General features: G+C 67.2%; 37 protein-coding genes and 2 rRNA genes (1 of these 39 cut by a window edge). 20 read left to right on the plus strand and 19 right to left on the minus strand.

The features are described from left to right. The 5 genes from AC1HIL_RS00790 to AC1HIL_RS00810 all read right to left on the minus strand — a co-directional run. Window positions 1-673, minus strand: partial view of a glutamate carboxypeptidase gene (locus AC1HIL_RS00790; RefSeq protein WP_057596577.1) — the 5' portion only. It extends 575 nt beyond the left edge of the window; 673 of the gene's 1,248 nt are visible here — the first part of the coding sequence; its start codon is at window positions 671-673; its stop codon lies off the left edge, out of view. 132 nt (window positions 674-805) lie between these two features. Beyond that, window positions 806-1,990: an acetyl-CoA C-acyltransferase gene (locus AC1HIL_RS00795; protein ID WP_431510559.1), complete on the minus strand. Its 1,185-nt coding sequence runs from the start codon at window positions 1,988-1,990 to the stop codon at window positions 806-808. Between the two features lie 156 nt (window positions 1,991-2,146). Further along, window positions 2,147-3,967, minus strand: coding sequence for a bifunctional isocitrate dehydrogenase kinase/phosphatase (gene aceK / locus AC1HIL_RS00800; RefSeq protein ID WP_479670932.1), 1,821 nt, complete (start codon window positions 3,965-3,967; stop codon window positions 2,147-2,149). Between the two features lie 22 nt (window positions 3,968-3,989). Then, entirely contained in the window at window positions 3,990-4,712 is a 723-nt protein-coding gene (gene can, locus AC1HIL_RS00805) for a carbonate dehydratase (protein WP_057596580.1), read from the minus strand. A gap of 58 nt (window positions 4,713-4,770) precedes the next feature. Continuing rightward, window positions 4,771-5,214, minus strand: coding sequence for a MerR family transcriptional regulator (locus AC1HIL_RS00810; RefSeq protein ID WP_057596581.1), 444 nt, complete (start codon window positions 5,212-5,214; stop codon window positions 4,771-4,773). Between the two features lie 126 nt (window positions 5,215-5,340). On the opposite strand from AC1HIL_RS00810, the gene AC1HIL_RS00815 reads away from it, so the two are divergent. From AC1HIL_RS00815 to AC1HIL_RS00830, 4 genes are all read left to right on the plus strand, one after another. Then, the gene (locus tag AC1HIL_RS00815) at window positions 5,341-6,402 is read left to right on the plus strand and encodes an MBL fold metallo-hydrolase (RefSeq protein WP_479670933.1); all 1,062 of its coding nucleotides are present in this window, start codon (window positions 5,341-5,343) and stop codon (window positions 6,400-6,402) included. Window positions 6,403-6,452: 50 nt separating this feature from the next. Then, window positions 6,453-7,754: a leucine-rich repeat-containing protein kinase family protein gene (locus tag AC1HIL_RS00820; protein WP_479672458.1), complete on the plus strand. Its 1,302-nt coding sequence runs from the start codon at window positions 6,453-6,455 to the stop codon at window positions 7,752-7,754. Further along, window positions 7,751-8,683, plus strand: a complete 933-nt coding sequence (locus tag AC1HIL_RS00825; protein WP_479670934.1) for a pseudouridine synthase — start codon at window positions 7,751-7,753, stop codon at window positions 8,681-8,683. Before AC1HIL_RS00820 ends, AC1HIL_RS00825 begins: the two co-directional genes overlap by 4 nt. 95 nt (window positions 8,684-8,778) lie before the next feature. Continuing rightward, complete coding sequence (locus AC1HIL_RS00830; RefSeq protein ID WP_203203037.1) at window positions 8,779-9,555, plus strand: SDR family oxidoreductase; 777 nt, start codon at window positions 8,779-8,781, stop codon at window positions 9,553-9,555. A gap of 631 nt (window positions 9,556-10,186) precedes the next feature. Here AC1HIL_RS00830 and AC1HIL_RS00835 read toward each other — a convergent pair. Genes AC1HIL_RS00835 through glyQ form a run of 7 tightly spaced genes read right to left on the minus strand, consistent with a single transcriptional unit; the run spans window position 10,187 to window position 16,563 of the window. Beyond that, window positions 10,187-11,191, minus strand: a complete 1,005-nt coding sequence (locus tag AC1HIL_RS00835; RefSeq protein WP_413764606.1) for a M48 family metallopeptidase — start codon at window positions 11,189-11,191, stop codon at window positions 10,187-10,189. A gap of 55 nt (window positions 11,192-11,246) precedes the next feature. Next, entirely contained in the window at window positions 11,247-12,038 is a 792-nt protein-coding gene (locus tag AC1HIL_RS00840) for a lysophospholipid acyltransferase family protein (RefSeq protein ID WP_057596586.1), read from the minus strand. Further along, window positions 12,038-12,619 carry a D-glycero-beta-D-manno-heptose 1,7-bisphosphate 7-phosphatase gene (gene gmhB, locus AC1HIL_RS00845; protein ID WP_172705816.1) on the minus strand — a complete coding sequence of 194 codons (582 nt, stop codon included), beginning with the start codon at window positions 12,617-12,619 and terminating at the stop codon, window positions 12,038-12,040. Before gmhB ends, AC1HIL_RS00840 begins: the two co-directional genes overlap by 1 nt. After that, on the minus strand, window positions 12,616-13,152 hold the full coding sequence (locus AC1HIL_RS00850; protein WP_093348278.1) for a DUF6036 family nucleotidyltransferase: 537 nt from the start codon (window positions 13,150-13,152) through the stop codon (window positions 12,616-12,618). Before AC1HIL_RS00850 ends, gmhB begins: the two co-directional genes overlap by 4 nt. After that, window positions 13,149-13,478, minus strand: a complete 330-nt coding sequence (locus AC1HIL_RS00855) for a hypothetical protein (RefSeq protein WP_261217264.1) — start codon at window positions 13,476-13,478, stop codon at window positions 13,149-13,151. The genes AC1HIL_RS00850 and AC1HIL_RS00855 overlap by 4 nt, the downstream gene beginning before the upstream one ends. Before the next feature lie 28 nt (window positions 13,479-13,506). After that, a complete protein-coding gene (gene glyS / locus AC1HIL_RS00860) occupies window positions 13,507-15,639 on the minus strand; it encodes a glycine--tRNA ligase subunit beta (protein ID WP_479670935.1) in 2,133 nt (710 codons plus the stop codon). Between the two features lie 15 nt (window positions 15,640-15,654). Then, window positions 15,655-16,563: a glycine--tRNA ligase subunit alpha gene (gene glyQ, locus AC1HIL_RS00865; RefSeq protein WP_203203041.1), complete on the minus strand. Its 909-nt coding sequence runs from the start codon at window positions 16,561-16,563 to the stop codon at window positions 15,655-15,657. Window positions 16,564-16,834: 271 nt separating this feature from the next. Here glyQ and AC1HIL_RS00870 point away from each other — a divergent pair, with 271 nt between their 5' ends. Genes AC1HIL_RS00870 through AC1HIL_RS00880 form a run of 3 tightly spaced genes read left to right on the plus strand, consistent with a single transcriptional unit; the run spans window position 16,835 to window position 19,510 of the window. Then, window positions 16,835-17,824, plus strand: coding sequence for a diacylglycerol/lipid kinase family protein (locus AC1HIL_RS00870; protein ID WP_057597928.1), 990 nt, complete (start codon window positions 16,835-16,837; stop codon window positions 17,822-17,824). After that, a complete protein-coding gene (locus AC1HIL_RS00875; RefSeq protein ID WP_479670936.1) occupies window positions 17,821-18,639 on the plus strand; it encodes a metallophosphoesterase family protein in 819 nt (272 codons plus the stop codon). Before AC1HIL_RS00870 ends, AC1HIL_RS00875 begins: the two co-directional genes overlap by 4 nt. A 10-nt stretch (window positions 18,640-18,649) precedes the next feature. Further along, window positions 18,650-19,510: a phosphatase PAP2 family protein gene (locus AC1HIL_RS00880; RefSeq protein ID WP_261217271.1), complete on the plus strand. Its 861-nt coding sequence runs from the start codon at window positions 18,650-18,652 to the stop codon at window positions 19,508-19,510. 79 nt (window positions 19,511-19,589) lie between these two features. On the opposite strand, the gene AC1HIL_RS00885 is transcribed toward AC1HIL_RS00880, so the two are convergent. Further along, complete coding sequence (locus tag AC1HIL_RS00885; RefSeq protein ID WP_057596982.1) at window positions 19,590-20,660, minus strand: asparaginase; 1,071 nt, start codon at window positions 20,658-20,660, stop codon at window positions 19,590-19,592. A 161-nt stretch (window positions 20,661-20,821) separates the two neighbouring features. On the opposite strand from AC1HIL_RS00885, the gene AC1HIL_RS00890 reads away from it, so the two are divergent. The 8 genes from AC1HIL_RS00890 to AC1HIL_RS00925 all read left to right on the plus strand — a co-directional run bounded on the left by AC1HIL_RS00890 (window position 20,822) and on the right by AC1HIL_RS00925 (window position 28,464). After that, window positions 20,822-21,502 (plus strand): TetR/AcrR family transcriptional regulator, encoded by a 681-nt coding sequence (locus AC1HIL_RS00890; RefSeq protein WP_172705738.1) that lies wholly within the window; start codon window positions 20,822-20,824, stop codon window positions 21,500-21,502. A 126-nt stretch (window positions 21,503-21,628) separates the two neighbouring features. Next, a complete protein-coding gene (locus AC1HIL_RS00895; protein ID WP_261217275.1) occupies window positions 21,629-22,216 on the plus strand; it encodes an NAD(P)H-dependent oxidoreductase in 588 nt (195 codons plus the stop codon). Beyond that, window positions 22,213-23,484 carry an amidohydrolase family protein gene (locus AC1HIL_RS00900; protein WP_479670937.1) on the plus strand — a complete coding sequence of 424 codons (1,272 nt, stop codon included), beginning with the start codon at window positions 22,213-22,215 and terminating at the stop codon, window positions 23,482-23,484. Before AC1HIL_RS00895 ends, AC1HIL_RS00900 begins: the two co-directional genes overlap by 4 nt. Before the next feature lie 40 nt (window positions 23,485-23,524). Beyond that, a complete protein-coding gene (locus tag AC1HIL_RS00905; RefSeq protein WP_093348298.1) occupies window positions 23,525-24,388 on the plus strand; it encodes a creatininase family protein in 864 nt (287 codons plus the stop codon). Between the two features lie 64 nt (window positions 24,389-24,452). After that, window positions 24,453-25,433, plus strand: coding sequence for an ABC transporter substrate-binding protein (locus AC1HIL_RS00910; protein WP_422095812.1), 981 nt, complete (start codon window positions 24,453-24,455; stop codon window positions 25,431-25,433). Between the two features lie 13 nt (window positions 25,434-25,446). Then, on the plus strand, window positions 25,447-26,277 hold the full coding sequence (locus AC1HIL_RS00915) for an ABC transporter ATP-binding protein (protein WP_261217281.1): 831 nt from the start codon (window positions 25,447-25,449) through the stop codon (window positions 26,275-26,277). Next, window positions 26,274-27,077 (plus strand): ABC transporter permease, encoded by an 804-nt coding sequence (locus AC1HIL_RS00920; RefSeq protein ID WP_479670938.1) that lies wholly within the window; start codon window positions 26,274-26,276, stop codon window positions 27,075-27,077. The genes AC1HIL_RS00915 and AC1HIL_RS00920 overlap by 4 nt, the downstream gene beginning before the upstream one ends. Before the next feature lie 7 nt (window positions 27,078-27,084). Then, the gene (locus tag AC1HIL_RS00925; protein WP_479670939.1) at window positions 27,085-28,464 is read left to right on the plus strand and encodes an FAD-binding oxidoreductase; all 1,380 of its coding nucleotides are present in this window, start codon (window positions 27,085-27,087) and stop codon (window positions 28,462-28,464) included. Window position 28,465: 1 nt separating this feature from the next. Here the strand turns inward: AC1HIL_RS00925 and lnt are convergent, their stop codons facing one another. The 4 genes from lnt to AC1HIL_RS00945 all read right to left on the minus strand — a co-directional run bounded on the left by lnt (window position 28,466) and on the right by AC1HIL_RS00945 (window position 32,299). Continuing rightward, entirely contained in the window at window positions 28,466-29,989 is a 1,524-nt protein-coding gene (gene lnt / locus AC1HIL_RS00930; protein ID WP_479670940.1) for an apolipoprotein N-acyltransferase, read from the minus strand. Beyond that, window positions 29,989-30,867, minus strand: a complete 879-nt coding sequence (locus tag AC1HIL_RS00935; protein WP_057596996.1) for an HlyC/CorC family transporter — start codon at window positions 30,865-30,867, stop codon at window positions 29,989-29,991. The genes lnt and AC1HIL_RS00935 overlap by 1 nt, the downstream gene beginning before the upstream one ends. Before the next feature lie 120 nt (window positions 30,868-30,987). Beyond that, window positions 30,988-31,716, minus strand: a complete 729-nt coding sequence (locus tag AC1HIL_RS00940; protein WP_479670941.1) for an N-acetyltransferase family protein — start codon at window positions 31,714-31,716, stop codon at window positions 30,988-30,990. A 109-nt stretch (window positions 31,717-31,825) separates the two neighbouring features. Then, the gene (locus AC1HIL_RS00945; protein WP_057596999.1) at window positions 31,826-32,299 is read right to left on the minus strand and encodes an Lrp/AsnC family transcriptional regulator; all 474 of its coding nucleotides are present in this window, start codon (window positions 32,297-32,299) and stop codon (window positions 31,826-31,828) included. A 150-nt stretch (window positions 32,300-32,449) separates the two neighbouring features. On the opposite strand from AC1HIL_RS00945, the gene hppD reads away from it, so the two are divergent. The 5 genes from hppD (at window position 32,450) to AC1HIL_RS00970 (ending at window position 38,040) form a co-directional block, all read left to right on the plus strand. Then, complete coding sequence (gene hppD, locus AC1HIL_RS00950; RefSeq protein ID WP_057597001.1) at window positions 32,450-33,577, plus strand: 4-hydroxyphenylpyruvate dioxygenase; 1,128 nt, start codon at window positions 32,450-32,452, stop codon at window positions 33,575-33,577. Window positions 33,578-33,606: 29 nt separating this feature from the next. After that, window positions 33,607-34,413, plus strand: a complete 807-nt coding sequence (locus tag AC1HIL_RS00955; RefSeq protein WP_296730936.1) for a transporter substrate-binding domain-containing protein — start codon at window positions 33,607-33,609, stop codon at window positions 34,411-34,413. A gap of 15 nt (window positions 34,414-34,428) precedes the next feature. After that, window positions 34,429-35,301 carry a phenylalanine 4-monooxygenase gene (phhA, locus tag AC1HIL_RS00960; protein WP_057597006.1) on the plus strand — a complete coding sequence of 291 codons (873 nt, stop codon included), beginning with the start codon at window positions 34,429-34,431 and terminating at the stop codon, window positions 35,299-35,301. A gap of 111 nt (window positions 35,302-35,412) precedes the next feature. After that, window positions 35,413-37,110 carry an AMP-binding protein gene (locus AC1HIL_RS00965; RefSeq protein WP_479670942.1) on the plus strand — a complete coding sequence of 566 codons (1,698 nt, stop codon included), beginning with the start codon at window positions 35,413-35,415 and terminating at the stop codon, window positions 37,108-37,110. Further along, entirely contained in the window at window positions 37,111-38,040 is a 930-nt protein-coding gene (locus AC1HIL_RS00970; RefSeq protein WP_479670943.1) for an MBL fold metallo-hydrolase, read from the plus strand. A gap of 131 nt (window positions 38,041-38,171) precedes the next feature. On the opposite strand, the gene rrf is transcribed toward AC1HIL_RS00970, so the two are convergent. Both rrf and AC1HIL_RS00980 read right to left on the minus strand, forming a co-directional pair. Then, window positions 38,172-38,284 (minus strand): 5S ribosomal RNA (gene rrf, locus AC1HIL_RS00975). Between the two features lie 140 nt (window positions 38,285-38,424). Beyond that, a 23S ribosomal RNA gene (locus tag AC1HIL_RS00980) occupies window positions 38,425-41,295 on the minus strand. Window positions 41,296-41,604: the final 309 nt, after the last annotated feature.

A 41,604-nucleotide genomic window follows, 5' to 3' on the forward strand; every position in this document is an offset into this window, starting at 1 on the left:
CGGTGATGTTGACCTGCACGTAGGCGATGCCCGAGGTGCCGAGCGAGAGCTTCTCGTCGCCGGCGCCGGTGGGCTCGAACGAGAGCACGTAGTCGGCCAGCTTGGCCTCTTCCTGGATCAGGTCGCGCGAGCCGAAGGAGCCTTTCTCCTCGTCGGTGTTGAACAGCACGGTGATGGTGCCGTAGTCGCGCACGCCGTAGTCCTTGAGCAGCTTGAGCGTGTGCAGGATCACGGCATTGCCGCCCTTGTCGTCGGCGATGCCGGGGCCGTAGGCCTTGTCGCCCTCGATGCGGAACGGCGCCTTGGCGAGCGTGCCCTTGAGGTAGACGGTGTCCATGTGCGACATCAGCAGCAGGTTCTTGCCGCCGCGGCCCTTGAGCTTGCCGACGATGTTGTCGCCCACCACCAGGCCGGCCGACTTGCTGCGCGTGACGGTGAAGCCCAGGTTCTTCAGTTCGGCCTCGAGGAAGTTGCCCGCCGCGGCGATGCCCTCGGCGTCGCCGGTGCCGGTCTCGATGTTGACCAGCTTCTCGAGCGTCTTGATGACGGCGGGCTGCTCGTCGGTGGCGGCCTGGAACAGCACGTTGTCGCGCTTCTGCGCCCAGGCGGCCGGCGCGAGCAGGGCGCCCGCGAGCACGGCGGCGATGACGTTGCGTGAATGAAAGGGACGCATGGGACCTCCTGCTTTTCTGCGATTCGTTCGGAAACTGGGAAAGACCGCCGGCAGCCGCCGCCGGCCGGCCGCCCCTTTGGGAAGGGCGGTAGGCGGCGGGCGGTTCGGGCCGGCGGACGGGCGCCGTACCTTTTACAGCAGTTCGAGCGCCACGGCGGTGCCTTCGCCGCCGCCGATGCACAGCGTGGCCACGCCGCGCTTCCTGCCTTGCGCCTTCAGCGCGTGGATCAGCGTGACCATGATGCGCGCGCCGCTGGCGCCGATCGGGTGGCCCAGCGCGCAGGCGCCGCCGTGGATGTTGACGCGGTCGTGCGACACGTCGAGCTCGTGCATCAGCGCCATCGGCACCACCGCGAAGGCCTCGTTGACCTCCCAGAGGTCCACGTCCTTGACGCTCCAGCCGGTCTTCTTGAACAGCTTGGCCACCGCGCCCACCGGCGCGGTCGAGAACCACTCGGGCTGCTGCGCGTGCGTGGCATGGCCGACGATGCGCGCGATCGGCTTCGCGCCGATCTTCTTCGCATGCGACTCGGTCATCATCACCAGCGCAGCGGCACCGTCGTTGATCGACGAGCTCGAGGCGGCGGTGATGGTCCCGTTCTCCTTCTTGAACGCCGGCTTGAGCGTCGGGATCTTGTCGAGCTTGACCTTGCCCGGGCCTTCGTCGATGGCGATCAGCGTGTCGCCGCCACGGCCCTTGACGGTGACCGGCACGATCTCGTCCTTGAACAGGCCGGTGTCGGTGGCCTTCTTGGCGCGCTCGACGCTGGCGATGGCGAAGGCATCCTGCTGCTCGCGCGTGAACTTGTACTTGGCCGCGCAGTCCTCGCCGAAAGTGCCCATCGAGCGGCCCGGCTGGTAGGCATCCTCGAGGCCGTCGAGCATCATGTGGTCGAAGATGCGGTCGTGGCCCATGCGGTAGCCGCCGCGGCCCTTGAGCATCAGGTAGGGCGCATTGGTCATGCTCTCCATGCCGCCGGCCACCATCACGTCGTGCGTGCCGGCCAGGAGCAGGTCGTGCGCGAGCATCGCGGCCTTCATGGCCGAGCCGCACATCTTGCTGAGCGTGACGGCGCCGGCGCTGTCGGGCAGGCCGCCCTTGTAGGCCGCCTGGCGCGCGGGCGCCTGGCCCTGGCCCGCCATCAGGCAGTTGCCGAACAGCACCTCGCCCACGCTGTCGGGCGCGATGCCGGCACGCTCGACGGCGGCCTTGATCGCGGCGCCGCCGAGGTCGTGCGCCGCGAGGGAGGAGAAGTCGCCCTGGAAGCTGCCCATGGGGGTGCGGGCGGCGCCGACGATGACGATGGATTCGGACATTTCAGTGCTCCTTGGAGTTGGAAAGGAAATCGGACTTCCGGACGCAGAGGACGCGAAGATTTCGCAGAGGACGCAAAAGAAGACATTCGAATGTCTTCATATCTCTTTCGCGCTCTTCGCGAAACCTTCGCGTCCTCTGCGTCCGGCTGTTGGTTTTCAGGAATGCGCCACCTGCTCCTCGTCGTGGAAGCGTTGCGACTCTTCGTACGGGAACACGTCCAGCATCTGGCCGGCCTGGATGCGTTCCTTGTGGTGCTGCCAGAAGGCGGCGTCGAGCAGGTCGGCGTGGTGCGCCATGAAGGCTTCGCGCACGTCCTTGTTGCCCAGCAGGAAGGGCTCGAAGGTCTCGGGGAACACGTCCTTCGGGCCGACCGAATACCAGACCTCGCCGCTCATCTCCTCTTCCTCGTTGCGCGGCGCGGGCACCTTGCGGAACTGGCAGTCGGTGATGTATTCGATCTCGTCGTAGTCGTAGAACACGACCTTGCCGCCGCGCGTGACGCCGAAGTTCTTCCACAGCATGTCGCCCGGGAAGATGTTGGCTGCCACCATGTCCTTGATCGCATTGCCGTATTCGATCACCGCCTGCTCGAGCTGCTCCCTGGCGCGCCTGGCCTGCGCCGGGCTCTCGGGATGCGCGAGCATGTCGAAAGCCTCCTGCAGGTAGATGTTCAACGGGATCATGCGGCGCTCGATGTAGACATGCTTGAGCACCAGCTCCATCTCCCCGTTGCCGTCGCGGTCGCCGATCTCGAGCTGGCTGGGCGCGAACTTGCGGATCTCCTCGATCAGCGCGGGCTCGAAGCGGTCGAGCGGAAAACCCACGTCGCTGTACTCGAGCGTGTCGGCCATGCGGCCCACGCGGTCGTGCTGCTTCACGAGCATGTACTTGCCCTTGATCTGCTCGCGCGTGGTGTCCTTCGGCGGCGGATAGAAATCCTTGATGACCTTGAACACGAACGGGAACGAGGGCAGGTCGAACACCAGCATCACCATGCCCTTGATGCCGGGCGCGATGCGGAAGCGGTCGCTCGAGTAGTTGAGGTGCGAGAGGAAGTCGCGGTAGAACAGCGTCTTGCCCTGCTTGGCGAGGCCCAGCGCGTTGTATATCTCGGCGCGCGGCTTGCGCGGCATCAGCGAGCGCAGGAACTGCACGCAGGCCGAGGGCACCTCCATGTCGACCATGAAGTAGGCGCGCGCGAAGCTGAACAGCATCTGCAGGTCGTCCTCGCCGAACAGCACCGCGTCGACGTGGAAGCGCCCCTGGCCGTCGTGCAGGATCGGCAGCGCGAACGCCAGCTCGACGAAGCCGTTCATGATCTTGCCGACCACGTAGGCGCCCTTGTTGCGGTAGAACAGCCCCGAGAGCACCTGCAGCTGGAAGTTGGCGCGCAGCTTGACCTGGTGGAAGCGCGCCTGCATCGCGTCCGCCACGCGCTCGGCATCGCGCCGCTTGTGGGCCCAGCTGCCGAGCAGCGCGAAGTCGTCGAGCATCTGCTCGATGTGGTCGGCCAGCGTGGCGTGCGCCGGGTAGTAGGCGCGGTAGGTGGGCATGCCGCGCGGCTCGATGTACTCGGTGCTGATCGCCGGGCGCACGAAGATGAAGTCGTTCTGGAAGTACGCGCGGTGCAGGATCTTGGTGGTGACCGAGTTGAAGAAGCTCTCGGCCAGCTCGGGCTGGTGGTGGTCGACCAGCAGGCCGATGTAGTGCAGCTTGACCTGGTGCCAGACGTCCATCGGCTGCTCGCCGGCCTTGAACTCCTTCTCGAGCCGCGCCACCGCCTCGCTCACGCGCAGGTCGTAGAACTCGATGCGCTCGCGCTGCGCGCGCTGCTGGCCGTGCCAGTCGGCGGTCTCGAAGCGGTGCTTGGCGCGCGACGACTCGGCCCGGAACAGCCTGTAATGGCGGTTGAAGCCGTCCATCATCGCCTTCGCGATGTCGTAGGCCAGCGGGGAGTCGAGGCGCTGCGGGAACATGGACCGGGGAGAAGGCGCGCCTTCAGCCGGCGGCGGGCGTCGGCGCCGCGGCGGGCTTGCCGGTGAGCCGGGTCACCAGCTCGCCGGGGCGGCTGTACTTGTGGCGCACGCGCTGCACCGCGGCCTTGTAGAGCGATTCGAGCGACTTGTCGCCTTCCACGCTCATGCCCAGGTCCTGCAGCAGGCCGTCGTGCACGCCGAAGGTCCAGCCGTGGATCGTGACCTTCTGGCCGCGGCTCCAGGCGTCGACCATCACCGTGCTGACGGCCACGTTGACCACCTGCTCGGCGACGTTGAGTTCGCACAGCGCGTCGGCGCGCACTTCTTCCGCGAAGCCGTCGAGCATCACGTGGTGGCGGTCGCGCACGTCCTGGATGTGGCGGATCCAGTTGTCGGCCAGGCCGATGCGGGTGCCGTTGAGCGCGGCCTTCACGCCCGCGCAGCCGTAGTGGCCCACCACCATGATGTGCTCGACCTTCAGGTGCTCGACCGCGAACTGGATCGCCGACAGCGCGTTGAGGTCGGAGTGCACCACGATGTTGGCCACGTTGCGGTGCACGAACACCTCGCCGGGCTCGAGGCCGGTGATCTGGTTGGCGGGCACGCGGCTGTCGGAGCAGCCGATCCACATGTAGCGCGGCGTCTGCTGCTTGACCAGGCTGGAGAAGAAACCAGGCCGGTCACGTTCCATCTGCGCGGACCAGGCGCGGTTGTGGGCGAAGAGGTCGTCGAGGGATTCGGACATGCGGGGATTGTCGGTGAGGTGGAGGGGATTCGATGCGGCGGCGCCCGGCGCCGGGCTCTCAGGCGGTGGCCTTGGCCGGTCGCGGTGGCCTGGTGGCCTTGGGCCTGGCGGCGGTTTCGGCCTTCTGCGCGCGCGCCAGCGCCGTCTGGCCCTTCTTTTCGTGAGCGCGCACTTCCGCGATATTGGCCTGCAGCTCGGCGAGCTGGCCCTCGAGCTGCGCGCGGTGGGCGCCCAGGATGCTGAGGAAGCGCTCGAGCTGCGGCACCGTGTCGCGCGGGCTGTCGTACATGTCGAGGATGTCCTTGGCCTCGGTCAGGCTCAGGCCCAGGCGCTTGGCGCGCAGCGTGAGCGTGAGCCGGGCCCGGTCGCGCGCGCTGTAGATGCGCTGCAGGCCCGCGCGCTCGGGCGTGAGCAGCCCCATGTCCTCGTAGAAGCGGATCGCCCGCGTCGTCAGGTCGAATTCCTTCGCGAGCTGGCTGATGGTGAAGGTTTGCGCTGGCATGAGGGCTTGTTCAAGGAACACGGGAGGCGCCGGGAAGGGGGCGTTGCGGGGGCGACAGCACATTTGCGCCGCGCTCTCTACAATGGTGCCCTCAACCCATGACGTTTACGTAAACGTCAATCCTACATGAATCTGCTCGAACGCGAACTCCACTACCCCCTCGGCGACACCCTGCCCGCCCCCGGCGAGGCCCTCGAAGTGGCGCCCGGCGTGCGCTGGATCCGGATGCGGCTGCCGTTCGCGCTCGACCACATCAACCTCTGGCTGCTGCGCGACAACTACCGCGGCGTCGAGGGCTGGACCGTGGTCGACTGCTGCATCTCGCGCGACGAGGCGCGGGCGCAGTGGGAGCAGGTGTTCGAGACCCAGCTGCAGGGCCTGCCGATCGTGCGCGTGATCGTCACCCACATGCATCCCGATCACATCGGCCTGGCCGACTGGCTGTGCAAGCGCTGGAACGTGCCGCTGTGGATCAGCTCCACCGACTACCACGTGGCGCGCGTGCTCTGCAGCAGCGGCGACACGCTCGCCGGCGGCGAGCATGCCGCGCGCTTCTTCAGCGCGCACGGCCTGGCCAACCCCGAGGCGCTCGACAAGATCCGCGGCCGCACCAACTACTACGCCAACATGGTGCCTTCGGTGCCCGAGAGCTTCGTGCGCATGCTCGACGGCGAGAGCATCGACATCGGCGGCCATGCCTGGCGCTGCATCAGCGGCTACGGCCATGCCCCCGAGCACATCGCGCTGTACTGCGACGATCTCAAGCTGCTGCTGGGCGGCGACATGATGCTGCCGCGCATCTCGACCAACGTGAGCGTGTACGCGGGCGAGCCCGAGGCGAATTCGCTGCGCCTGTTCCTCGACAGCATCGAGCGCTTCAAGTCGCTGCCCGCCGACACCCTCGGCCTGCCCGCGCACGGCAAGCCCTTCACCGGCATCCACCGCCGCGTCGAGCAGCTGCAGGAGCACCACCGCGACCGCCTGGCCGAGCTGCTCGAGGTCGCGCTGGCGCGGCCGATCACGGCCTTCGAGGGACTGCCGATCCTGTTCAAGCGCGAACTCGACCTGCACCAGATGACCTTCGCGATGGGCGAGACCGTGGCGCACCTGCACCTGCTCTGGTTCTCGGGGCAGGTGAAGCGCGAGCTGGGCGCGGACGGCATCTACCGCTTCGGCGCCCTGGCCTGAGTTCCGGCACAGCGCGGCGCACGGCCGCGCATAGACTCGCGGGCATGAACATGTCGCACACGCTGGCCGATCTGCGCGCGGGCCGGCTGACGGGCGCCACGCGGCTCGACCTGAGCTGCGGCCTCGAGGAATTTCCGCGCGAAGTTTTCGAGCTGGCCGACACGCTCGAGGTGCTGAACCTCACGGGCAATGCGCTCGACCGCCTGCCCGACGACCTGGGCCGGCTGCACCGGCTGCGCGTGCTGTTCTGCTCCGACAACCGCTTCACGCGGCTGCCCGAATCGATCGGCGACTGCGCGAACCTCGACATCGTCGGCTTCAAGGCCAACCGCATCGCCGAGGTGCCGGCCGCGTCGCTCGCGCCCTCGCTGCGCTGGCTGATCCTGACCGACAACGCGATCGAGCGCCTGCCCGACACGCTGGGCGACTGCACGCGCATGCAGAAGCTGATGCTCGCGGGCAACCGCCTGAGCAGCCTGCCCGAGACGCTGGCCGGCTGCACGCGGCTCGAGCTGCTGCGCATCTCCGCCAACCGCTTCGCGGCGCCGCCCGGCTGGCTGTGGTCGATGCCGCGGCTGTCGTGGCTGGCCGCCGCGGGCAATGCCTTCGATGCACGCGAGGAGGAGGCCGCGGCGATCGCGCCCGCGGTGCCGCGCATCGACTGGCACGCGCTGCAACTGGGCACACGGCTCGGCGAAGGCGCCTCGGGCGTGATCCACGAGGCGCTGCTGAACGAGCGGGAGCCGGTCGCGGTCAAGCTCTTCAAGGGGGCCGTCACCAGCGACGGCTGGCCGCGCAGCGAGCTCGCGGCCAGCATCGCGGCCGGCGCGCACGCCACCCTGATCGGCGCGCAGGGCCGCATCGACGGCCATCCCGAGGGCACGCAGGGCCTGGTGATGGCGCGCGTGCCGGCGTCGTTCCGCACGCTCGCGGGGCCGCCGAGCCTGGCCTCGTGCACGCGCGACGTCTATGCCGACGACGCCCGCTGGTCCGCAGGCACCGCGCTGCGCATCGCGCGCGACATCGCCGCGGCGATGCGGCACATGCATGCGCGCGGCCTGGTGCATGGCGACCTCTATGCGCACAACATCCTCTGGCATCCCGAAGACGGCGCGCGCCTGGGCGACTTCGGCGCCGCCTGGCTCGCCGATGCGCTGCCCGCCGGCGACGCGGCGCGCGCGCGGCAACTGGAGGTGCGCGCCTTCGGCTGCCTGCTCGAGGAACTGGCCGCGCGCTGCGATGAACCGCCTCCTGCGATGACGGCGCTGCGCGATCGCTGCCTGCAGCCCGAGGTGGCCTCGCGCCCTTCGGCCGCGGAGATCGCCGCGCTGCTCGAAGAGACTCTCGCATGAGCCGCGGCCGCCTCGCCCATCCGCCGCTGCCGATGCGCGACGGCGTGAGCGCGAGCTGCGTCGGCCTGCCGACCGAGGACCACTGGCCGACCATTGCCGACTTCCTGATCGCGCGCTTCACCGCGATCGCACCCGAGGCCTGGATGCAGCGCATCCGCGACGGCGAGGTGGTCGACGAGCACGGCGTGCCCGTCACGCCCGAGCGCCGCTACCAGGCGCCGCTGCGCGTCTTCTACTACCGCGCGCTCGACACCGAGCCGGCGATCCCGTTCGAGGAGCAGGTGCTGTACCGCGACGAGCACCTGCTGGTGGTCGACAAGCCGCACTTCGTGCCGGTCACGCCCACCGGCAAGTACCTGCACCACAGCCTGCTGGTGCGGCTCAAGCGCAAGCTCGGCATCGAGGCGCTGTCGCCGCTGCACCGCATCGACCGCAGCACCGCGGGCCTGGTGCTGTTCTCCGTGCGGCCCGAGACACGCGGCGCCTACCAGACCATGTTCGCGCGGCGCACGGTGCACAAGGACTACGAGGCGATCGTGCCGCTGCCCGGCGGCGAGGCCGCCGCGGCCGCGCTGCCGTCCGTCTACCGCAGCCGGCTGGTCGACGACGCGCACTTCATGCAGGTGAAGGAAGCGCCCGGCGAGCCCAACTCCGAGACCGGCATCGCGGTGCTGAAGGCGTTCGACGGGCTCGCGCACCTCGCGCTCTCGCCGGTCACGGGCCGGCGGCACCAGTTGCGCGTGCATTGCCTGGCGCTGGGCATGCCGATCGTGAACGACCCCTTCTATCCGGTGCTGACGCCGGTCGACACCGACGACTTCGAGCGGCCGCTGCAACTGCTGGCGCGCTCCATCGCCTTCACCGATCCCCTGACCGGCGAACCGCGCCGCTTCGACAGCCAGCTGCGCCTGCTGCTGGCGCCAAGGTGACGCCCGCGGCGCGACGCCGGCACTAAGCTGCGGCCTCCGGCTGCCCTTGCCTTTCCTCCATCGGGCGGCCCCACGCACACCAGGAGACGCCGCACATGGACACCACCCGACTCTTCTCGCTCCAGGGCCGCACCGCCCTCATCACCGGCGGCTCGCGCGGCATCGGCCGCATGATCGCCGAGGGCTATCTCGCGCAGGGCGCGCGGGTCTACATCTCGGCGCGCAAGGCCGAGGCCTGCGACCAAACGGCCAAGGAGCTGTCGGCCTTCGGGCATTGCGTGTCGCTGCCGGCCGACGTGTCGACGCTCGAAGGGGCGCAGGCGCTGGTCGATGCGTTCGCGAAGCATGAGTCGTCGCTGGACATCCTGGTCAACAACGCCGGTGCCGCCTGGGGGGCGCCCTATGCGGAGTTTCCGGAGAGCGGGTGGGACAAGGTGGTCGACCTGAACCTCAAGACGCCGTTCTTCCTGACGCAGGCGTTGACGCCGTTGCTGAAGAAGGCGGCCGCGGGTGGCGATCACCTGGCGAAGGTGATCAACATCGCTTCGATCGACGGGATCTCGGTGAATCCGCAGGAGACCTACTCGTACGCGGCGAGCAAGGCGGGGCTGATCCAACTCACGCGGCGCATGGCGCTGCGGCTGGCACAGGACGGGATCGTGGTGAGTGCGATTGCGCCGGGGGCCTTTGCTTCGAGCATGAACAAGGATGCCCGGGACCATGGGGATGAGATCAAGGGGCGGATTCCGGCGGGGCGGATCGGGAAGCCTGAGGACATGGCGGGGGCGGCGATTTATCTGGCTTCGGATGCGGGGGACTATGTGATGGGGTCTACGTTGGTTGTCGATGGGGGGGTGACGCACGCTCGCTGAGTTGATGCTGCTTTTTTGTTGAGGCTGTTGGCCGGGTCTCGCCCCGGCGGGCGAGTCACTTTCTCTTGTCTCGCCAAGAGAAAGTAACCAAAGAGAAGGCGACCCCGCTGTCTGTGTCCCTCCGCTTCGCTGCGGGCAACCTGCGGTGCTCGGAGAAAGCGGGGGTCCGCAGAACTCGCTGCACTTCGTTCCGCTCAGACAGCTGCGGCCCTTATCCCGCTTTCCCCTGCGCTCCTCGGCACAGCCAGAGGGGACTAGGGTCAACGCGCCGTGGCGCGTCCTTGTGTGGGGAGTGCGCATGCGTAGGCCCTGGCTCTTCCACTGAGGCCGAGCGAAGCGAAGGCCCGAAGGGTCTGCTGGGCCGAGCATCGCGATGGCCCGACCCACCCCCTCTGGCTGCGCCGAGGAGCGCAGCGTTTCGCGGATAAGGGCTCGCAGCTGTTTGAGCGGAACGAAGTGGAGCGAGTTCTGCGAGACCCCGCGAAACGCGAGCACCGCAGGTTGCCCGCAGCGAAGCGGAGGGTCGCAGACAGTGGGTCGCCTTTTCTTTGGTTACTTTCTTTTGGCGAAGCAAAAGAAAGTGACTCGCCCGCCGGGGCGAGACCCGGCCGACAGCCTAAAAAAAGAAAACTCACCCCCACCGAGGCACAGCCTCATCCTTCAACTGCTGCCTCAACACATCGTAATCCGGCACCACGCTTTCAACGGTCTCCCAGAACCGATGCGAGTGATCCATCACCCGCAGATGCGCCAACTCATGCGCCACCACATAGTCGATCACCGACAACCGAAAGTGGATCAACCGCCAGTTCAGCCGAATCGACCCATCCGCACTCGCACTCCCCCACCGCGTCGCCGCATTCGACAACGACAGCTTCGCCCACCGCACCCCCAGCAGCGGCGCGAAGTGATCGAGCCGCTCGATGAACAGCTTGCGTGCCTGCCGCATCAGCCAGGCCTGCGCCGCATCGCGGATCTGCGACGGCTCGGCGTTCTGCGCCACGGCCAGCCGCAGCAGCCGCGGACCCGTGCCGTCGCCCGCATCGAGCGCCCCGCCCACGCCCTCGAAGCCATGCTTCGGATCGAGCCGCACCACCACCGGCTCACCCAGGAAAGGAAAGCCCGCGCCGTCCTTCCAGTCGATGCGCGTGGCCTCGACGCGCGCGTGGCGCTGCTGCGTCTCGGCGAGCTTGCGCAGGATCCAGTCGCCCTTCTCGCGGATCGCTGCATCGACGTCGCGCAGCGCGACCCAGCGCGGCGCGCGCACCGACAGGCCTTCGGCGCCGACGACGAAGCCGATGGTGCGGCGCTTGCCGCGCTTGAATTCGTAGGCGACGCGCGCCGCGCCCAGCATCAGCTCGCGCGAGGCCTGCGGATGCACGAAGCTCGCGGGCGCCAGGGTGTCGGCCAGCGGCACGGCCGGACGCGGGTCCTCGACCAGCGGCACCGTGGTGGTGGGCACGGCCACCACCGGCGGCACCGCGAAGGGCAGCGCGTCGGGCACGAGGCTGCCGGGCTGGCGCGCGCGCGGCCGTGCCGGGCCCGGGCTCTTGCGGGCGCGCGGCGCGGCGGGCGGCGGCGCGGCCACGGCGCCATCGCCGAACAGGTCCAGCGCCAGCTGCATCAGCTCCCGCATGCTCGATGTCCGGTGATCGACAAGAAAGAAACGACGGTCGAAGGCGCGAACGCCTTCAACCCACCTTCTCGACCGCGGCGCCGCCGGCCACGCCACCGGTGGCATCGGCATCGCGGTACGCCTCGGGATCGAGGCGGTGCATCTCGGCCTCGATCCAGGCCTCGACCTCGCGCATCAGCTCGTCGGGCTTGCGTCCGGCGCTCGAGATCGGCACGCCGATCGACACGTCGACCACGCCGGAGCGCTTGATGAAGGCCTTGCGCGGCCAGACCTTGGCCGAGGTCACGGCGATCGGGATCACGGGCACGCCGGTCTCGCAGGCCAGGCGCGTGCCGCCGCTCTTGTAGGTGCCCTTCTGGCCGCGCGGGATGCGCGTGCCCTCGGGGAACATGATGATCCAGATGCCCTGCGCGAGCAGCTTGCGGCCCTGGCTCACCACCTTGTTGAAGGCCTGGGCACGCTGGCTGCGGTCGATGTGGATCATGTCGAGCCGGCCCATGGCCCAGCCGAAGAAGGGCACGTAGAGCAGCTCCTTCTTGAACACGTAGGCCAGCGGATGCGGCATCAGCGTGGGCATCAGGAAGGTCTCGAGCGTGGACTGGTGCTTGACCAGCAGGATCGCGCCCGCGAGCTTGTCGGCCGGCAGGTTCTCCATGCCGCTCACGCGCAGCCGGATGCCCAGGAGCGCGCGCGCGCCGCTGCCGACGGCCCAGGAGAGCCAGCGCGCCGCCATCCAATAGAGCGGTATGCCGCGCATCCAGATCGAGCACACCAGCATGATGATCGCCCAGGGGACGACGGTGACGAACATCCACAGCGCGTGGAGAACGGAACGGAGCAACGCCATCAGAGAGCCACCTGCATGGATTCGGCCCGCGCCTCGCGCGCGAGCAGGAAGTCGACGAAAGCGGCGAGGTCTTCGTGCACCCTCGTGTCCGCCGGATATTCGGGAGGCAGCGGATCGAAGCCGCGGCAGGCCGCGCCCATGCCGGTCAGCAGCAGGTGCGGTTCGCAGCCGGCGGCCGCGCCGGCCTGCAGGTCGCGCAGGCTGTCGCCCGCGGTGGGCACGCCCGCCAGGTCGATGCCGAAGCGGTCGCCGATCTGCTGGAACAGGCCCGGCTTGGGCTTGCGGCATTCGCAGTCCTCGTCGGGGCTGTGCGGGCAATAGAACACCGCATCGACACGCCCGCCCACGGCCGCGAGCATCTTGTGCATCTTGGCGTGCATCGCATTGAGCGAGGCCATGTCGAACAGGCCGCGCCCCAGCCCCGACTGGTTCGACGCGATCACCACGTGCCAACCCGCATGGTTGAGCCGCGCCACGGCCTCGAGCGCACCGGGCAGCGGCGTCCACTCGGTGTCGCTCTTCACGAAGTCTTCGCGGTGCACGTTGATCGTGCCGTTGCGGTCGAGGATCACGAGTTTCATGGAGGTGTTCCTTCAGACTCCAGCTTGCGTCGCTTCACCCAGGCGACCAGATGCGGCAGCGGGTACTTCGCCGCGTCCAGCATGCCGATGCGCTGCACCAGCGTATCGAGCGATACCAGGTCCTGCTTCAACAGCTCGCGCACGAAATCGGCGTCCTTCTCGCGACCGGCCACGCACTTGGAGACGACCAGGTCGTGCAGTTCCGGACAGATGGCCGTGATCTCGCCGACGTAGTGCAGGCTGGCACGACTCATCCAGTCGCCGGGCATGACGGCGGTCTCGGGCCCGACACCATCGGCGAAATAACCGAAGGTCTCGTGAAAGCTCGAGTGCATACCGATCGCACCGTCGATCAGATCGGCGCGCTCCGGATGCAGCGCGGGGTAGAGATCGATTTCGCGCGATACCAGCAGCGACTCGGGCGGTTGATCGAGCAGCAGCAACACGGCCTGACTGCCGACGACCACAAAAGAACTTTCTTTCGAGATCGCCGCGGAAGCGCGCAATACATGCTGCAGTTCTTCGAGCTTCATGGGGTCGCGGCCTGCTCGCGCGCCTGCTTGAGCAATGCCATTCGTTCGACCTGCGAGACGAGGCCGCCGAGTGGCGACACGCTGCGCATGAGCTGTCCATGCTCGGACTCGACGAGCGCGGCATCTTCGAGCACGCCGGCATCGCCGGCGAGAAGACGCTCCCACTCGTCCCACAGCACGTCGGAGCGCGTGGGGCCCGACTGCTGGCGCCACCGTTCGAGGGTGCGGCGGGCCTGCTCGCGCAATGCGGGCTCCTGGCGCAGCACCGCCACCGCCCGCTGGTGCAGGGCGAGGGAGAACTGATCCAGTTGCTGTTGGCGGTTCATGCGCGATCGGATTATCGAGCGACGGTCTTCAGACAGCCAGCCGCTCGAGCTGCGCCACGCGGTTCATCGCGGCATGCAGCGACATCAGCAGCCCCAGCCGGTTGAGCCGCAGGTCGGCCTGCTCGGCATTGACCATCACGCCGTCGAAGAAGGCATCGACCGGTTCGCGCAACGCGGCCAGGGTCTGCAGCGAGGCGGTGTAGTCGCCGGCATCGAACTGGGCGTTGGCGGCGGGCACCACCTGCGCCATGGCGGCATGCAGCGCCTTCTCGGCGGGCTCCTGCAGCAGCAGCTCGCTGACGTGGGCGTCGGCCTCGGGGGCCTTCTTGAGGATGTTGCCGATGCGCTTGTTGGCCGCAGCCAGCGCGGCGGCGGCGGGCAGCACGGCGAAGGCGCGCACGGCGGCGAGCAGCTTGGGCACCTGGCCCAGGCGCTGCGGGCGCGGGGCCAGCACGGCATCGACTTCCTGCGCGCTGGCGCCCTGCTCGCGCAGGCTGCCGGCGAGGCGGTCGAGGATGAAGTCCTGCAGCTCGACCGTGGCCTTGGAGGCATCGAAGTCGGCGATGTCCTTGAACTGCGCGGCGGCCTCGGCCAGCAGCGCGTCGAGGTCCAGCGGCAGGTTCTTCTCGATCAGCATGCGGATCGTGCCGAGCGCATGGCGGCGCAGCGCGAACGGATCGCGGTCGCCGGTGGGCAGGTTGCCGATGCCGAACATGCCGACCAGGGTCTCGAGCTTGTCGGCCAGCGCGACCACCAGGCCCACGCTGTTGCGCGGCAGTTCGTCGCCCGCGAAGCGCGGCTTGTAGTGGTCCTCGATGGCATCGGCCACGGCCGCGTCGAGGCCGTCGTGCAGCGCGTAGTAGCGGCCCATGATGCCCTGCAGCTCGGGGAACTCGCCGACCATGTCGGTCACGAGGTCGGCCTTGGCCAGCTGGGCGGCCTGCACGGCCTGGCGCGCCACGTTGGCATCGCCGAGCTTCTCGGCGATGGCGCGCGCGATGCGCATCACGCGTTCCACGCGCTCGCCCTGGGTGCCGAGCTTGTTGTGATAGACCACCTTGCCCAGCGATGCGACGCGCGAGGCCAGCGTCTTCTTGCGGTCCTGGTCGAAGAAGAACTTGGCGTCGGCCAGGCGCGGGCGCACCACGCGCTCGTTGCCGCCGATGACGGCGCTGGCATCGTCGGGGCTGATGTTGCTGACGACCAGGAACCGGTTGGTGAGCTTGCTCGACGCATCGAGCAGCGGGAAGTACTTCTGGTTCGCCTTCATCGTGAGGATCAGGCATTCCTGCGGCACCTCGAGGAATTCGCGCTCGAAGCTGCAGACCAGCACGTTGGGGCGCTCGACCAGCGCCGTCACCTCGTCGAGCAGCGCGTCGTCGTGGATCGGCACCGAGCCGCCGCCGACCTGGACCGCGGCCGCGGCGAGCTGGCGCGCGATCTCGGCGCGGCGCGCCTCGAAGCTCGCGATCACCGCGCCTTCGTCGCGCAGCTGCAGCGCGTAGCTGTCGGCATTGCGCAGCACCACGGGATCGACCGCGGCCTCGAAGCGGTGGCCATGCGTTTCGCGGCCAGCCTTGAGGCCCAGCGCCTCGATCGCCACCACGGCATCGCCGTGCAGCGCGACCAGGCCGTGCGCGGGGCGCACGAAGCTCACGCTGCTCCAGCCCGGCAGCTCGCAGCCGCTCTCGAGCTGGTAGCTCATGACCTTCGGGATCGGCAGCTTGGCGATGGCTTCGGCCAGCGCCTTCTGCAGGCCCTCGGCCAGAGTGGCGCCCTTGGCGGTGCTCTCGTAGAACAGGGCTTCGGCCTTGCCGTCCATGGCGCGCTTGAGGCCGGGCACGGCCGAGGCGTCGGCGCCGAGCGCGCCCAGGCGCTTGAGCAGCGCGGGCGTGGGCTGGCCCGAGGCATCGAGCCCCACGGCCACGGGCATCAGCTTCTGCGAGACGGCCTTGTCGGCGGCGCGCTCGGCCACGTGCGTGAGGTGCGCGGCCAGGCGGCGCGGCGAGGCGAAGGGCGTGAGCACCGAGCCGGCCTCGGCCAGGCCCTGGGCCACGAGCTGTTCGCGCAGCACGCCCGCGAAGGCCTCGCCGAGCTTCTTCAGCGCCTTCGGCGGCAGTTCTTCGACAAACAGTTCAACCAGCAGGGAGGTCTTGTTCATGGGGGTCGTCATCGCTCAGGCGGCCTTCTTCGGTGCGATCTGCGCGACCCATTCGCGCGGTGCCATCGGGAAGCCCAGCCGTTCCCGGCTGTCGTAGTAGCTCTGCGCCACGCTGCGCGCGAGGTTGCGGATGCGGCCGATGTAGGCCGCGCGTTCGGTCACGCTGATCGCGCCGCGCGCGTCGAGCAGGTTGAAGCTGTGCGCGGCCTTGAGCACCTGCTCGTAGGCCGGCAGCGCGAGCTGCTCGGCCATCAGGTGCTTGGCCTGCTTCTCGTGCGCGGCGAAGGCGGTGAACAGGAACTCGGCATCGGAATGCTCGAAGTTGTAGGTCGACTGCTCGACCTCGTTCTGCTTGTAGACGTCGCCGTAGCTCAGGCCCTCGGTCCACACGAGGTTGTAGACGTTGTCCACGCCCTGCAGGTACATCGCGAGGCGCTCGAGGCCGTAGGTGATCTCGCCGGTGATCGGCTTGCAGTCGATGCCGCCGACCTGCTGGAAGTAGGTGAACTGCGTCACCTCCATGCCGTTGAGCCAGACCTCCCAGCCCAGGCCCCAGGCGCCGAGCGTGGGGTTCTCCCAGTCGTCCTCGACGAAGCGGATGTCGTTCTTCTTGAGGTCGAAGCCCAGCGCCTCGAGGCTGCCGAGGTAGAGCTCGAGGATGTTCGCGGGCGCGGGCTTGAGCACGACCTGGTACTGGTAGTAGTGCTGCAGGCGGTTCGGGTTCTCGCCGTAGCGGCCGTCCTTGGGGCGGCGGCTGGGCTGCACGTAGGCGGCCTTCCAGGGCTCGGGGCCGAGCGCGCGCAGGAAGGTGGCGGTGTGCGAGGTGCCCGCGCCCACTTCCATGTCGTACGGTTGCAGCAGCGCGCAGCCCTTGTCGGCCCAGTACGACTGCAATTTGAGAATGATTTGCTGGAAGGTCAACATGAAGGGTGCCGGCCGGCGCGGCCGGGCGTTGGACGAAAGCGCGGCGGTGCGCCGCGAAAGCCCGCGATTTTACGGGCGGAGGGCAACTCTCCCACAGCGGGTCGGGAAGGCGCCTGCCACGGACCGGGCGCGGGCCGTGCGACAAACCGGGGTCCGCGCGGGCCCCTGTCTTCCACGGCCGCGCGGTCGACGCTTTTTCAGCCGGCCGGGAACGCCCGCCCGCCGCTCCGATCCGACTCCCTCCCACGAGCCCCCAGCCCCCTACGACCCCATGCCAGTGCCCGAGACCGGCCCGAACACCCCGCTCTTCATCGTGCTCAATGCCGCCTCCGGCAGCGAGGACGCCGTCCAGGCCCGCGAGGTCATCGAGGAAGGCTGCGCCGCGGCCGACCGCCGGCTGCGCATCTTCACGGTCGACCGCGGCAGCGCCGACGACGGCCCCGGCAGCCTGCGCGCGCTGGCGCGCGAGGCGGTGGAGCGCGCGCGGGCCGCCGGGGGCGTGGTGGTGGCCGCGGGCGGCGACGGCACGATCAATGCCGTGGCCCAGGCCACGCTGGGCAGCGGCTGCGCCTTCGGCGTGCTGCCGCAGGGCACCTTCAACTACTTCAGCCGCGCCCACGGCATCCCGCGCGACACCGCGCAGGCGCTCGAGGTGCTGCTGACCCAGCCGCCGCGGCCGGTGCAGGTCGGACTGCTCAACGACCGCGCTTTCCTGGTCAACGCCAGCCTGGGCCTGTATGCCCAACTGCTCGAGGAGCGCGAGCACTACAAGTCGCGCTACGGGCGCAACCGCCTGATCGCGCTCGGCGCGGGCCTGCTCACGGTGCTGCGCGGCCACCGCACGCTCGACCTGCGCATGGCCTGGCGCGGCCAGGAGCGCGCGATCCGCACGCCCACGCTGTTCGTGGGCAACAACCCGCTGCAGCTGCTGCAGATCGGCATCGAGCATGCCGACGCGCCCGAGCAGGGGCAGCTGGCGGCGGTGGCGCTCAAGCCCCATGGCCTGCTGTCGATGCCGGGGCTGCTGCTGCGCGGCGCGCTCGGGCGGCTCGGCGAGGCCGACGAGGTGCTGAGCTTTCCCTTCGAATCGATGACGGTGCGCATCGGCCGCGCGGGCAGCCGCGGCCCGCGGCGCGTGAAGGTGGCGACCGACGGCGAGATCGGCTGGGCCGAGATGCCGCTGCTGTTCCGCGTCTCGCCCGAGCCGCTGTGGCTGATACGGCCCGACGTGGCACCCGAGCTCGAGGCGGCCAAGCAATGAGCGTGTTGCTGCAGGTGTCCGACCCGCACTTCGGCACCGAGCAGCCGCCGGTGCTGGCGGCGCTCGAGCGGCTGGCGCGCGAGCTCGCGCCCGAGCTGCTGGTGCTGTCGGGCGACATCACCCAGCGCGCCACCCGCGCGCAGTTCGCGGCCGCGCGTGCCTTCGTCGACCGGCTGGCGCCGCGGGCGCTGCTGGCGATCCCGGGCAACCACGACATCCCGCTGTTCCAGCTCGCGGCGCGCGCCTTCGCGCCCTACGGCCGCTACAGCGAGGCCTTCGGCGACGAGCTCGAGCCGGTGGTCGACCTGCCCGGCTGGCTGGCGATCGGCGTCAAGACCACGCGCCGCTGGCGCCACGAGGACGGCGAGGTGTCGCGCGCGCAGGTCGAGCGCGTGGCGCGACGGCTCGCCGCGGCGGCGCCTTCGCAGCTGCGCGTGGTGGTCACGCACCAGCCGGTGGCGGTGACGCGGCGCGAGGACATCGGCAACCGGCTGCATGGCGGCGAGGCCGCCGCGGCGCGCTGGGCCGCGGCCGGCGCCGACCTGGTGCTCGGCGGCCACATCCACCTGCCCTTCGTGCTGCCGCTGCACGAATGCCTCGTCGATGTCCCGCGGCCGATGTGGGCGGTGCAGGCGGGCACGGCGGTGTCGTGGCGCGTGCGCGCGGGGCATCCGAACTCGGTCAACGTGGTGCGGCGCGACGATGGCGCGCACGCTTGCATGGTCGAGCGCTGGGACTACGCAGCCGAGCGCCAGGCCTTCGTGCTCGCCGACGCCGTAAGGCTTTCGCTTGCCAGCGCGGCGGCGCCGCTTTAGGGTGCGCCGCATGTCATCGGCAGTCCCCGTCCCTTCCTCCCTTTCCTCCTCTCCCCTCCCCACCCCGCCCGCCCTGGTCGCGCATGCCGAACAGCTCGGCGCCCATGCGCTGGGCGGCTTCCTCTCGCTGCTGCTGGCCTCGGTGCTGGCCGCCGGCCTGGCCTGCTGGATGGCGCAGCGCCGCCGGCTCGCGCTGGCCGCGGAAGAAGAACCCGACGAGCCCCGGCTGGTGTTCGCGCTGGTGCTGGGCTTCGCGACGATCCTCGGTGCCTCCAGCCTGTTCGCCTGGATCGCCTCGAACCTCGGCGACGGCCGCACGCTGGGCCTGGCCGACCAGGCACTGACCGACGCGATCGCGCAGCACATGCCGCACGGCGTGATCCTCGCGTTCAGCTGGCTCACGCGGCTGGGCGACTTCGCCACGCTGGCGCCGGTGGCGGTGCTGGTGGCGCTGCTGCTGTGGCACCGCTCGCACCGCGGCCTGGCGCTCGGCTGGTCGATGGCGCTGGTGGGCATCGTGCTGCTGAACCCGGCGCTCAAGCAGATCTTCGCGCGCGCCCGGCCGCTGCACGACCACGGCCTGGCGCACGAGACCAGCTACAGCTTCCCGAGCGGCCACAGCGCGGGCGCGATCGTGAGCTACGGCATGCTGGTCTATCTCGCGCTGCGCCTGCTGCCGCCGCGCTGGCACGTGGCGGCGGCGATGGCCGGCGCCGCCGCAATCGTCACCATCGCCTGCAGCCGGATCTTCCTGCAGGTGCACTTCGCGAGCGACGTGGTGGCGGGCCTGCTGACCGGGCTGGCCTGGCTGCTGGTGTGCGTGGGCGGGCTGGAGTTCGCGCGGCACCGCCAGCGGCGGCGCGCGCGCTGAAACCCTTGCCCATGAAAAAAAGGCCGCGCCCTCCCCTGCGGAAGGAACGCGGCCCCGGCGACCGGCGCGGATCGAGCGATCAGTATTCCCAGAAGATGCGCTGCAGTTCCTTGGTGTCGCTGGTCTTGGTCAGCGCGACCATCGCGAGGATGCGCGCCTTCTGCGGGCGAAGGTCGTGCGCCACCACCCAGTCGTACTTGTCGTCGGGCTGCTCGGCATTGCGGATCACGAAGCCGTCGGGCACGCGCGAGCTGCGGATGACGACGATGCCGTCGGCGCGCACCTTCTGCAGGTTCGGCACGATGCGGTCGGCGACCGAACCGTTGCCGGTGCCGCCATGGATCAGCGCCTTGATGCCGCTCTTGGCGAGCGCGTCGATGGCGGTCGAGGACACGCCCTCGTAGCCCATCGCGATCTCGACCGGCGGCAGCGCGCTGATCTGGTCGATGTTGAACTCCGAGAACATGGTGTGGCGCTTGACCGGCGCGCGGAACCAGTAGTTCTTGCCCTCGACCACCATGCCCAGCGGGCCCCACTGGCTCGAGAAGGCGCTGGTCTTGATGTTCACGCTCTTGCTCACGTCGCGCGCGGTGTCGATGTTGTCGTTCATCGTCACCAGCACGCCCTTGCCCGCGGCGTCCTTGCTGCCGGCCACCGTCACGGCGTCGTACAGGTTGAGCGCGCCGTCGGCCGACAGCGCGGTGCCCGGACGCATCGAGCCGACCACCACGATCGGCTTGGGCGTGTGCACGGTCAGGGTCAGGAAGTAGGCGGTTTCTTCCAGCGTGTCGGTGCCGTGCGTGATCACGATGCCGTCGACGTCGCTCTGCTTGGACAGCGCCGACACGCGCCTGGCGAGCGTGAGCAGGTTGTCGTTGGTGAGGCTCTCGGAGGCGACCTGGAACACCTGTTCGCCGCGCACGTTGGCGACCTTGGAGAGCTCGGGCAGGCCCGCGATCAGCTTGTCGACGCCGACCTTGGCGGCCGCGTAGGTGGCGCTGTTGACGGCCGAGGCGCCCGCGCCCGCGATGGTGCCGCCGGTGGCCAGGATCACCACGTTGGGAAGCGCCTGCTGCGCCTGAGCGAGCGCGCTGGCCGCCAGCATCGCGGCACCGGCCGCGAGGGCCCTGAAGCGGGGGGAAAGGTACATGGAGAACTCCTTGTGTTGAATGAATTTTTCGAGGCGGCGAGAAGATACATGAACCATGCCCGGCTGCCCGGCGCGGCCATGCCGGCATGGCATGCGGTCATGCGGCTGCGAGGAAGCAGGCATTACCATCCAACGCGCGCACGCCGCGCCACTCCCTCGCCATGAACGCCGATTCCGCCGCCCTTCCCGTCTCGACCGCCCAGGAAATGCCCGCGCCCGACGGGCCGCTGTCGCGCGCGCGCCCGGGCCGCGAGCGCATCATGGCGGCGATCCGCGCCGCGGCGATCGCGGAGTTCAGCCTGCACGGCCTGAAGGGCACCTCGACCCAGGCCATCGCGGCGCGCGCCGGCCTCACCAAGCCGCAGCTGCACTACTACATCGTCGGCAAGGAAGAGCTGTACGAAGAACTGCTGATGCAGGTGCTGCATGCGTGGAAGGTGGTGTTCTCGTTCGAGGACGCGAGCGACCCGGCGACGGTGCTCGGCGACTACATCCGCAAGAAGCTCGACCATGCGATCGACAGCCCCGAGATGTCGCGCATCTTCACGCGCGAGATCCTCGACGGCGGCCGCAACCTCGACCGCTACTGGCCCAATGCGCGCGCCTGGACGCAGAAGAAGGTCGACATCATCAACGGCTGGATCGCGCGCGGCCAGATGCGCCCGCTCGATGCGCGCATCCTGCTGATGCACGTCTGGGCCATGACCCAGAGCTACGCCGACTACGCGATCCAGACGCGCGTGATGCTGGGCCTGCCGAGCGACGCGCCGATCGACCGCGAGCCGATCGCGCGCGAGCTAGTGGCCTTCGTGCTGGCCGGCTGCGGCATCCGCGCAAGCTAGCACCCACGCGCCGTCCGGGCGCATTGCTCCCCCCTCCAAAACCGCACCGGCCCCAATCCGGTGCGCCCGCGCTGGCACGTCGCTTGCTAAACCTGACCACTTGCTCTGATTAAGCGGTCAAACACCATGCGCGTGCTCGTCGTCTACTGCCATCCGGTCGAAACCAGCTTCCATGCCGCCCTGCACCAGGAGGTGCTGAAGAACCTGCGCGCGGCCGGCCACGAGGTGGACGACTGCGACCTCTATGCCGAGGGCTTCGATCCGGTGCTCTCGCGCGAGGAGCGGCTGGGCTACCACGAGGTGCCGGCCAACCAGCTGCCGCTCAAGCCCTACGTCGAGCGGCTGCGGTGGGCCGAGGGCATCGTGTTCTGCTTCCCGACCTGGTGCTTCGGCCTGCCGGCCATGCTCAAGGGCTACTTCGACCGGCTCTTCATGCCCGGCGTGGCCTTCGACATCAGCGATCCCGCCAACGTGAAGCCGATGCTCACGCACATCAAGCGCATCAGCGCCGTGGTCACCTACGGCCGGCCGCGCTGGGTGGCGATGTACATGGGCGACCCGCCGCGCAAGATCGTCACGCGCTACATGAAACGGCTGACCGGGCATGGCGCCCGGGTCGACTACCACGCCCACTACCACATGAACGTGGCGACCGAGCCCCAGCTCAAGCGCTTCATGGCCAAGGTCGGCAACGCCATGGCGCGCTTCGCATGAGCGCGCCCGTGCTGCTCGACCGGCTGCGCCTGCCGCGCTGGCTGCTGCCGGCCGACTGGCCGCAGCGCGACGGCGTGCCGGTGCTCGCGCGGCTCGCGATCGAGGGCGGCCGCGTGCAGTCGCTGCAACCCGCGGACGATGCTCCGACGCCCGCCGCGGGCTGGGACCTCGGCGGCACGCTCGCGCTGCCGGGCTTCGTCGACGCCCACACTCACCTCGACAAGGTCTTCACGCTGCCGCGCATGAAGACGGTGCAGCCCGGCCTGCTCGGCGCCATCGACGCGATGCTGGCCGACCGCGTGAACTGGACGCCCGCCGACGTGCGGGAACGCGCGGCGCGCGGCCTGCAATGGGCCTGGGAATGCGGCACCACGCACCTGCGCACGCACGTCGACTGGTGGGAACCCGATGCCCTGCCGATGGCCTGGCCGGTGATGGCCGAGCTGGCGCAGGAATGGAAAGGCCGCGTGCGGCTCGAGCAGGTGAGCCTGATCAAGCTGCCGCTGTTCGAGGACGCGGCGCAGGCGCTGCGGCTCGCGAAGCAGGTGAAGGCCACCGGGCCGCATGCGCTGCTCGGCGGCTTCGTGCATTCCACCAACTGGAGCGAGAACGCGCTGCGCAACCTGCTGCGCTCGGCGCAGGCCTGCGAGCTCGACATCGACCTGCACGTGGACGAGGAGCTCAATGCCTCGGCCACGGGCCTGGCGGCCACCGCGCGCATCCTGGCCGAGATCGGCTACGAGGGCCGCATGGTCTGCGGCCACGTCTGCGCGCTCGCGGAACAGCCCGAGGCGCAGGCGCTGGCCACGCTCGACGCGGTGGCGCGCGCGCCGATCACGGTGGTCTCGCTGCCCGCCACCAACCTGCTGCTGCAGGACGCCGTGACCGGCCGCACGCCGCGCCGGCGCGGCATCACGCTGGTGAAGGAGGCGCGCGAGCGCGGCATCCCGCTGCTGTTCGCGAGCGACAACGTGCAGGACCCGTTCTGCCGGCTCGGCAGCTTCGATCCGGTGGAAGCGCTGGGCACGGCCGCGCTGGTGGCGCAGCTCGACGAGCCGTTCGAGACCTGGTCGCAGGCGCTGTGCCGCGCCGACTGGCTGCGCCGCGACGCCACCGTGCAACGCCCGACGCTCGTCGGCGCACCCGCCGACCTCGTGCTCTTCGGCGCGGCCGACCGCTTCGGCTGGCCCTCGCGCAGCGCATCGCGCGTGGTGCTGCGCGCGGGCCGCGTCGCGCACGGCGAGGTGCCGGCGACCTGGCACGCCTGAACCCTCTTCGACGAACAGAACCACTCCAAGGACCGCCCCCATGCTCCACGGCTACATCCCTCCCCACCGCTTCCTGCCCTACCTGAGCTGGACCGAGATCGCCGCGCTGCCCGACCGCGAGAACACGGTCATCGTGCTGCCCTGCGGCGCGATCGAGCAGCACGGCCCGCACCTGCCGTGCTCGGTCGACAGCGTGATCAGCTCGGGCGTGATGGGCAAGGCGCTCGAGAAGCTGCCGGCCGAGGTGCGCGCCTTCGCGCTGCCGACCATCACCTACGGCAAGTCGGAAGAGCACCTGCACTTCCCCGGCACGATGACGCTGACCGGCACCACGCTGCTGTCGACCGTGACCGAGATCGGCGAGTCGGTCTACCGCGCGGGCTTTCGCAAGCTGCTGTTCGCCAACGGCCACGGCGGCCAGCCGCAGGTGCTCGAGATGGCGGCGCGCGAGCTGCGGCTGCGCCATGGCGACTTCGTGGTGGTGCCGCACGGCGTGTCGCGGCTGCCGAGCGCGGCCAGCAAGCAGGTCAGCGAGCAGGAGAAGAAGCTCGCGATGCATGCCGGCCATTCCGAGACCGCGCTGATGCTTGCGCTCGCGCCCGAGACGGTGCACATGGAGCGCGCGGTGGCCAACTTCCCGCCGCCGTTCCCGATCAAGCTGCTGTCGGCCGACGGCCGCCCGGCCTGCGCCTGGACCGCGCGCGACTTCGGCCCCAGCGGCGTGATCGGCGACCCGACCACCGCCACGCGCGAGCAGGGCGAGGCGATCCTCGACACGCTGTCCGACAGCTGGGTGCAGGCGCTGACCGAGCTGCATGCGCTGCGCTGGGTGGTGCGCGAGGAAGCCACCTGGGAGCGCGGCCACCAGCAGGGCTTCGTGCAGCAGTCCTTCGCGCCGGCCTGAGCCTGCTTCTTGCATCGGCCCGTCTTTCCCTTTTTCTTCACCCACGCCCTAGAGAGGTCCTCCCATGCGCTCCTTCGCACTGTCCCTGGCCGGCGCCGCCGCCATCGCCTTCCTCGCCGCGCCCGCGCAGGCCGAGGACAAGTTCACCTACATGACCAACTGGTACGCGCAGGCCGAGCACGGCGGCTTCTACCAGGCCGTGGCGCAGGGCATCTACAAGAAGTACGGCCTCGACGTGACCATCAAGATGGGCGGCCCGCAGGTCAACATCACGCAGATGATGGCGGCCGGCCAGGCCGACTGCATCATGGGCTCGAGCGACATCCAGATGATGCAGGTGCGCGAGGGCGGCGTGCCGGTGGTCAACGTGGCGGCCTTCTTCCAGAAGGACCCGCAGGTGCTGATCGCGCACGACGACGTGAAGGGCTTCGAGGACCTCAAGGGCAAGACGCTGCTGATCGGCGCGCAGGCCAATCGCGGCTACTGGCCCTGGCTCAAGGCGAAGTTCGGCCTCAAGGACGAGCAGACCCGGCCCTACACCTTCAACATCCAGCCCTTCGTGGCCGACAGGAACACGGCGCAGCAGGGCTACCTGACCTCCGAGCCCTACGCGATCCAGAAGGCCGGCGTGAAGAGCACCGTGCTGATGTTCAGCGACCACGGCTTCCCGGCCTATGCCACCACCGTCTCGTGCATGGAGAAGACGGTGAAGGAGCGCGGCAAGCAGGTGGCGGCCTTCGTCAAGGCCTCGGCCGAAGGCTGGAAGAGCTACCTCGCCGATCCCGCGCCCGCCAACGCGCTGATCAAGAAGGACAACCCCAACATGACCGACGACCAGCTCGCCTACAGCGTGGCCAAGCTCAAGGAGATGGGAATGATCACGGGCGGCGACGCCGGCAAGCTCGGCATCGGCGTGATGACCGATGCGCGCGCCAAGGCCAGCTACGACTTCCTCGTGAGCGCCAAGCTGCTCGACCCGGCCAAGGTCGAGCTCGCGAAGACCTACACGACCGAATTCGTGAAGGACGCGAAGGTGCTGCCCTGACCGTCGCCACGCCATGAACCGCATCGACCCCCACACCCTCGCGCCGCCGACGGTGCCTGCCGTGCCCGCGGTGGAAGTGCTCTCGGCCGAGAAGACCTATCCCAACGGCACACAGGCGCTCCTGCCGGTCGACCTGTCGATCGCCGAGGGCGAGTTCGTCACGCTGCTCGGCCCCTCGGGCTGCGGCAAGAGCACGCTGCTCAAGATGGTGGCGGGCATGCTCGAGCCCAGCGACGGCCGGTTGCTGGTGTGGCGCAAGCCGGTGAGCCAGCTGCACGACAGCGCGCGCCGGATGTCCTTCGTGTTCCAGTCGCCCACGCTGATGCCCTGGGCCAGCGTGCAGACCAACGTGCGGCTGCCGCTCGACCTGGCCGGCGTGCCGCGCAAGGAGGCCGATGCGCGCGTGATGGAGTCGCTGGCGCTGGTGGGCCTCGAGAAGTTCGCGGGCGCGCTGCCGCGCGCGCTCTCGGGCGGCATGCAGATGCGGGTGTCGATCGCGCGCGGGCTGGTCACGCAGCCCGAGCTGCTGCTGATGGACGAGCCCTTCGGCGCGCTCGACGAGATCACGCGCCACAAGCTCGACGCCGACCTGCTCGAGCTCTGGCGCAAGAAGAAGCTCACGGTGATCTTCGTGACGCATTCGATCCACGAGGCCGTGTTCCTCTCGAGCCGCGTAGTGATGATGGCCGCGCGGCCTGGCCGCGTGGTCGAGCAGTTCCAGATCGACGAGCCCTATCCGCGCAGCGCCGACTTCATGGTCACGCCCGAGTTCGCGCGCCATGCCAAGCGGCTGCAGGACAGCCTGCTGCGCGCCAGCCATGCCGACGAGGAACACGCGCGATGAGCCGCACGCCTCTCCTGAGCCAGCCGCGCGTGCAGCGCGTGCTCTACCCCCTGGCGATCGGCCTGCTGCTGATCGCGCTGTGGCAATGGATGGTGGTGGCGATGGAGCTGCCGCCCTACCTCGTGCCCTCGCCCTGGCTGATGCTGCAGACGCTGGTGACCGACTGGGCACCGCTGGGCAACGCGCTGCTGGTCACGCTCAAGATCACGGTGCTGTCCTTCGTGCTCGCCACGGTGGCGGGCGTGCTGATCTCGTTCCTGTTCGTGCAGAGCAAGCGCATCGAGACCGCGCTCTTTCCGTACGCGGTGCTGCTGCAGGTCACGCCGATCGTGGCGGTGGCGCCGCTGATCATCATCTGGGTCAAGAACCCGACAGCCGCGATGACCGTGTGCGCGGCGCTGGTGGCACTGTTCCCGATCATCAGCAACACCACGCTGGGCCTGCGCAGCATCGACCCCGACCTGCAGAGCTACTTCAAGCTCAACCGCGCCACGCGCTGGCAGCAACTGGTGCGGCTGCGCATCCCGAGCGCGCTGCCCTACTTCTTCGGCGGCCTGCGCATCTCCAGCGGTCTTGCGCTGATCGGCGCGGTGGTGGCGGAGTTCGTGGCCGGCACCGGCGGCTCGGGCGCGGGACTGGCCTACCAGATCCTGCAGGCGGGCTTCCAGCTGAACATCCCGCGGATGTTCGCCGCGCTGCTGCTGATTTCCCTCACCGGCGTCGCGCTCTTCGTGCTGATGGCCTGGCTCACCAAGGTGGCGCTGGGCTCGTGGCATGCGAGCGAACTTTCCCAGGACTGACTCCAACATGAACGCACAAGAATCCTCCATCGGGCCGCTGCTGCTCGAACTCCCCGACCTCGACTGGATCACCGACGAGGGCCGCGTCGTGCGGCTGTCGCAGGACTTCTCCTGGTTCAGCCCGGTGCTCAAGCGCCAGCTCGAGGGCAAGCATGCCGAGGTGGTGGTGCGCCCGCGCAGCGAGGACGAGATCCGCGCGGTGGTCGGCGCCTGCGCGCGCCACGGCGTGCCGATCACCGTGCGCGGCAGCGGCACCGGCAACTACGGCCAGACCACGCCGCTGGCCGGCGGCGTGGTGCTCGACATGACCGGCTACAACGCCTGCCTCTGGGTACGGCCCGGCGTGGCGCGCGCGCAGGCCGGCATCCGCCTGGGCGAACTCGAGAAGCAGACCCGGGCCAGCGGCCAGGAGATGCGCTGCGTGCCCTCGACCTACCGCAGCGCCACGCTCGGCGGCCTGTTCGGCGGCGGCTTCGGCGGCGTGGGCTCGATCAACTACGGGCCGCTGGGCGCGCCGGGCAACGTGCTCGGCATCCGCGCGATGACCATCGAGGCCGAACCCCAGGTGGTCGAGCTGCGCGGCGCCGAGGCGATGCGCATGCATCACCTGTGGGGCACCAACGGGCTGGTGCTCGAACTCGAGGTCGCGCTGGCGCCCGCGCATCCGTGGCTCGAGACGCTCGTGACCTTCTCCGATTTCGAGGGCGCGCTGAACTTCGCCGACCGGCTCGCGAACGCGCCGGGAATCGTGAAGCGCGAGGTGTCGTTCTATGCGGCGCCGATCTCCGACCACCTGGCGCAACTCGCGGCGCACCTGCCCAAGGGCTGCCACACGGTGCTGTCGCTGGTGGCCGAGGCCAGCGAGCCGGCGCTGCTGCAGCTGGTCGAGAGCTTCGGCGGCACGGTGAGCTACCGCAAGACCGCGGCCGAGGTGCAGAAGAGCAACCGCACCCTGATGGAGTTCACCTGGAACCACACGACGCTGCACGCGCTCAAGGTCGATCCGACCCTGACCTACCTGCAGAGCGGCTTCGTGCCGGGGCGCCACGTGGCGCAGGTCATCGAGATGGAGAAGCTGCTGGGCGGCGAGGTGATGATGCACCTGGAGTTCATCCGCAACGTGGCGGGCCTGATGACCTGCAGCGGCCTGCAGCTGGTGCGCTTCAGCACCGAGGAACGGCTGCAGGAGATCATGCAGATCCACCGCGAGCACGAGGTGCACATCAACAACCCGCACGTGAACATCGTCGAGGACGGCAAGGCCGGCGGGCCGCTGCCGCCCGAGGTGATCGCCGTGAAGCGGCGCTTCGATCCGCTGGGCCTGCTGAACCCCGGCAAGCTGCGCGACTGGCCGGTGAAGCCGCGCGCGGCCGCGGTGGCGGCCTGAGTCAGGCCGCGCGGCGACGCCGCACGAAGGCGACCGCGACGATCGCGCAGGCCAGGCCCCACAGCGGCCACAGCCCGAGGTGCGCGACCCAGCGCGCATAGGGCGTGAGGCCGGTGCGGCCCTCGACCGGGGCCTCGAGCACGCCGCGCGTGAGCCGCGGCAGCGCATGGGTCACGCGGCCCTCGGCGTCGATGACCACGGTGGCGCCGGTGTTGGTGGCGCGCACCATCGGCCGCGCGAACTCGAGCGCGCGCATGCGCGAGATCGCGAGATGCTGGTCGATGGCGATCGAGTCGCCGAACCAGGCGATGTTGCTCACGTTGAGCAGGATGGTCGGTGCCGTCGCCGCGTCGCGGAAGTTGGCGCCGATCTCGTCGCCGAACAAGTCCTCGTAGCAGATGTTCGGCGCGATGCGCTGGCCCTGCCAGGCGAGCGCGGGCTGCGCGAGGCCGCCGCTGCGGAAGTCGCCGAGCGGGATGCTCATCATGTCGATGAACCAGCGGAAGCCGAAGGGAATGAACTCGCCGAAGGGCACGAGGTGGTGCTTGCTGTAGGCGTAGGCCGAGGCGGCGCCGGGCCGGAAGCCGAGCACGGTATTGGTGTAGCCCTGGCGGTCGCCCAGCGGCAGGCCGACCACGGCCGCCTGGCTGCCGCTCGCATAGCGCGCCTGGATCGCCTCGAGGTAGCCCGCGGGAAGTTGCTGCGGCAGCAGCGGGATCGCGGTCTCGGGCGTGACCACCAGCGAGGCCCTGGCATCGCGCAGCTGTTCGCCGTACCAGCGCAGCGCGTTCTCGATGCCGCCGTTGGGAACGAATTTCTCGTCCTGCGCGATGTTGCCCTGCAGCAGCGCGACCTGCAGCGTGCCCGCGGCTTCGCCGCGCGAGGGCTGGGCCACGAGCGGAAAGCCGAACACGACCGCGACCAGCAGCGCGGCGCCCGCGAGTTCGGCACGGGCCGCGGGGCGAGCCAGCGCGACCAGCGCGGCGGCCAGGGCCGCGACGGCGCCGATGCCGTAGACGCCGACCCACGGCGCCCAGCCCGCGAGCGGGCCCTCGACATGCGCATAGCCGCCCGCGCCCCAGGGGAAGCCGGTGAACCAGCTGCCGCGCACCAGTTCGGCCAGCGTCCACAGCGCGGCGAACACCAGTGCGCCGGTGACCGTGCCGCGCGGACCGCGCCGCACGAACCAGGCGCCGGCCAGGGCGTAGTACAGGCCGAGCGCGGCGGCGAGTGCGAGCACCGCGATCGCGGCCAGCGGCGCGGCGAGGCCGCCGTAGGTGTGCATCGAGATGAAGAGCCACCAGAAGGTGCCGCTGAGCCAGGCGGTGGAGAACAGCCAGGCATGCAATCCGGCGCGGCGCCAGCCCGCGTTCTCGTCGCGCAGCCGGCGCAGCCCGAAGGCAAGGACGCCGAGCGACACCAGTTGCAGCAGCCACAGCGGCCGGCCCGAGCCGGGCATGGCGATCGAGGCGGCCTGCGCCAGTCCGGCCAGCAGGAAGGCCAGGGCCAGCAGTGCGGCGCGCATCAGTCGGCCGCGTCGCCGCCGCGGGCCGGCGACACCTTGAACCAGCGCACCGCGCCGCCCTTGGTGTGCAGCACCACGAAGTCGAAGCCGCCGATCGCATGGTGCTCGCCGCGCTTGGGCACGTGGCCCATCTCGTGCGCGATCAGGCCGCCGATGGTGTCGAAGTCCTCGCTGAGCTGTTCCTCGTCGAAGACGATGCCGAAGGCCTCGGCCACGCGCTCGATCGGCGTGTCGCCCGAGACGCGGTAGGTGTGGTCGGCCAGGCCGAAGATGTCGCCCTCGTCCTCGGCGATGTCGAACTCGTCCTCGATCTCGCCGACGATCTGCTCGAGCACGTCCTCGATGGTGATCAGGCCGGCCACGCGGCCGAACTCGTCGATGACGATCGCCAGGTGGTTGCGGTTGCCGCGGAACTCGCGCAGCAGGTCGTTCAGGCCCTTGCTCTCGGGCACGAAGGTGGCGGGCCGCAGCAGCGCGCGGATGTTCAGGCCCGGCGCGCGCTGCAGCTTGAGCAGGTCCTTCGCGAGCAGGATGCCGATGATGTTTTCCTTCTCGCCCTCGTACACCGGGAAGCGCGAGTGCGCGGTGTCGATGACCAGGTGCAGCAGCGCGTCGTAGGGCGCGTCGATGTTCACCAGGTCCATGCGCGGCGCCGCGACCATCACGTCGCCGGCCGTCATGTCGGCCATGCGCAGCACGCCTTCGAGCATCACGCGCGATTCGGCGCCGATCACCTGGTTGTCTTCGGCATCCGCCAGGGTTTCGATCAGCTCGTCGCGCGAGTCCGGACCGGGATGGATGAATTCGGCGAGCTTCTGGAGAAAGCCGCGCTTGTCTTCCCGTTCGACGGGTGCGCGTTCAGGGTGAGGTTCGGCCACTGCGGGAGGGCGTAGTTGGGGGGAGTGCAAGGATACCGGATTGCATGTGACAGGCTCTACCGGGTCCGCCTGGGGGTATGCAAGGAGCGTTCCCGGGCAGGGCCGGGCCGCTCGAGGGCCTTATTGCGCCGACTTGCCGCGCGCGCTGCGCACGCCGCTGCGGACTTCCTGAAGACTGGCCAGAAAGGCCCAGAACTGCTTCGCGCGCGTCTTGAGGTGGAAGTCGACTGCCGCGTAATGCTCGAGCGCGATCTCGCTCATGCGGCTGTCGAAGGTGGCGCTCGGCAGCTGCAGGTGGGCTTCCGATTCGGAACCGCTGCGCACCACGGTGGCGCCGGCATTGCGCGCGATCTTGAGCATCGCGGCGTTCTCGCTGAGCGCATGGATGAACAGCATCCCCACGCCCTCGTTGCGCGCCACGACCACGGCACGCTCGAACAGCCGGGCGCCATAGCCGCGTCCGCGGGCATGGGCCGAGACGGAAACGCCAAATTCGGCGCAGTCGCTGGGCTGGTGGTCGGGCGCGAAGGCCAGGTGGGCCATCGCGATCAGCTCGAGCTTGCGGTTGTAGATGCCGAACAGCTCGTCGCGGTCGAAGTCGAGGCCGTCGACATAGCGCTGCACCTGCTCGTCGCCCGCGGCATAGCCGAAGCGCAGGTAGCGGTCGTGGGCGCTGAGCGCCAGCAGGTGGCTGGCGATGCGGTCGCGCTCGCGCGGGCCGATCGAGCGGATCGGCACCATGAGGGGCTGCGGCGCGGTGGCGGCGCGTGGCTGGGCCTCAACCATCGGCGCCTTCAGAAAAGAGCCGAGGCCGAGGGATGCCCTGAGGAGGTCCTTGGCGGTAAGCATGGCTTGAATGTAAGGGTTTTCCCTTAACCCGCAAGCCCGACGGGACACTTTCGTGACTCATTTGTGAATCAATACCCGAAAGCGTGTGCATGGAGCAACTTTTTCCTGTCTAGACCGGCACGGCTGTGGTGGCTTTGACACGGTCGAGCACGAAACTGGTCTTGCAGTCCTGCACGCTCGGGTGCTTGAGCAGGGTGTCCATGATGAAGCGGCTGTAGTGGGCCATGTCGGCCACGACCACGCGCAGCAGGTAGTCCATCTCGCCCGTGAGGGCGGCGCACTCGACGACCTCGGGCCAGGTCTGCACGCTGGCGCGGAACAGGTCCATGGGGTTGCGCTTGTGGCTCTCGGTGTGCTTTTCGAGCCGCACGTTGAGATAGGCCGTAAGCCCCAGCCCGACGGCCTCGGGCTTGACCAGCGCCACGTAGCGGTCGATCACGCGCTGCTCCTCGAGCCGCTTGACCCGCCGCAGCACGGCGCTGGGCGAGAGGCTGACCTGCTCGGCGATCTGGTCGTAGGTGGCGCGCCCGTCTGCTTGCAGCGTGCGCAGAATCAGCCGATCTATCTTGTCGAGTGCTTCCATGATTGGATTTTTGCACTTTTCCTGCAACATGACCAAAGAAGGCGCCCGCAAACGCTGAAATCATGAGCGGCAATCGACCTACATTGCTGCACTGGCCGAGCCGCCATCCTTTTCCTTTCCCCCTCGATCCCCACTTCTTCGGAGACTGCCATGAGCCACGCCGACGCGCCCGCCTTCACGCCCTGGGACAACCCCATGGGCACCGACGGCTTTGAATTCATCGAATACGCGGCACCCGATCCGGTCGCCATGGGCAAGGTCTTCGAGCGCATGGGCTTCACGGCCATCGCCAAGCACCGCCACAAGAACGTGCTGCTGTACCGCCAGGGCGAGATCAATTTCATCCTGAACGCCGAGCCCGATTCGTTCGCGCAGCGCTTCGCGCGCGAGCACGGCCCGAGCGTGTGCGCCATCGCCTTCCGCGTGCACGACGCCAAGGCCGCCTACGAGCGCGCCACCTCGCTGGGCGCCTGGGGTTTCGCCGACAAGGCCGGCCCGGGCGAGCTGAACATTCCCGCCATCAAGGGCATCGGCGACAGCCTGATCTATCTGGTCGACCGCTGGCCCGGCAAGAACGGCGCGAAGCCCGGCGACATCGGCAACATCGGCTTCTACGACGTGGACTTCGAACCGCTGCCGGGCGTGGCCTCGCAGGACGCCCTGACCACCAAGGGCAACGGCCTGACCTACATCGACCACCTGACGCACAACGTCTACCGCGGCCGCATGAACACCTGGGCCGGCTTCTACGAGAAGCTGTTCAACTTCCGCGAGATCAAGTACTTCGACATCGAGGGCCAAGTCACCGGCGTGAAGAGCAAGGCCATGACCAGCCCCTGCGGCAAGATCCGCATCCCGATCAACGAAGAGGGCAAGGAACAGGCCGGCCAGATCCAGGAGTACCTGGACATGTACAAGGGCGAAGGCATCCAGCACATCGCGATGGGCTCGGACGACCTCTACCAGACGGTCGACGCGCTGCGCGCCAAGGGCGTGACCCTGCTGGACACCATCGATACCTACTATGAGCTGGTCGACAAGCGCATCCCGGGCCACGGCGAGAGCGTGGAAGAGCTGCAGAAGCGCAAGATCCTGATCGATGGCAAGAAGGACGCGCTGCTGCTGCAGATCTTCAGCGAGAACCAGCTCGGCCCGATCTTCTTCGAGTTCATCCAGCGCAAGGGCGACGACGGCTTCGGCAACGGCAACTTCAAGGCGCTGTTCGAGAGCATCGAGCTCGACCAGATGCGCCGCGGCGTGCTGACCGCCGCAAAATAAGCGCTCCTTCCACCCTCCAGGAGCTCCGCATGCGCAACATCCTCTCGATCGGCCTGACCACCCTCGCCGCGGCGGTCGTTCTCTCGGGATGCGCGGCGGGGCCGGGAGGCGCGCCGGCCGGCCCCGCCGCGGGCTCGCACCTCGACAGCGTGCAGAAGGCGGCCGTGCTGCGCGTCTGCACGCCGGGCGACTACCGGCCGTTCAGCTTCCAGAAGGCCGATGCCTCGTTCGAAGGCATCGACGTCGACCTGATGGCCGGCTTCAGCAGCAGCCTGGGCGCGAAGCCCGAGTGGATCAAGACCACCTGGGCCAACCTGCTGCCCGACCTCGCGGCCGGCAAGTGCGACATCGCCGTGGGCGGCGTGTCGGTGACCACCGATCGCCAGAAGCGCGCCTTCTTCAGCGCGCCCTACATGGTCAACGGCAAGACGCCGATCGCGCGCTGCGCCGACGTGGCCAAGTACCAGAGCGTGGCCGACATCGACAAGCCGACCACGCGCGTCATCTTCAATCCGGGCGGCAGCAACGAACGCTTCGCCCGCACCAACTTCAAGCAGGCCCGGCTCACGCTGCACGGCGAGAACGTGACGATCTTCGACGAGATCCTCGCCAACCGCGCCGACGTGTTCGTGACCGAGTCGGCCGAGGCGATCGTGCAGCAGAAGCTCAAGCCGGGCCTGTGCGCGATCCATCCCGACAAGCCGCTGCAATACGGCGAAATGGCCTGGATGCTGCCGCGCGACGACGTGGCCTTCAAGGCCTATGTCGACCAATGGCTGCACCTGCAGCAGGCCGGCGGCGAGTTCCAGCGCGTCATGGACCGCTGGCTCAAGTAATCAACCGAAGCACCCATGGACATCCCTGCCACCGTCGTCACGCCCGCCGTCTACGGCGCCTCCGATCGCCCGCCGCGCGGCGACTACTCGCGCGGCGGCACGGTGCAGGCCGACTACACCTGCGCGCAGGACTGGGCCAGCTACACGGCGGCCGACCACGACACCTACAAGCGGCTCTACGAGCGCCAGGCCGCGCAACTGCCGGGGCTGGCCTGCGATGCCTTCATCAAGGCGCTGCCGCTGCTGGGTGTGAAGGACCGCATCCCGCGCTTCGAGGAGCTCAACGAGCGGCTGCACAAGGCCACCGGCTGGGAGATCGTGGCGGTGCCGGGGCTGATTCCCGAGCTGCCCTTCTTCACGCTGCTCGCGAACCGAAAGTTTCCGGTCACCGACTGGATCCGCAAGCCCGAGGAGTTCAACTACATCGTCGAGCCCGACGTGTTCCACGACCTGTTCGGGCACGTGCCGATGCTGTTCGACCCGACCTTCGCGGACTACGTGCAGCGCTATGGCGCGGGCGGCATCAAGGCCCATGAGCTCGATGCCGGCGAGAAGCTCGCGCGGCTGTACTGGTACACGGTGGAGTTCGGGCTGATCCGCCAGCCCGATGGACTGCGCGCCTATGGCGCCGGCATCCTGAGCTCGGTCGGCGAGCTGCAGCACGCGGTGCGCTCGAACGAGCCGCTGCGGCTGCCGCTCGACCTGCTGCGCACCATGCGCACGCTCTACAAGATCGACACCTACCAGGCCAACTACTTCGTCATCGACAGCTTCGCGCAGTTGTTCGACCTGACCGAGCCCGACTTCGCGCCGCTGTACCGGGCGCTGGAAACCGCGGCCGACATTCCCGCAGGCGTGCTGCAGCCCGGCGAATCCGGCAAGGCCTGAGCTTCCTTTTCGGCAGCTATCGCGCAGGCGACAGCCGATGCATTTACCTAGGACAAGCCCGCTGGTCGCTTGTCCTGTGCGGCTCCCACAATCCGCGCCAAAGGAGCTTGCATGCAGACATCCGCGCGACAGCACTATCCGGCCGGCGTACCGCACGAGATCGATCCCGAGCAGTACCGATCGCTTTCCCACATGTTCGACGAGGCTTTCGGCCGCTATGCCGACCGCCCGTTCTCGGTGTGCATGGAACGCTGGATGTCGTACGGCGAGCTCGATGCGCAATCGAAGGCGCTCGGCGCCTGGCTGCAATCGCGAGGGCTCGAGCCCGGCGCGCGCGTGGCGATCATGCTGCCGAACATCCCGCAATTCGCGGTCACCATGTGTGCCGTGCTGCGCGCCGGCTACACCTGCGTGAACGTCAATCCGCTGTACACCGCGCGCGAGCTCGAGCACCAGCTCAAGGACTCGGGCGCGACCGCGATCGTGATCCTCGAGAACTTCGCCTCCACGCTCGAGCAGGTGATCGAGAAGACGCCCGTGAAGCACGTGGTCATCACCGCGATGGGCGACCTGCTCGGCGGCCTCTACGGCAGCTGGATCACGCTCGCGGTGCGACACCTGAAGAAGATGGTGCCGCCGTTCAAGCTGCCGCTGAGCGATGGCCGCACGGTCACGCCGTTCTCGCAGGCGCTCGCCGAAGGACGCGGCCGCACGCTGGCAGCCGACAAGAGCACGCTCGATTCGATCGCCTTCCTGCAGTACACGGGCGGCACGACCGGGCTGTCGAAGGGCGCGGTGCTCACGCATCGCAACATCGTGGCCGCCACCTTGCAGGCCGAGGCCTGGTTCACGCCGGCGCTCGCGCGCGCGGGCGACCTCGCGAAGGTCAACAGCATCGCGGCGCTGCCGCTGTATCACATCTTCGCGCTCACGCTGTGCCTGCTCGTGATCCGCCAGGGCTCGCACATGACGCTGGTGCCGAACCCGCGCGACCTCGACAAGTTCATCGCGGTGCTGAAGAAGCGGCCCTTCCACATGCTGCCGGCGGTGAACACGCTGTTCAACGCGCTGTTGATGCATCCCGAGTTCAAGAGCATCGACTTCTCGACGCTGTTCGTCTCGCAGGCCGGCGGCATGGCGGCCTCGGAAGGCACGGCGAAGCGCTGGTTCGAGGCCACCGGCTGCCCCATGATCGAAGGCTGGGGCATGAGCGAGACCTGCGCGATCGGCACCAACAACCCGGTGTCGAACACCAGGTTCACCGGCACCATCGGCCTGCCGTTGCCGAGCATCGAGATCGCGATCAAGGACGATGAGGGCAATTCGATGCCGATCGGCGAATCGGGCGAGCTCTGCATCAAGGGCCCGAACGTGATGAAGGGCTACTACAACCAGCCGGCCGAGACGGCGGCGGCCTTCACCGCCGACGGCTTCATGCGCACCGGCGACGTCGCCGTGATGCAGGAGGACGGCTACAGCCGCATCGTCGACCGCAAGAAGGACATGATCCTGGTCAGCGGCTTCAACGTGTTCCCGAACGAGCTCGAGAACGTGATCTCGCTGTGCCCCGGCGTGGTGGAATGCGCGGCCATCGGCGTGCCCGACGAAAAGCAGGGCGAGGCGATCAAGGTCTTCGTGGTGCGCAAGGACCCGAGCCTGACCGAGGAGGCTGTGCTGCAATACTGCAATGGACAACTCACCGGCTACAAGCGCCCACGGCACATCGAATTCCGCGATGCGCTGCCCAAGACCAACGTCGGCAAGATCCTGCGCCGCGAACTCCGCACCACCGCCTCCGCGGGCCATTGAATGAGCGCGGCGGCGGTCGCCGGGTTGCCGGCGAATGTCGTCGTGCTCGAGCGTGGGTGGCTGTCTTCCAACAACATCCTCGCGATCGGCGCCGATGAGACGGCGCTGATCGATACCGGCTATGTGGCGCATGCCGAGCAGACGGTGGCGCTGGTCGAGTCGGCATTGGACGGTCGGCCGCTGGACCGGGTGCTCAACACGCACCTGCACAGCGACCATTGCGGCGGGAATGCGGCGCTGCAGGCGCGCTATCCGGCCCTTCGCATCGAGATCCCGCCGGGCGAGGCGGCGCTGGTGGAGCGCTGGGACGAAGAAGCGCTGAGCTTCCGGGCGACGGGGCAGAGCTGCCCGCGGTTTCGCGCCTCAGGGCTGCTGCAGCCTGGGACGGAGCGCGAGGTCGGCGGGCTGTACTGGCAGATTCATGCGGCGCCTGGTCACGATCCGCACTCGGTCATTCTTTTCGAGCCTGTGTCGCGGACCTTGGTGTCGGCGGATGCGCTGTGGGAGAACGGGTTCGGCATCGCTTTTCCGGAACTGAAGGGCGAACCGTCGTTTGGAGAGATGGGGGCCACCCTGGATCTGATCGAGCGCCTGGCGCCATTGATCGTGATTCCGGGGCACGGAACAATCTTCACGGACGTGGCAGGTGCGTTGAAGGTGGCGCGGCGACGGCTCGAGGGGCTGCAGCGGGATCCCGCAAAGCATGCGCGGCATGCGATCAAGGTACTGATCAAGTTCAAGCTGCTTGAAAAGCAGAGGATGTCGCGCTCGGATTGGATGGCTTGGGTGCGCGAGACGCCTTATCTGGCCATGGTGTGCGCGCGGTTCTTCCAGGGTGTGGCACTGGATGTCTTGGCACAGGAGATTCTGGGCGAGCTCGTCGCGGCAGAGGCGGCCGAATTAACCGAATACGAAGTCCGGAATCTCTGAATTGAATTTGCCAATAAAAAAAGCGCATCGTTTCGGTCGATGCGCTTTTTGTTTTTTTGCTTCTGCTTTGCTTTTGCTTGCGCAAAGAAAAAAGCCCCAACCGTTTGGTTGGGGCTTTTTTGGCTGTAATAGCCTGACGATGACCTACTTTCACACGGGAACCCGCACTATCATCGGCGCTGAGTCGTTTCACTGTCCTGTTCGGGATGGGAAGGAGTGGTACCAACTCGCTATGGTCATCAGGCATAAAGGGTTGCCGGGTTGATCGAGTGATCAACCTGGCGAATTCATAGAGTTTGAATCAGCACGCGCGGAGGCGTTATTTGAATGTGTTTTGAATGCGTCAACTTGGCATAACACCTTGATCTTCTTGATCAAAGTTATAGGGTCAAGCCGCACGAGCAATTAGTATCAGTTAGCTTAACGCATTACTGCGCTTCCACACCTGACCTATCAACGTCCTGGTCTTGAACGACTCTTCAGGGGGCTCGAGGCCCCGGCAGATCTCATCTTGAAACGAGTTTCCCGCTTAGATGCTTTCAGCGGTTATCTCTTCCACACTTAGCTACTCGGCAATGCCACTGGCGTGACAACCGATACACCAGAGGTGTGTCCACTCCGGTCCTCTCGTACTAGGAGCAGGCTTCCTCAAATCTGCAGCGCCCACGGAAGATAGGGACCAAACTGTCTCACGACGTTTTAAACCCAGCTCACGTACCTCTTTAAATGGCGAACAGCCATACCCTTGGGACCGGCTACAGCCCCAGGATGAGATGAGCCGACATCGAGGTGCCAAACACCGCCGTCGATATGAACTCTTGGGCGGTATCAGCCTGTTATCCCCAGAGTACCTTTTATCCGTTGAGCGATGGCCCTTCCATACAGAACCACCGGATCACTATGTCCTGCTTTCGCATCTGCTCGACTTGTCAGTCTCGCAGTTAAGCACGCTTATGCCATTGCACTATCGTCACGATGTCCGACCGTAACTAGCGTACCTTCGAACTCCTCCGTTACGCTTTGGGAGGAGACCGCCCCAGTCAAACTGCCTACCATGCACTGTCCCCGATCCAGATAATGGACCTAGGTTAGAACCTCAAACACACCAGGGTGGTATTTCAACGTTGGCTCCACAAGATCTAGCGACCCTGCTTCAAAGCCTCCCACCTATCCTACACAGATCTGTTCAAAGTCCAATACAAAGCTACAGTAAAGGTTCATGGGGTCTTTCCGTCTTTCCGCGGGGAGATTGCATCATCACAAACATTTCAACTTCGCTGAGTCTCAGGAGGAGACAGTGTGGCCATCGTTACGCCATTCGTGCAGGTCGGAACTTACCCGACAAGGAATTTCGCTACCTTAGGACCGTTATAGTTACGGCCGCCGTTTACTGGGACTTCAATCAAGAGCTTGCACCCCATCATTTAATCTTCCAGCACCGGGCAGGCGTCACACCCTATACGTCCACTTTCGTGTTTGCAGAGTGCTGTGTTTTTAATAAACAGTCGCAGCCACCGATTTTTTGCAACCCATTCATGCTCCGTTGTTCACTTCACACTAATAGGGCACACCTTCTTCCGAAGTTACGGTGTCAATTTGCCGAGTTCCTTCTCCTGAGTTCTCTCAAGCGCCTTAGAATACTCATCTCGCGCACCAGTGTCGGTTTGCGGTACGGTCGTATACAGCTGAAGCTTAGTGGCTTTTCCTGGAACCTCGTTCAGTCACTTCGCGAGCAAGCTCGCTCGATCGTTGGCCTCGGTATATGTGCACCGGATTTGCCTAATGCACGCCTACATCCAACTAAACCGGGATATCCAACACCCGGATGACCTATTAAGATCCGTCCCCACATCGCACTGTATATCGGTACAGGAATATTGACCTGTTTCCCATCAGCTACGCATCTCTGCCTCGCCTTAGGGGCCGACTCACTCTACGCCGATGAACGTTGCGTAGAAAACCTTGCGCTTACGGCGAGGGGGCTTTTCACCCCCTTTAACGCTACTCATGTCAGCATTCGCACTTCTGATACCTCCAGCACGCTTTACAACGCACCTTCACAGGCTTACAGAACGCTCTCCTACCACTTGCAATAAATTGCAAATCCGCAGCTTCGGTAACTGGCTTAGCCCCGTTACATCTTCCGCGCAGGACGACTCGATCAGTGAGCTATTACGCTTTCTTTAAATGATGGCTGCTTCTAAGCCAACATCCTGACTGTTTTAGCCTTCCCACTTCGTTTCCCACTTAGCCAATTTTAGGGACCTTAGCTGGCGGTCTGGGTTGTTTCCCTCTTGAGTCCGGACGTTAGCACCCGGTGCTCTGTCTCCCAAGCTGTACTCTTCGGTATTCGGAGTTTGCCTTGGTTTGGTAAGTCGCCATGACCCCCTAGCCAAAACAGTGCTCTACCCCCGAAGGTAATACTTGAGGCACTACCTAAATAGTTTTCGGAGAGAACCAGCTATTTCCAAGTTTGTTTAGCCTTTCACCCCTATCCACAGCTCATCCGCTAGTTTTGCAACACTAGTCGGTTCGGACCTCCAGTACCTGTTACGGCACCTTCATCCTGGCCATGGATAGATCACTTGGTTTCGGGTCTACACCCAGCGACTGATCGCCCTATTCGGACTCGATTTCTCTACGGCTTCCCTATTCGGTTAACCTTGCCACTGAATGTAAGTCGCTGACCCATTATACAAAAGGTACGCAGTCACCCTTGCGGGCTCCTACTTTTTGTAAGCACGCGGTTTCAGGATCTATTTCACTCCCCTCCCGGGGTTCTTTTCGCCTTTCCCTCACGGTACTAGTTCACTATCGGTCGATGATGAGTATTTAGCCTTGGAGGATGGTCCCCCCATATTCAGACAGGATTACACGTGTCCCGCCCTACTTTTCGCTAGCTCAGTACCACACAAGTCTTTTAACGTACGGGGCTGTCACCCACTATGGCCGGCCTTTCCAAGCCGTTCTGATAAGTCTTGTGCTATCACTAGCAGGCTCTTCCGATTTCGCTCGCCACTACTTTCGGAATCTCGGTTGATGTCTTTTCCTCGAGCTACTGAGATGTTTCAGTTCACCCGGTTCGCCTCGCATGACTATGTATTCATCATGCGATACCTTTCGGTGGGTTTCCCCATTCGGAAATCTCCGGATCAAAGCTAATTTGCCAGCTCCCCGAAGCTTATCGCAGGCTATCACGTCCTTCGTCGCCTATCATCGCCAAGGCATCCACCACGTGCTCTTATTCACTTGACCCTATAACTTTGACGTTTCTTCACAGAAACCAAAGTCAATCAAGGAATTGCCAGGTCTTTCACCTGGCGCGTTATGCCGTCTTCATAAATCGATTTCTCGAAATTGAAGTTCATATTGACGCAATCAAAAATTCAAGTTGCTGACGGCACGGTGAGCCATGAAGCTCTTTCCGTCAGCAACGCTGATTCAACTCTATGAATTTTTAAAGAACAGCCGATTGATCAGGAGATCCCGATCAACAACAAAGAAGCCTCATGCTTTCGCAGGAAGCCGCTTTGGTGTTGAAACGTTCCGAGGGGAACCGATGAT

This window comes from Variovorax sp. ISS6 (assembly GCF_056523145.1).

What these genes read in the sequence shown, in the direction of transcription:
- AC1HIL_RS00915 (WP_261217281.1), top strand. Translation starts at nt 25,447, where the DNA reads ATGAACCGCATCGACCCCCACACCCTCGCGCCGCCGACGGTGCCTGCC.
- AC1HIL_RS00810 (WP_057596581.1), bottom strand. Translation starts at nt 5,214, where the DNA reads ATGCCAGCGCAAACCTTCACCATCAGCCAGCTCGCGAAGGAATTCGAC.
- gmhB (WP_172705816.1), bottom strand. Translation starts at nt 12,619, where the DNA reads ATGAAACTCGTGATCCTCGACCGCAACGGCACGATCAACGTGCACCGC.
- AC1HIL_RS00815 (WP_479670933.1), top strand. Translation starts at nt 5,341, where the DNA reads ATGAATCTGCTCGAACGCGAACTCCACTACCCCCTCGGCGACACCCTG.
- AC1HIL_RS00870 (WP_057597928.1), top strand. Translation starts at nt 16,835, where the DNA reads ATGCCAGTGCCCGAGACCGGCCCGAACACCCCGCTCTTCATCGTGCTC.
- glyS (WP_479670935.1), bottom strand. Translation starts at nt 15,639, where the DNA reads ATGAACAAGACCTCCCTGCTGGTTGAACTGTTTGTCGAAGAACTGCCG.
- AC1HIL_RS00840 (WP_057596586.1), bottom strand. Translation starts at nt 12,038, where the DNA reads ATGGCGTTGCTCCGTTCCGTTCTCCACGCGCTGTGGATGTTCGTCACC.
- AC1HIL_RS00850 (WP_093348278.1), bottom strand. Translation starts at nt 13,152, where the DNA reads ATGAAGCTCGAAGAACTGCAGCATGTATTGCGCGCTTCCGCGGCGATC.
- glyQ (WP_203203041.1), bottom strand. Translation starts at nt 16,563, where the DNA reads ATGTTGACCTTCCAGCAAATCATTCTCAAATTGCAGTCGTACTGGGCC.
- AC1HIL_RS00875 (WP_479670936.1), top strand. Translation starts at nt 17,821, where the DNA reads ATGAGCGTGTTGCTGCAGGTGTCCGACCCGCACTTCGGCACCGAGCAG.
- AC1HIL_RS00835 (WP_413764606.1), bottom strand. Translation starts at nt 11,191, where the DNA reads ATGCGGGAGCTGATGCAGCTGGCGCTGGACCTGTTCGGCGATGGCGCC.
- phhA (WP_057597006.1), top strand. Translation starts at nt 34,429, where the DNA reads ATGGACATCCCTGCCACCGTCGTCACGCCCGCCGTCTACGGCGCCTCC.
- AC1HIL_RS00885 (WP_057596982.1), bottom strand. Translation starts at nt 20,660, where the DNA reads ATGTACCTTTCCCCCCGCTTCAGGGCCCTCGCGGCCGGTGCCGCGATG.
- aceK (WP_479670932.1), bottom strand. Translation starts at nt 3,967, where the DNA reads ATGTTCCCGCAGCGCCTCGACTCCCCGCTGGCCTACGACATCGCGAAG.
- hppD (WP_057597001.1), top strand. Translation starts at nt 32,450, where the DNA reads ATGAGCCACGCCGACGCGCCCGCCTTCACGCCCTGGGACAACCCCATG.
- AC1HIL_RS00895 (WP_261217275.1), top strand. Translation starts at nt 21,629, where the DNA reads ATGCGCGTGCTCGTCGTCTACTGCCATCCGGTCGAAACCAGCTTCCAT.
- AC1HIL_RS00825 (WP_479670934.1), top strand. Translation starts at nt 7,751, where the DNA reads ATGAGCCGCGGCCGCCTCGCCCATCCGCCGCTGCCGATGCGCGACGGC.
- AC1HIL_RS00945 (WP_057596999.1), bottom strand. Translation starts at nt 32,299, where the DNA reads ATGGAAGCACTCGACAAGATAGATCGGCTGATTCTGCGCACGCTGCAA.
- AC1HIL_RS00795 (WP_431510559.1), bottom strand. Translation starts at nt 1,990, where the DNA reads ATGTCCGAATCCATCGTCATCGTCGGCGCCGCCCGCACCCCCATGGGC.
- AC1HIL_RS00905 (WP_093348298.1), top strand. Translation starts at nt 23,525, where the DNA reads ATGCTCCACGGCTACATCCCTCCCCACCGCTTCCTGCCCTACCTGAGC.
- lnt (WP_479670940.1), bottom strand. Translation starts at nt 29,989, where the DNA reads ATGCGCGCCGCACTGCTGGCCCTGGCCTTCCTGCTGGCCGGACTGGCG.
- AC1HIL_RS00955 (WP_296730936.1), top strand. Translation starts at nt 33,607, where the DNA reads ATGCGCAACATCCTCTCGATCGGCCTGACCACCCTCGCCGCGGCGGTC.
- AC1HIL_RS00910 (WP_422095812.1), top strand. Translation starts at nt 24,453, where the DNA reads ATGCGCTCCTTCGCACTGTCCCTGGCCGGCGCCGCCGCCATCGCCTTC.
- AC1HIL_RS00965 (WP_479670942.1), top strand. Translation starts at nt 35,413, where the DNA reads ATGCAGACATCCGCGCGACAGCACTATCCGGCCGGCGTACCGCACGAG.
- AC1HIL_RS00970 (WP_479670943.1), top strand. Translation starts at nt 37,111, where the DNA reads ATGAGCGCGGCGGCGGTCGCCGGGTTGCCGGCGAATGTCGTCGTGCTC.
- AC1HIL_RS00920 (WP_479670938.1), top strand. Translation starts at nt 26,274, where the DNA reads ATGAGCCGCACGCCTCTCCTGAGCCAGCCGCGCGTGCAGCGCGTGCTC.
- AC1HIL_RS00880 (WP_261217271.1), top strand. Translation starts at nt 18,650, where the DNA reads ATGTCATCGGCAGTCCCCGTCCCTTCCTCCCTTTCCTCCTCTCCCCTC.
- AC1HIL_RS00890 (WP_172705738.1), top strand. Translation starts at nt 20,822, where the DNA reads ATGAACGCCGATTCCGCCGCCCTTCCCGTCTCGACCGCCCAGGAAATG.
- AC1HIL_RS00925 (WP_479670939.1), top strand. Translation starts at nt 27,085, where the DNA reads ATGAACGCACAAGAATCCTCCATCGGGCCGCTGCTGCTCGAACTCCCC.
- AC1HIL_RS00900 (WP_479670937.1), top strand. Translation starts at nt 22,213, where the DNA reads ATGAGCGCGCCCGTGCTGCTCGACCGGCTGCGCCTGCCGCGCTGGCTG.
- AC1HIL_RS00830 (WP_203203037.1), top strand. Translation starts at nt 8,779, where the DNA reads ATGGACACCACCCGACTCTTCTCGCTCCAGGGCCGCACCGCCCTCATC.
- AC1HIL_RS00940 (WP_479670941.1), bottom strand. Translation starts at nt 31,716, where the DNA reads ATGCTTACCGCCAAGGACCTCCTCAGGGCATCCCTCGGCCTCGGCTCT.
- AC1HIL_RS00855 (WP_261217264.1), bottom strand. Translation starts at nt 13,478, where the DNA reads ATGAACCGCCAACAGCAACTGGATCAGTTCTCCCTCGCCCTGCACCAG.
- AC1HIL_RS00820 (WP_479672458.1), top strand. Translation starts at nt 6,453, where the DNA reads ATGTCGCACACGCTGGCCGATCTGCGCGCGGGCCGGCTGACGGGCGCC.
- can (WP_057596580.1), bottom strand. Translation starts at nt 4,712, where the DNA reads ATGTCCGAATCCCTCGACGACCTCTTCGCCCACAACCGCGCCTGGTCC.